Here is a 57671-nt window from a genome sequence, read left to right as displayed (position 1 = left end):
GATGCATCGGCTGGGCGGGACCGACCTTCGGGCACGGCTGCGCGCCTACGACCCCGCCAACCTTGCCTATGACACCTACCCCGAGCTCTGGGATCTGATGGAGCCGGTACTGCGGGCCGATCTTGCGGTGATAGAAACCTTTGATCCGGGACAGGTGGCCCGGCTGCCCATTCCGGTCATTGCCCTCTCGGGGCTTCAGGACCCGCTGGTGGCGAGCGACGACATGGCGGGCTGGTCGGACGCGGGCTGCGCCTTTGACCATCACCGATTTGACGGCGGGCACTTCTTTCTGCGCGATGCGCCCGCCGCAGTCTTGCACCGCATGACGCAATCGCTGTGTGAACTGACCGGTGCTCCCGCACCGCCCGGCTGACAGCCCGGGCGCTCAAAGCCCAAGATCTGCGGCCAGCGCCTCCATGTCAATTTCACCAAGGGTCGGAGACAGGGTCCGGGTCACGCCGTCAATGAGTGCGGCCCGCAGGTTGGCGCCAAAGGTCTCTGCCACCTCGGTGCGGATCAGGGCCGGATCGGCGCTCAGTGACAGGAACATCCCGGTGTCGCTGCCATGTGCCAGCACGCTGAGCCCGTGCCCGGTGCGGAACCCGGGGTCCACAGCCTGTCCCAACCCCTCCCAGTCGATGTGCAGCCCTGCTGCGTTGCCCTCGGTCGCGGCATCGGTGGACAAATCCCCAAGGTAGTTCAGTGCAAGGGGCGACTGGAATTCGCGCAGGGCGTCACCGTCACCGCGCTGCCAGGCCAGCAAGCCGAAGCCCAGCCCGCCGCGCGGCAGTTCGGCCAGCGGATCCGCCTGGTTCTGCGCGCTCACAACCACGGGTGTGACCCGCGTGAACCAACCGACACTGCCCGAAGCGTCGGGCACCTGACGCGGCAGGTCGCGACCGTGGGTTTCCAGGTCGATCACCGAGCGTGGCCAGCCCATGGTTTGCTGTGCCGCCCGCGCCATGGCGCTCAGCAGCCGTGTCTGCATTCCCGTGCCCCTGTCCCCCGGCATGGCGCATTCCGACTCCGGGATGTCGAGCCGCAACTGCAGCATTCCTTTTGTTTGGGCACAGTCCGGTTGCGGCAGGATCAGCGTTTCGGCCAACCGCGCGACGCCATCCCAATACGGCTTTTCGGTGGTTGTGGTCGGCGACACCGCCTCTTTGGCCAGAGCCGCGCAGATCTGGGTGTACCGCGCCCGCAGCGGCGGCAAAGAGCGGTGCGGCGCGTGCAACAGAACGCCCAGTTCCGAAACAAGCGTGTGCCAGGACAGCAGGTCGACCGAAAGATGATGCGCCACCAGCAACAGCTGATCCTGATCCTTGTCGCGCAACAGCCGCGCAGAGAACAGGTGTCCTGCCAGCGGGTCGATCTCGGCATGGGCCTGTTCAGCCACCGCCGCGCGCCGGTCTGCAAGAGCGTCTGGCGGGACATCGCTCAGATCCTCGAGCTGCAACAGCCTGCCGGTGGGTGCAGTGTCCGGCTCGGCAATCCTGACCGTTGCGGGGTCGAGTGTCAGGCGCAGGGCGCCGTGGCGGCGCAACAGTGTCTGCAACGCCGTCTCGAGGGCGGCGGCGTCGCCACGGGTCGGCAGGCTGACCAGCACGGATTGATTGAACCGCTGGCGCAGACCGTCAGAGCGGTCGAGAAACCACGCCTGAACCGGGTGGGCGCAAACCTGGCCCGGGTTCACCGCAGCCTCACAGGTCTGCGGCTGGCGCGCGACACTGGCCAGTGCCACCGCGCTCTGATGGTGCAGGATCTCGGCTGCCGTCACCTCGATGCCCCGGGCCGCAAGGGCTCCGACGGCCCGCACCGCCGAAATCGAATCCCCGCCCAGCTCGAAAAAGCCCAGCGTCGGGTCGATGCTCTCGCGGTCGAGCATCCGGGCCATGACGGCGGCGATGCGCCGGGCCAGATCCGGGACTTCCGCCGGGCCCTCGGGTGTCGCGCTGACCGGCGCCACCAGCTCGGGCAGCTCGGCGCGCGCCAGCTTGCCGTTCACGGTGCGCGGCACCGTCTCGATCTCGCGCAGGATTCCCGGCACCGCATACCGGGGCAGATGCTCTGCCGCATGGCTGCGAACCCCGTCCAGGAAACCGTCCGGAACCAGACGCGGTGCGCCCATCTCGTCAAACAGATGGGCATGCAGCGGGCTGTTTCCGAACCCCGGTGACACGTGTGGCACCGCAAGGTGGATCGGCGCGACCTGCGCACCGCGCCGCACCACCGCGCCGTCCAGGGCAAAATCGGGATGCCGTCCCTGCGCATTCAGGCTCCGGGTGATCCGCAGCTTGATGTGGTCCCCCCCGGCGACCTCCAAACCCTCCGGACCAAGCGGCACATAGACCGGCAGCCAACTTGAGGTGTCACCCAGCACATCTATTCGCCGGTTCGCGCCGACATCCAGTGTCAGCCACAGCACAAACCCGGACATCTTTCCGTCGCGCAGCACGGTCAAAGTGACGTCATGACTGCCCTCGAGCGCCATGTCGCGGGTAAAATCCAGAGATTCGAACACGTCCGAGCCGCTGAGCAGGCGGTCGCGGTCGAACCGGCGCAGACACAGTCTGAGATCGAAGGGACGACCGGTCTGCTCAAAGATCCGGCGCACGTACTCGGCGGCCACCGGGGAAAAGCCCGGGTCGATCTGGGCCAGCGGCAGGTCCACCGCCGCAATCCGGGTGACGCTGCTGCGGGGCAGCATGTTTTCGGGCCTGCGCAGCTTGGTTCGCACGGCGTTCAGGATCGCTGCGGCGCCTTCGGAGCCACCGATTCCGCCGACAATTTCCGAGATACACCAGTCGGCGGGCTTTGGCAGGTCCACCGTGGTGGCATCGCCGGTCAGCACAGTGATCCTGTCCTGCAATCCGGCATCTGCCACGGCGGCGCGGGCACGTTCAGCAATTTCGGGGTTGATTTCGACCGCATAGACATGACGGGCCCCGGCCTCGATGGCCATGCGGGCCAGAATGGCATAGGGTCCGGGCCCGACTTCCAGCACGACCTGCCCCGGCAGATGACGTTCGAAGCCTTCTCGGTAACGCGCGTTCCGGCCCCGGTCCCCGGCCATGGCCTGGTAAACCACATCGTCATAGACAAAGAATTCGGCAACCGACGGCCAGAGGCTGACAGGCCCCGGAGATTTCAGCACCCAGGCACCCAGCGTGGTGCGCCCGCCAGCTCCGGCAAGCGGCGCGACAATCGCCCGGGCCACGTCCGGGGCTGCGTTCAGCCGGGCCTCGACCTCGGCCAGCTCCAGCCGCTGACCCGAGATTTTCACCTGGTCATCCCGGCGGCCCTGAAACACCACGGCACCATCGTCGCGCAGTGTGGCGATGTCGCCGGTGGCATAGCGCCGCCCTCCGGGCACCTCGGCGGGTGCGAATGCGTTTTCCGTCAGCTCAGGCTGGCCGAGATAGCCGCGCGCCAGACCTGTGCCGTGCAGTATGATCTGCCCCGGAACCCCCAGCGGCACCGACCGTCCCGACCCATCCAGCAACGCCAGACCGCTTCCCCTGATCGGGGTGCCGATGGGGATTGCGGGGCTCGGGTCGCGCGGATCGACCACATGCATTGTCGAACAGACCGCATTTTCGGCAGGACCATAGGCGTTGATCAGCCGCACCCGGGCGGCAAGCCGCCGGGTCTCGTCCGGGCGCGCCGCCTCGCCCGCCGTGATCAGAACCTTCAGCGACGCGGGCAGCACGTCGCGGGCGACATCGAGAAAGCTGGGCGGCAGGGTCACATGGGTGATGCCGTGATCCGCCATCACCTGCCGGAGCGCTGCCGGATTTTCCAGCGTGTCGCGGCTCGGAACCACCAGCCGCCCGCCCGACAGAAGCGTGACAAACACTTCCGAGACATGGGCATCGAAGACCGGCGCGGCAAATTGCAGGACCCGGCTGTCGGCACCGACGTCAAAGGCGGAGATCTGCTGGCGCAGCATGTTGCTGACAGCTCGGTGTTCGATCATTACCCCCTTCGGAGCTCCGGTCGATCCCGAGGTAAAGACGACATAGGCAAGGTCGCTTGGCGCGGCGCGATCGACGGCAACCGCGCTGGGGGCGATGTCCTGCACCGGAAGCGCACCGTCATCGGCGCAGGTGGACTCCGCCGCCAGCACGGACCGGGCGCCAACACTTTGCAGCACCAGTTCCCTGCGTGCGCGTGGCCAGCGGTCGTCCAGGGCCACCCAGGCGCCGCCGGCCTTGAGTATTCCCAGGATCGCCGCCACGCCGGCAGCCGAGTTCGCGCCGGACACCGCCACGATATCCTCGTCCGCGAGACCCCGCGCGATCAACGCCTTTGCGATGCCGTTCGACCAGTGGTCCAGCGCGGCGTAGCTGAGTGTCCTGTGCGCATCCTGCACGGCCATGGCATCGGGGGTGGATTGGACCACCTTTGCGAACAGCGCGGTCAGGGTTGTGTCCTGCTCTGCCAGGTCGGAGCGGTCCAGCGCCGAGACCAGCGCCGCCTGCGCGGCGTCATAGGGGCTGAGCCCGCCAATGGCACGGTCCGGCGCCGTGGCCATCTGTTGCAGGATGGTCTGGAAATGCCGCGCGATGCGTGCCGCCTGCCCTTTGTCAAACAGTGCGGTGTCGTGATTGAGGTCCAGCACCAGCGCGCCGGTGCGCCGGTCATGGGTGACGTGGAAGACGAGATCGAACCGGCTGAAGGCCCATTCGGTGTCCCGCCCGAGCGGCGCAAGCGTCACCCCGTGCAGATCCAGCTCTGGCCGGTCGGCCTCATACAACACCAGCATGACGTTGCACACCGGATTGCGCGACAGATCCCGAGGCTCGTTCAGATCTGCGACAAGCCGGCTGAACGGCCAGTCTTGATGGTCCAGCGCCGCCTGTGCCCGCTGAGTGACCCGGTCCAGCCCCTCGGACACTGTCGCCTTGCGGTCAAGAGTCACGCGCAGGCAGAGGGTGTTGGCGAAAAAGCCTATCTGGTCGGCAAGATCCGGGTGGTTGCGCCCAAGCACCGGGGTGGCGATGACCATGTCCCCCTGGTCGGCGCGCTGATCCAGCGTGATCGCCAGCCCGGTGAGCAGGGTGTTGAACAGAGTGCTGTCACGGCGCTGCGCCAATGCCGACAGGTCCCGGGCCAGCCCCTCTGGAAGGTCGTGTCGCACCGTGGCCCCCGCAAACTGCTGGCGGGCCGGTCGCGGATGCGATTCCGGCAGGTCGATCCCGCGCGGCGCGCCGTCAAGCGTGGCTTGCCAGAAATCGCTCAGACGGGCGGATTCCGCGGCGGCAAGGCGCGCGGTCTGCCAGGCGATGGCGTCGCGATACTGCACCGTGGGCACCGGTAACGGCGCATCCGTGGCATAGGCCTGCCCGATCAGCTCGACCACCGTGTTCAGCGACTGACCGTCACAGATGGCATGATGGAACGAGATCACCAGACACACCGGTTCCGCGCCCCCGCGCCGGGCCGCAACCACCCGCAGCAGGGGCGCCACCCCAAGGTCAAAGGGCCGCTGACGTTCCCGGTTCAGCAGCGCCTGGGCCGCGCCGTCAAAATCCGTGCCGGGCAACTCCGTGGTTTCGATGCGGAACCCGGGATCTGGCATGACGACCTGACGCGGCACGCCGTCGATCTCCTGGATGCAGGTGCGCAGAATTTCGTGGCTTTGAATCAGGTGGACAAACGCACGCTCCAGCCGCGCGAGATCGATATCCGCGTCGGCGCGGAACCCGAAACACAGGTTGTAGACCACCGGTGCAAGCCCGATCTTCTGCATCGCCCACAGCGGTTCCTGCGCATCCGACAGCGGATCATGCGCGGCAACGGGCGCTTTCGGGATCGGTGCCATCGCGGCTCTGGTCGCGGTGTCGGCGGCTTGCCCGTCCAGCATCTGCGCCAGCGCCCGAATGGTACGGGCCGCAAAAAAATCGGCGATCCGCAGCTCCACCCCGGTTTCACGATAGATTGCGCCCAACACCTTGATCGCCTTCAGGGAATCACCGCCGAGATTGGCAAACGGGGTCTCGACCCCCACCGTCTCCAGCCGCAGGATCTGCTGCCAGATCGCTTCGATCTTGCGCTCGGTTTCCGTGGCCGCCGCAACAGGGCCTGCATCGCCGTGGACCAGCGCTTCGGGTCTGGGCAGCGCGCGTTTGTCGATCTTGCCGTTCATCAGCACCGGCAAGGCGGCCAGCGGCACGATGAAACGCGGCACCATGTAGTCAGGCAGGCAGCCTCGCAACGTCTCCCGCAGGGTTTCCGCGCTCCCGGCCGACGGCCCGCCTGTGACATAGGCCACCAGGAACGGGTCGACCGGATCGTCCCGGTTTATGACCACGGTGCAGCCTGTCACACCTGAAAACCCGCGCAACGTCGCCTCGACCTCGGCTCCTTCCACCCGGTTGCCCGCAATCTTGACCTGAGAGTCGCGCCGACCCAGGCAATCGATCTGCCCGTCCGGGCGCCACCTGCCCATGTCGCCGCTGCGGTACAGGATGTCATTGGCCTCGGTGCCAAAGGGATTTCGCTGAAACCCGGCACGGGTCGCCTCCGGATCGTTCAGATACCCCAGTGAGGGAAACCCGGTGCGGATGCAGATTTCCCCGATTTCACCCGGCACAGCCGGCCGGTCCGGTTTCAGGATCAGCACATCGGTGTCCGGCAGGCACCGGCCGATCGGGAGCATCCCGTCCGGCAGATCCTCATCTGCGCCGATTTGGGCGAAAACCTTGGCCAGAGTCGTCTCGGAGGGGCCATAGAGATTGACGACCGTGGCCTTGGCGGCCTGGCCCGCCGCGGCGCGCCAGGCCTTGACGTCCCTGCCCAACAGCGGCTCTCCGGCCAGGAACAGATGCCGCAGCGTGTCCGGGGGCGCGCAACCCGCGTCCCCGGACTGTTCCGGTGCCAGTTCAAGTTCCGAGGTCAGAAGCCGCAGCAGACTGGGCACGCAATGCAGCAGCGTCACTTCGTGGTCGCGCAACCAGCCCAGCAACTGACGCGGCGCCGCGATCACATCCCGTGGCGGCACCGTGACAACGCCGCCCAGCGACAGTGGCAGCAGAACGTCGCGGAGGCTGACGTCAAAGGTGACCGGCGCCAGTTGCGCAGAGCGCGTGGTGGCGTCCAGCGCAAAGGTGTCGCGCTGCCAGGTCAGGAAATGGTTCAGGCTCTTGTATCGCCCGAGGATGCCTTTTGGCGTGCCGGTGGTCCCGGATGTGAACATCACGTAAGCCGCCGCATCGGGACGCATCGCTTTCAGTTCCAGTGCCGCCGGGGCGATCTGCTCCAGCGCCGCCCGGGGCAGATCCGGTGCAAGGGTGTGGGCAAGCTCTCCCAGGCCCTGCGAATGCAGCAGCCCAGCCGGTCCGGCCCGCTCCAGCATGGCGCGGATCCGGACAGGCGGCAGGGTCGGATCAATGGGCATGAATGCCGCGCCGCTGGCCGCAACCCCAAGCATACCGGCGATCTGCGCCGCCCCCGCAGGTGCCAGAATGGCCAGGATCCGGGTTTTGGCGGCGGTGTCGGGCACTGCCGACGCCCAGGCCGCCACCCCGCCCGCCTGCCGCGCCAGCGCGCCGCGGCTCACCGCGCCACCGGCATCCATGACCGCCGTGGCATCGGGGTCTTGACGGGCAAGGGTCAGGATCGAGTCGCGGTAGTCGAGCATGTGAAAAACCTTGTCAGTATGTGAGCGGCCGCAAGCGCGGCGATTTGCAACGGCGGAATCAGGCGACGCTCATATCGAACGTCGCCATCAGAAGTTCGGTGGTCAGGACGATCATCAGATAATCGTCTTCAAAGGTCTGGCTCAGGTCAAAGCCCGGGCTTTCGTACTGCGCCCGCAGCCGCGCCACGGTTTCGGGGTTGAACACGCCGCGCCGCCGCACCGTCTCGGGGGCCAACAGGTCCATCACCCAATCCTGGCGCTTGCGCAGCAGATGAGGGCTGCCCTGCGCGACAAAACTGAACTTGCGACGCCGACACAGGTCCGGCGGCAGATAGCGCGCCCCCAGCGTCTTGAGCATGTACTTTTCCTCGCCACCGCGCAGCATCAGCCCCGGCGGAATCCGCCGCGCGACCTCGATGACATCCGGATCCAGAAAGGGATACCGCGCCTCGACGCTGGCGCAATAGGCCACCCGGTCGGAATGATCGGCCAGAAGGTGGTCCGGCAGCCGCAGCTTGAGGTCCAGGTACGAGCGTTTGTGGAACGCGCTGCGCCCCGCCAGTTGCGCGATGTCGACAGGGGGCGCCGAAAGCGCCGAGAACGTTGCCCGGCGCGCCCGCAGCGCGTCTGACAGCAAGGCGCCGGTCAGGTCGGCGTTGGCGGCATAGTCACGTTCGTAAAAGAACCCGTTGTCACCCCAAAGCGCGGCGCGGGTCTCCTCCTCGATCAGTGCCTCGACATCGTCGCAGGCGCCGGACTCGCGGGTCAGGTCCAGACGGTAACCGACATAGCCACCGAACAATTCGTCCGCGCCTTCGCCGGTCAGCACCACCCGCATGCCCTGCGCCGCCACCAGACGGGCCAGCACCAGCGTGCAGGCATTGTAGCTTTCCTTCAGCGCGGTTTCCCCCGCGGTCACGATCTCGGTCAGGCTGTGCAGGATGTCGTCGTCACGGAACGCAATCTCGTGGTGTACCGAGCCAATCTGGTCCCGGACCAGGGCCTGCCACGGCGCTTCGTCGATGGCCCTGTCCGCGAAGGTGACGGAAAAGGAATGCCGCGCGGTATCGGGGGCGATGTCATGCGCCAGCGCAGCAATCAGCGCCGAATCCAGCCCGCCGCTGATGTAGACGCCCACCGGCACATCCGCCACCAGCCGTCGCGCCACCGCCCCGCGCAGGGCGGCGTCCAGGGCGTCCAGCAGTTCGGCCTCGTTTGCGTCGGGTGCCGGGTCTGTCGGAAAATCGTAATCCCAGTATTTGAGGTCGCGCACTTCGTTGCCGTCAATCACCAGCAGATGGCCGGGGCGCAGGGCCTGCACGCCCTGAAACATCGTGCGCGGACTGACCAGCCCCGGAAAGGTCAGTATCTGGTCAAGCCCGGCAGGGTCCAGATGGCAGGCAAGGTCCGGATGTGCCAGCAACGCCTTGATTTCCGAGCCAAAGATCACGCCGTCGCGCACCCGGGCCCAGAACAGGGGCGCGATGCCGGTCTGGTCGCGCCCCAGAACCAGACGGTCGCGGACCACGTCATAGACCGCAAAGGCGAACTGGCCGTTCAGATCGCGCGCGAGGTCCAGTCCGTCGCGGGCATAAAGATGCGGGATGACCTCGACATCGCAGCGGCTGCCAAAGCGCGCACCCTGCCCGGCAAGCTGGCTGCGCAGCGCCGCGTGATTGTAAATCTCGGCATTGGCCACCGCCGCGATCTGACCACCTGACGCGAACATCGGCTGCTGCCCGCCCTCAAGGTCTATGATCGACAGGCGACGGCAGCCCAGCGCGACACGGTCCGCAATGAACTGCCCCTCCTCGTCGGGACCGCGATGGCGGATGGCCTGCAGCATCCCGGGCAGCGCGGCCCTGTCAGCCCCGCTCAGCCCAGAAGAGCGATAGATTCCGGCAATCCCGCACACCGCTCAAAGTGCTCCGAGAAGCGGGTCGTCGGCGTCGAGAAGTCCCTGCATCGACGCCGCCTGGCCGGGGCCGGTCGGTGCGAGGATCTCCAGCGGGCTGAGTTCCGGTGTCTCGACAAATCCGACCAGGAGCCGGGCATAGTCCTCAAGCAGCCAGGCCATGCTGTCGTTGTTGAACAAAGCCACGTCATATTCCAGCACCAGTTCGATCTCGGCCCGGTCCTCCACCATCAGGTTCAGGTCGTAGCGCGATGTGCCGGTCTGGTCCGGCAAGGCATGCAATGCAAGCGGGCCAAGGCTCTGGCCTGTGGCGGCATTGTTCTGCACCAGCAGCAGGATGTCGAACACCGGATTGTGCCCCGGCGCGGCCCCCAGGCCGAGCGCCTCGAGCATCCGCTCGAACGGCACGGACTTGTGTCCCAGCATCGCGCCGGTCTCGGAGGTGGCCGCGTGCAGCCAGCCTGCCAGCGGCGTGTTGCCGTCCAGATCCAGAACATGCGGCAGAAGGTTCAGGTAAAACCCAAGCTGATCCTCGGTTTCGATCAGGTCGCGCCCGGCGTCCGCCGTGCCGATCACCGTCGGCCCATCCCCCGCGCCGCGCAGACGCAGCAGGATGTGCAACGCCGCCGCGCAGACGGAAAACAGCGTCGATCCCGTCTGTTCCAGCAGACCGCGCAACGCCGCGCTGCTTGGTGCATCCAGCCGGTGCCGCGCCATTTTGCCCAGTCCGGAGCGCTGCGGCGGCCGCGGTGCATCGGTCGGCAGGTTGGCTATTCCTGCGCCACAGCCGCTCGCCAGGCGTGCGCTCCAATGGTCCAGTGCCCCGGAATCAGGTGCCCGCGCGGCGTGTTCAGCCTGCCAGCACGCAAAATCGCGGTATTGGATCGGCAGGGGGTCCGGCGTGGCCAGGCGGCTGCCGGTGCGGGCGCCGTAAAAGGCCGAGAGATCCGCCATCATGATCGGCACCGACCATCCGTCGGAAACGATATGGTGCAGGTTCACCACCAGCAGCCATTGATCCGATGCCAGCCGCCCCAACCCCGCCCGCAGCAGGGGCCCGCGCGACAGGTCGAAAACATGGGCGAATTCCGGATGCAGCGCCCGGGAAACCCGCGTTTCCATGTCGCCCGTGCCGGTGTCGATCCGGAGCAGGTCAAACGCCGCACCCGGCGGGTCGATGACCTGTACCGGCGCAGCGGCGCGGATTTCGAACCGGGTGCGCAGGATCTCGTGCCGGTCGACAATATCCCGGAACGCCAGCGCGAGCGCGTCGGGATCGACCGCGCCGTCGATGACAAAGCCACCCACCATGTTGTAGGCGGCCGACCCGGGCTCGGCGGTCTGCATCGCAAACAACCGGGTCTGGGCTGACGACAGCGGATAACACTCTGCATCCGGGGTCGGCAGCAGTCGGGCCTGCGGACCGGACTGCCCGGCGCCCCCGAGCGCCGCCAGCGCCGCGACGCTTTGTGCGGCAAAGAAATCCCTCAGGCTCAGCGACAGACCCAGCTGCGCCCGCAGCCGCAGCACCGCCTTGTTCGCCATGAGGCTGTGCCCCCCCAGGGCAAAGAAGCTGTCGGTCCGCCCTATGGCCGGGAGTTCGAGCACCGCGCACAGGATCGCGGCAATCCGGGTCTCGAGACCCGGGCGCGGCGGGTCGGCGTCCCCGCCCGTGCCAAGCGGCCGGCTGGTGTCGCGGCGCAGCGCCTCGCGGTCAATCTTGCCATTCTGCGTCAGCGGCAGGGCGTCCACCAGATAGATGCGTCGCGGAATCATGTAGGCAGGCAGCACCGTCACCAGATGGGCGTTCAGCGCCTCGGCGTCCACCACGCCGTCCGTGGTGATCCAGGCCGCCAGCACGGCGTCGCTGCCCTCCTCGCCCAGCACCCCGGCCGAGGCGGCACGCACGCCGTCACAACTGCAGACGCCGCTTTCCACCTCACCCAGTTCAATGCGGTAGCCGCGCAGTTTGACCTGATCGTCGGCCCGCCCCAGGTACGTGACATCGCCGTTCAGCCCCATGCGCCCCAGATCGCCGGACCGGTAGAGCCGCCGACCAGGAGCATACGGGTCGTCGACGAAGCGCGCCGCCGTCAGTTCGGGCTGTCCGAGATAGCCGCGCGCGACTCCGGACCCGCTGACCACGATCTCGCCCTGCACACCCGCAGGAACCGGGCGCAGCGACCGGTCACGGATTGTCAGCCCATAGCTGGGCAAGGCTGTGCCGATCAGGCTGTCATTGCGCGCCAGATCCGGCGCGGTCAGCCGACGGAACGTGGTGTGCACCGTGGTTTCGGTGATGCCGAACAGGTTGATCAGCTGGCAATCCGGATACCGCTGCGCCCAGGGACGCAGCACTGTCGGGGTTAGGGCTTCACCGCCAAACCACACCGCCTTAACCGCAAGTGTGCCGCCGGGCGCCTCGGTCTCAAGCTCTGACAGGGCGCGGAAGGCCGAAGGCGTCAGGCTGAGCTGGGTCACCGCCTGCTGCGCCAGGATCGACCTGAATGCGGCCATGTCGGTGCGCGCCGCCTCGGGGATCACCACCACCTCTCCTCCGGTCATCAGCGCCCCCCAGACTTCCCACACGGAAAAGTCGAAGGCCGCAGAGTGAAACCAGCTCCACCGGTCTCCGGGCGCGACCGGGTACAGACCGCCCTGCCCCAGCACCAGCGCCAGCAGATTGCGGTGTTCCACCACCACACCCTTGGGCCGACCGGTCGAACCGGAAGTAAAGATCACATAGGCCGCATCCCCGCCCTGCAGGTCCGGCAGCGTCACCGCCTCGGCTTGCGGGCCGTTGATGTCCAGACACCGGGCACCCGGCGGCAACAGATCCGCGCCGATCCGGTCACGGACAAGCACACAGCGCACCCCGGCATCCTGCAGGATCCGCCCGGTGCGGGTCACGGCCGCCTGCAGGTCCAGAGGCACGAAGGCCGCGCCGACCTGCATCACCGCCAGCATCGCGCGGATGTAGTCGGCCCCGCGCGGCAGCAATACCGCCACCCGGTCAGCAGGACGCACCCCCGCGGCAATCAGCCGAAACGCCAGGGCGCGGGCCTCGGCCACCAACGCGCCGTAAGACAGCGACTCGGCCCCGTCGCGCAGCGCCACCGCCGTCGGATCCGCCGCAGCCGCCGCCGCCAGCGCGTCGGGCACAGAGGCAAACGGCAGGTCAGTGGCGGCGCGGCGCGGCGTACCGGCCAGGACCAGCGGTGCCACGTCGGCATCGCCTATCAGCGGCAGCAGGTCAAAGGCCACATCGCCGCTCCGGGGCAGCACCCGCAGCAGATGGACCAACATACCGCCCCAATGGCGCAGGGTGGCATCGTCAAACATCAAAGCGTTGAAGGTCAGTCCAAGGTCCAGCCCGCCATCGGCGCGCACCAGCGGCGCCAGCACCAGATCGTATTTGCCCCAACCCACCGATCCCGGTGTCAGTCGCGTCGGCTCCGCCGCCACGTCGCGCACCATCAGGACGTCAAAGAGCGCGGTGCGGCTCATGTCGTTTTCCGGACGCAGGTCCAGCACGACTGCATCGAAATCGGTCTGACCATGACGCGCCGCCAACTCGGCCTGCCGGGCAATCCCGGCAATCGTTTCCGTCGTGCCTGCGCCCGGCGTGAGCGTGATGTTCAGCGTCACCAGATTGTCATGGCTGCCCGGAAAGTCGCCCGTGCGCGGGCAGGTCTGCCCCAGCACGATACGGTCCTGCCCGCTCAGCCGGTGCAACAGCGCCACGAAGGCCGACAGGATCAGATCCTCCGGCCGGACCTGCATGCGCGCCGCGCAGGCGTTCAGGGCCGCATGGTCCGTGGGCGTCAGGCCAAAACAGGTGGTGCCGCGTTCGAACAGGTGAACGGCGGCGCGGGCACGGTCGACCGGCAGCAGCAGGCGGGGCGGATGGGCGCCGAGGGCCGCGCGCCAGTAGGCCAGATCGGTCGCGCTCTGGTCGGGATCAACGGAGTCTGTGGCAACCGGCTGGCAATGATCCTGCGGCACTCCGCTGCTGAGCAAGGCGTCGGCGAGCTGATCCAGACGGCGCAGATCAGTGACAATATGATGCGCGACCAGCAGCAGGCGGGCAGAGCCATCTTCCCCGGCAATTCGTGCGACCCGGATCAAACCGCCGGCCTCCAGATCAAAGGGGGCATCTGTAAAACTGTCGATCGCGTCACAGTCCAGCGCGGCACAGGTCGGCATCTGCGGCGCGGCAGCGACACAGCAAGGCTGGTCCGAACGCATCGCAAACGCCAGGTTCAGCGCCGGGATCCGGGAATACAGCTGTGCCAGCCGGTCGCTGATGCAGTCGGGGCTCAGTTCCGGATCCAGGGCATACTGGGCTGCCATGTTGTAATAGGTCGGCGCCGCGTCATACAGCACCCCGTTTTCAAACTGGTCGACGAACCACAGCCGCTTTTGCAGGGCTGTGGGGTCGGGCACGGGGCCGGGCCGGGCCGCCTGAACCGGGGCGGTTCTGCCCAAGACGGCGCCGGTTTCCCGCAGCGCCTGATCCGCGCAAACCTCTGCCATCCCGTCGGGATCGTGGCACATCTGGTCAAGAAGCATCAGCACCGCGTCCAGCAAATCCCCGACACGCGCCGCAGAGTGGATGGCCGTGGCATAGGTCACGTCCAGGGTCATTTCAGCGCCGGTCTCTATGACATAGAAGGACAGGTCAAACTGCGTCGTCGGCAGGTCCATCTCGGCAAATTCAAATCCCAGCTCTGCCCCCATCTGCGCCAGCCCGCACCGGTCATCATGGGTCACGCAGATCTCGAACAGCGGATTGGCCCCGGCGTCCGGGCGCAGGCCAAGGGTGGCCGCAATCTGTTGCAGGCTGACCAGGTCGTGGGCCGCGGCCTCCAGCAGGGCCGCCCGGATCACCCCGATCCGGCCCGCCCAGCTCTGCCCCGGCGGCAGTTCCAGACACAGCGGCAGGGTATTGGCGAACAGACCGACGGGTTTGTCCATGCCGGGCCTGCCACGGCCCGCGACGACAGTACCGATCACCAGATTGCGGCGGCTCACCGCCCCCGCGGCATGGCTGGCAATCGCGGCCAGAACCATCTGGAACGGGGACGCCCGCTGGGTCCGCGCCTGTATCCTGAGCTGCCGCAACAGCTCTGGCGGCACCCGGCGCGTGGCACGGGCGCCGGAAAAGGATTTCACTTTGGGTCGCGGATGATCCCCGGGCAGCACGGTCAGCGCCGGCATCTGCGCCGCGCGGTGGCGCCAGAATGCCAGGGCCTTGTCGCGTGCGTCTTCGGACCCGGCAATCCAGAGCGCGTGGTCGCGGCAGTCCGGTGACGCCACCGACAGGGGCTCGGCCCCCAGCAGCACCCTCTGGCAGGCGTCCAGCAGGTCGCGGACCATGATTTCGGCGGACCAGGCGTCGGCGATGATGTGGTGCAGGACCAGGACCAGGACCAGCGTCGAACCACCGCCGCTCCGGTCCAGCAGCCCGATCCGCCACAGCGGCGCGCCGTCCTGGCCAAACGGCCGTTGGGCAAAGCCGTCCAGCACGGTCTGCGGATCACCCGACGCAACCAGCCGCTCTGCCGACAGGTCCGCAGCGGGGGCGGCTGCGATCACCTGCTCCAGCTGATCCTCGGACCATTCGAAATGTGTGCGCAGGCTGGCATGGCGCCGGGCCAGTTGCCGCATCGCGGGGCCCAGCGTTTCCGGCGCGATGCGCTGCCGGAAATCCAGCTGAAGGCAGATGTTGTAGGCCGGTCCCGGATCGCTGACCTCGGCCAGAAGCTGCAACTGCTGCTGCTGCGGCAGCGCCGGCACCCGATCGGATGCCGACCGCTCGGGCCGGGGCTGGAGAGCGGCGCCGGCCTGTGCATCCAGGGCGGCCGCCATGTCGGCAAGGCGCGGTGTGGCAAAAACCCACTCCAGCCCGAGGTCGGTGCCAAACTGCGCGGCGATCTGCCCCAGCAGTCGCACGGCCTGCAGGCTGCCGCCTCCGAGGTCAAAGAAATCCGCCTCCGGGCCGGGCACCGTGATGGCCAGCAGTGTCTGCCAGATCGCTGCAAGCTCCGTTTCGGTTGCCGACAGCGCAGGCGCCGCTTCCGGAACCAGAACCGGCGCCACCGGTTTGACCTGCACCTCGGGGACGCCGGGACCGACCATCGGCAGCTCTGCGTGCAACAGCGCGAAGGCCTGTGGCAATGTCAGATCCCCCCCCGCCGCCCGTTGGGTCAGAGACAGATAGGCATCCAGCCATTTCCGCGCTGTCCCGGCCGAGAACCGGTCGCTGTTCCAGTCGAAATCCAGCACCACCTGATCATTGATGCGCAGCAGGTTGAGAAACAGATCCGCCCGCGCCCCGGTGATCGGCACCGGGTGCAGCACCGCCGAGGAAAGCCCGCCGCCCAGCGTGATCGGCCCGTCCAGATTGAACAGCGCGTGCCGCCCGGGCAATTGGTCCAGCGGCGGGCGGTTGCCGGGTCGGAGCAATTCCGAATGCAACCGGCGACCGAGCTCGGTCATGCTCAGCTCCGGTGTCAGATCGACGGTGACCGGCCGCACAAAGCTGAGGTTGCCGACCAGCGTGTGACAGCCCGACAGCGCCTGACCCGACACCGGAATGCCAACACTCACCCGGCTTTGCCCGCTGAGGCCGGCAAGCAGCACCACATAGGGTGCCAGGAACCCCGCCAGCGGCGTGATGCCGCTCAGGCGTGCCGCTTGGGCAATGTCGCCGTAGAGCGGCGCAATATCCAGTCGGGTGATGCGCTGGCCGCCGGGTGTGACCGCCTGTGGCGCAGGTCCGTCCACCGGCAGCGCCAGCGCCGCAGGCGGCTGCTCAAGGCGATGGAACGGTGTCTGCTGTTCCCATTGGTGATAGGCGTCAGCGGTCTCGACCGGCTCGGGTCTATGCCCGTCAAGGATCTGACCCAGTTCGTTCAGGACCAACGCCAGCGACCAGCCGTCAAAGCCGAGATGGCTGCCGGTCAGGGCCAGCGCCTGCCCGCCGCCGGGGACTTCCAGCAGGCTCAGGCGCAAGGGCGCGCGGTCAAAACCGAACACCCGTCGCATTTCCGCGCTGCTCCAGCTTTCCAGAGCGGTTTCAGGATCCGTCGGGCTGTCCAACCGGCAGTGTTCGAACGGTGCCGCGGCGGCATCGCCGATGCGGCGGGCACCATCGGGCGCAAGGCAGGCCCGCAGGGCCGGATGACGGCCGCACACCTCTGCCCAGGCGGCCGCCACTTCATCTGCCCCAAGGCCAGGTCCGCTCAGGCGCATCAGGATCAGATCCGTCCACGTCCCCGGCCGGACCTGCCCTGCCCGGTGCCGCAGCGCTCTTTCGCCGGCACTGCTGGCCAGCGCGCTGCCCGGCGCAGGCGCGCGCCGCGGGACCGCACCGAACCAGCCCGCCGCCTTCAGCGCCGCAACCCCCTGCCGCGCGGCATCGACAATCTGTGCGACCTCGGCGTCGCCGTGCGCCGTGGACAGGAAACAGTTTCTCTGTTCCCAGACAAAAACGCCGTTGTGCAGCAGATGGGTGTTGAGGATCTCGGTTCCCGGGCCAAAATTGAACCGGAACAGCGATCCGAACCGCTCCATCCGAACCGGAACCGCTTCTGCCTCGAACAGCGCATCCAGACTCTGGCACATAGCTTCGGTGCGGGCGGCAAGCTGGTCAAACAGCGCCCCGCCTTCGGATGTGATCCGGTCGAGGACACTGCGGGCGGCGGCCAGCGCCAGGGGATGGCCATTGAAGGTGCCCGCGACAAAGGCCGTCCGCGTGCCCGGAGCGCTGTTGTCGCCATACCGCCAGGCACCGCCGTCCACCGCATCCATGTAGCGCGCGGCGCCCGACAGCACGCCGATCGGCTGGCCATGCCCCAGCACCTTGCCATAAGTCACCAGGTCCGCGGTGACGCCAAAGATTTCCTGCATCCCGCCCGCGGCAAAACGGAACCCCGAGATCACTTCATCAAACAGCAGCGGCACGTCCCTGTCCCGGGTCAGATCGCGCAGCGCGTGGAGGAATTCCAGCGGGCGGTTTCCCGGGTTGCGGCTTTGCACCGGTTCGACCAGCACCAGCGCGATGTCCTCGGCGTGGCGTCTGATCACCTCGAGCCCTGCCATATCGCCGTAATCCAGTGTGATCACCGGATCGACCATGCCCTGCAAGGTGCCGTCGGTCATCGGCGCGGCCTGGGGCGTGCCGTCCTCGTCAACCCAGCCGGTGGCAAGGATACCGTCAAAACTGCCGTGATAAGATCCCTTGAAGATCACGATCCTTGCGCGGGCGGTCACGGCGCGGGCAATGCGCACGGCGCACATGATCGCCTCGGTTCCGGTCGAGAAAAAGGCGCTGCGCTCGGCGCCGGTCAGGCGGTTGATCCGTTCGGCCACCTGCTCGGCCAGCGGAGTCGCCGGGCCGATGGCGGCCCCCCGGTCCAGCTCGTCCCGCAGAGCCTGCGTGACAAAGTCCGGATTGTGACCAAAGAGATAGACGCCAAAACCCATGGTGACATCGACATATCGGTTGCCGTCCACATCCCAGACGTGGGCACCCTGCGCGCGGTCGGCCATCAGCGGATAGGTCAGTTCCTTGAAATCGGGGGCAAATCCGAACACCGCCCGGCTGTTGGCCACATGGCGGCGGGCAGACTGTGCCCCGGCCTTGGAACCGGCACTGCGCGCGTTCCACCGTCGGCTCAGATCCGCCACATGCGCACGTTGCGCCGGACCGAGGTCGGAACTGCCCTGTTTCGGCTGGCGAAACAGCCCTTTTATTTCCGACGGCGCGCGGGGTGCGACAGCGGCCTGTGCGGGCGGTTGGATGGCGGCCGGCGCCGTTGTGCCACCATTCATCGCCTGCAATTGCCGGGCAATCACGCTTTCGACCATTTTCAGCTGCGCCTGCATGACTTCGGCCATGCCTTCGGGGGCGGGCCCTGTGGCCCGGGGCAACGGGCCGTGCGGCTGCGGCATCGCCGCCACCGGCGCGGGCCGTGCCTGTTGCAGCATGTCGGCGAGCTTGCGCGGGGTTTCGGTGGTTTCGAACAGGGCGCGCAACGTCACCTCGAGCCCGAGCCGCGACGCGAGCGCGCGCTGAAGCTGCACCATGCCCAGCGAATCCAGTCCCAGCGCCGTTAGCGGCGAATCCGGTGCGATCTGTTCTGCGGCGACACCCGACACACGCGCGACCAGCGGCAAGATGTCGGACGTCAGAATATCCGCGGAATTTGGCTCCAGAGGCACCGGCGCGACACTTTCCGGATCGGGTGGTGCGCTGCGGCAGACGCTGCGGGAAACAAGGGCACCCACGGCACGGCGCGGCATCTGCTGATCGGACATCGGATGCCCGGGCAGGCTGTCACCCGGGGCACCGCGGCTGCCGTAGTAGCGCGCCCAGTCCAGGGCGGCACCGTGGCTCCAGGCCATCCCCGCCGCCCGGGCAAGGCCCTCTTGTGACTCTGCGCCACTGACCCAGATCGCGGCGGGCGCGGCGGCAGCGCCCAGCCGCGACAGAACCGCGCCGGGGCCGATTTCCAGGCAGATCGATTCACCCGGCGCCGTCGCTGCCTGAATGGCCGACAGGAACTGCACAGGCTGCAACATCTGGTTGTGCCAGTACTCCGAGGCACCAAATGCCTCCGGATCTGCCAGCGCGCCGGTCAGGGTCGAAAACACCGGCAAATGTCCGGGTTGCGACGCCAACACCAGATCGTTGCGCAGATCCCGCGCCGCCTGAGCCATCGCCGGGCTGTGGAAGGCGCGGCTGACACCGATTTGGGCCGCAGTACAGCCCGCTGCCTCGGCCCGCGCCTGCAACGCGGCAATCTGGGCGACAGGACCGGCCATGCTCAGCGCGGCGGGGCCATTGTACCCGGCGATCACCGTATCTTCCAACCCGTCCATCAGACCACGCGCTGTCTCGGCATCGGTGCGCAGCGCCAGCATCGCCCCCTCTGTGGCGCAGTCCTGCATCAGTCGGCCCCGCCGGACAGCCAGTTGCATCGCGGTTTCGATCCCGAACTGCCCCGAAGCCAGCGCCGCCCCGATCTCGCCGACAGAATGTCCCAGCACAGCATCCGGATGCACGCCCAGATCGGCCCAATGCGCGGTCAGCGCGTGCCCGTAGGCCACCAGCGCGGGCTGCGACAGGTCGGTCTGGCTGATGCGCGCCGGGTCTGCCGGGTCCGGACCATAGAGCCAGTCCGACAGCAGTCTGCCCTGCACCGGACCGGCCGCTTCGGATGCCGCATCGAAGGCGGCACGAAAAACCGGCTCGGACATGTAGAGGTCTGCGCCCATGGCCGTCGATTGCGCGCCCTGCCCCGGATAGGCAAAGATGATGCGCGCCGATGCCTGCGCCCTGATCCAGGGCGCGTCGTCTGCTGCCCGTGTGTCGGCCTGTGGGACCAGGGCGGCCCGGCGCCACGGACCCGACACCCGACGACTGGCCTGCCCGGCGGCCAAGGCCGCCCGCTCTGCAACGGTCGCACTGGCCAGTCGCGCGGTCCAGGCGGCCTGCAACGGCTGTTGTGCCGCTTCGACGAGGACCGACAGCGGCACAACCAGCGGCCGGTCCGGCACGCTGTCCGCGACCGGATCCGGGTCCGGCGGTGCCGCCAGAATGGCATAGGCGTTGGTGCCGCTCATCCCGAACGAGGCGACCCCGGCGATGCGCCGCCCGCCAGCGGGCCAGTCGAGCCCTTCCGCGATCGGCTGCATCCGGCCTGTTGCCCAGTCAAACCGGTCGTTGAGCTGCGTGCAGAGGCGATCCGGCGGCACCCTGCCATGTTCCAGCGCCAGCAGCACCTTGATCACCCCGGCAATGCCCGCCGCCGCTTCGAGATGGCCGATCCGGCTCTTGACAGCCCCGAGCGGCAGCACCCCGCCGCCAGAGCCGCGCAGCACGGCGCGCAGCGCCTCGAGCTCCACCGGATCGCCCAGCGCGGTGCCGGTGCCGTGGGTTTCAACCCAGTCGAGGTCTTCGCCCGCCAGCCCGGCCTCCTGCAGGGCGCGGCGCAGCAGATCGCGCTGGGCACGGCCATTCGGCGCGGTGACACTGGTGCTCTGACCGTCGTGGTTCAGCGTGGTGGCGAGCAGTTCTGCGCGCAGAACGTCCTGGTCGCGCTGCGCCTCCTCCAGACGCTTGAGCACGACCAGTCCGGCGCCTTCGCCACGGCCATATCCATCTGCGGCGGCGTCAAACGTCTTGCACAGCCCGTCCGGCGACAGCGCGCCCATGCGGTGCAATCCGGTGTGCAGATCCGGTGACAGGATCAGGTTCGCCCCCCCCGCCAGCGCCAGATCACAGCGCCCCTGCCGCAGCTCCTGCGCCGCCAGATCCAGCGCCACGATCGACGACGAACAGGCGGTGTCCACCGCCAGCGCGGGACCGCGGAAATCGAACAGATGCGCCATCCGGCCGACAGCGATACTGCCCGCGCTGCCGGTGATCGCATAGGCGGCCATGGCATCCCCGTCGGCGAGGATCTCGCCGCGCCCGGTCGCAAGACCCGACTCGCTCAGGCCGACGAACACTCCGACACGCTGCCCCCGCAGCCGGGTCACATCCAGCCCGGCATGTTCCAGCGCCTGCCACAGCACCTGCAGCAACAGGCGCTGCACCGGGTTCATCGCCTCGGCCTCACCCCGGGTCAGACCAAAAACCCCGGCGTCGAACGTGTCGATCTGCGACAGAAGCGCTGCGGGCGGCAGGGCCGGGTCCGCCGGCTGCACCGTCCAGCGGTCCGGCGGGATCGGGGAAATCACCGAGTGCGTGGTGTTCAGGTGATCCCAGAATGCCGCCGGTGTGTCGCCGCCCGGAAAGCGGCAGCCATATCCGATCACCGCAATCCGCCCGCTCTGCGATCTTTGCCCGGACGGCTCGGAAGCCTGCGGATCGCTGTCGACCTTCGCGTCGATCAGCGCCCGGGCCAGCGCACGCGGGCTTGGGTGATCAAACAGGTCGGCAATCGAGATTTCCCGTTGCAGCCAGCTTCCCAGCAGGGCAACCAGCGCCACCGCCTGGCGCGAGGACAGTCCCTGATCCATCAGCCCGGAGCCTGCGTCTACCGCACCGCCGCACAGCAGCGCGGCCTGGTCGCAGATCACGGACGAGACGACGGCAACCTGTCCGTCGGCCACAGCCCGGCGCAGCGGCGCGCCCAGCGCCAGTGCGGCTTTGGCTTCGCTGTCCAGCTGTTCGACATATGCGCCCCGTTCAAAGGCGCGGGTCAGCACGTGCCGCTGCAGTTTGCCGCTTGTGGTGCGCGGCAGGTCCCGCACCATCAGCACGTGGTCCAGCACCACGCCGGTCTGCGCCGCCACATGCGCGGCGATCGCCCCGCGCAGCGCATCCGCCTGTGCCGTCCGGCCGCGAAAGCGCAGAAACGCCAGTGTCCGGACCCCGGCACCCGCCGGATCACGCCCCTGGGTGATCGCCAGCTGGTGCATCGGCGACAGGCCCGCAGCGCCCAGCGCCACCTGTTCAAGATCGGCGGGATGATAATTCCGTCCACCGGAAATGATCACGTCCCGAGCCCGTCCGGCCATGACAAAATCCCCGTCCTGCAGAAAGCCGATATCACCCGTGGCCAGCCAGCCGCCCGGGAGCAGGGCCTCGGAACTCTGCGCCGCCCGGTTGCGATAGCCCTGCATCAGAGATGGACACCGCACCTGCAGATGACCGACGGTGCCCGGAGGCAGGGGCGCCTCGCGGTCAGTCACGATCCGCATTTCGGCACCGCTCACCGCCGGACCCAACAGCGGCAGCTCTACCGCCTCGGGATCGTCAGCCTTCAGCGGCACGGCGCGCTGCCCCGGGTCCAGCGACTGGCGCGCGACATGCACGGTCTTTAGCCCGGCCCGCATGGCGATGACCAGGGTCGCCTCGGCCAGACCATAGGCGGGCCACAGCGCCCCGGGTGACAATCTGGCCGGGACCAGCCGGTCGGCAAAGCTGCGCAGAACCGCCGGATCCAGTGGCTCGGCGCCAAGGGTGATGCAGCGCACCCGGCTCAGATCCAGTTGCGCCGCGCGCTGCGGCTTGAGCAGATTGCTCACCATCTGCAGTGCCAGGTTCGGCCCGCCGGTGATGGTGCCGCCGTGATCATGCAGGGTCCGCAGCCAGGACAGCGGCCGGCGGGAAAAGTCATCCGTGGCCATCAACACCTGCGGCAGCCCACACAACAGCGGCAGAAGGTGAAAGTGGAACAGGCCGAAATCGTGCGACATCGGCATCCAGTTGACAAAACAGTCACGCGCCGTCAGCGCCAGCGCCTGCCGCAGCATCTTTACCTGCGCCAGAATGGCGCGATGGCTCAGCTCGACCCCTTTCGGATCGCCGGTCGAGCCCGAGGAAAACATGATCACCGAAATCGCTTCGGGATCGCATGCACAAAGGGTGGCTGCGGCAGGATCGCAATCCGTCGACGCCTCGAGACTGTCAAACCGGGGCCCGGTGATCACACATGTTCCGGCCACCCCGGGCACATCCCCAAGCGCGTCGCACCAGGCAGGTTCCTCGCTCAGGATCCAGGCCCGTCCCAGAACCGCCAGGGCAGCGCGGGTGCGTTCGACCTGAACGGCCGTGCCCATCGGCGGCATCGGCACGGCCGTCAGCCCGGCCGCCTGGCATGCCCAGAAGCCGCAGGCAAATGCCATCGGATCGCTGATCACAAGAACCACGCAGTCGCCGGGCCGGGCCCCTGCCCCGATCATCTGCCGTCCCAGTGTCGCGGCGATCTCTTCCAGTTCGGCGGCGTTCACAGACAGGTCGTCGCCCCCGCGGTTGCGCCGTGTCACGGTGGCCATGCCCTGACGGGCAACAGTCTGGAAAGCAGTCCACAAATCCCGCGCCCCGGCCGGATCCGGGAGACTTGCATGATCGAAGGTGCTGCTGTTGTTCAAACTTCTACCTCGTTAATCGCAAATGTCTGTCTGGCGGCGGGTGGTGGATGCGCCGGTTCGTCCGGTTCCGCCTGCGCACCCGTCAGCCGTTCGGTAATCAGCCTGCGCAGCGCAACGCTCCACCGCGCCACGTGGGGTGGGTGGAACAGGTTGAAATGATCCGCGCCCTTTGCGGAAATGCAGGCTCTTTGTCCGCTCAGCGTCGCCAGGTGGTCGATCCTGCCCGGCGCGACCGTGCCATCGGCGGCGGACAGGACGCAGGCAATCCGCGCCGCTGAGGGTGTGGGCGGTTCGTAAGCACGCTGCCGCGCCGCGCGCTGCGCAAACTGGGCTTTGTAACGGGCCACGTCGGATTCCGGCAGCGCGCTGCTGAGAACGCCCAGTACCTGCGACCAGTAGCGCCGCGTCTCAAGCGGACTGTCCCCAAGCGCCGGACCGAACTGCGGCTCGCCTGGCAGCCGGTCGAGCATAACAAGCAACGGCGCGATGCCCAGCGCGCCCAGTTGCGCCGCCGCCTCGTAGGCCAGGTCGGCCCCGAATGACCAGCCCAGCAACACCCGGTATCCGCGCCCGCCGTCAGGGGCCTGTTCCAGGATCCAGCGCACCATGGCGGGAACATCCGCGGCCGCATCCAGTTCCGGCAGGTCATCGACGCCATCGACGGCACAGCCGGGCGCGAGCGTCTCCAGCCATTCGCGGTAGATGCCGGAATTGCCCATCGGTCCGGGAAAACACAGCATCCCTGCTGCATCGTCGGTGCCGTAAAGCCGCATGATCGCCGAGACCGGCACCACCGGCCGGGCTGCACCGCCTGCCTGCGCCGCGTCGATCCGCGCGGCAAGGTCACAAAGCACCGGCGCGTCGGTGAACCAGCGCAGCGGCAGGCGCAGACCGCCCTCACGCTCCAGTGCGCCCGACACTTCGATGGCGCGCAGGGAATGCCCACCCAGGAGAAAGAAATCATCGTCCCGCGCGACGCTGTCGAGCCCCAGGACCTCGGTCCAGATCCGGGCAAGATGCCGCTCGGTCGCGGTTCGGGGCGGCGATCCCGGTCCGGTCCGCCTGGGCTCTGCGCCCAATGCCGCCAGCATCGCGGCGGTGTCGGTCTTGCCGTTCTCGGTCATCAGCAGCCGCGACAGAAAGACAAACCGCTGCGGGACCTGCGCAGAGGGCAGTCGCCGCGCAACCGCCGCCCGCAGCCGGGCAGGATCGCGCAGGCCATCAGAGGTCCTGACAAAGGCCACCAGTTGTGCTTTCGGTCCCGCGCCTTGCACCGCCACTGCCGCCTCTGCAACCGATCCGTCGCGCAGCAACGCCAGTCGGGTTTCCTCGGGGTCGACCCGGTGGCCGCGGATCTTGCCGATCCCGTCCCGCCGCCCGGCAAAGCGCAGCATTCCGTCGGTGCCAAGGCTGCCCAGATCCCCGGTGCGGTAAAACCGCTGCCCGCCGATCCGGGTGAACCCGTCCGGCTGCGCGGGCGGCAGGTAACCGCGCGCAAGGGCGGTGCCGCCCACCGCGATTTCCCCCCGCACCCCGCGCGGCAAGGTGTCGCCATGGCGGTCGACGATACGGATTTCGGTGCCCCGCACCGGTGTCCCGATGATGGTGGTCCGGTCCGCTGTCCAGTCGCGTATCGGGCGCGGTGCGGTCATCGCGCAGCCGACAGTTGTCTCGGTCGGTCCATAGTGGCAGGCCAGATGCAGCCAGGGGCACAGCCTCGACAGGTGGTCGATCTGGTCCGCATCCGGGCTCTCTCCGCCAAGGATCAGCAGGCGCCACCGCGTCAGCGCCGCAAACCGCGCCGGGTCGGGCGTGCTCAGCAGCAGGTGCAGATAGGTCGGCGTGGCCTTGACAACGGTGATGCGGCGCGTTGCCATCACCCGCAGCGCCTGGTCCGGATCGACGGCGGCTTCGGCGCCCAGCCAGTACACGGCCCCGCCGACCGCCAGCACACCGAAGGCGGTGGTATAGCCCAGATCAAAGGCCGGCGATGTCACCTGCAGCGCCCTGTCCCGGGCACTGAACCCGAAAGTCTCTGCAACGCTCTGGCAGTAACTGGCAAGCGCCCTGTGCGGCACCGCGACACCTTTGGGTACGCCGGTCGAGCCTGAGGTGTAGATGCAATAGGCCAGCCCCGCGCTGTCCGGCGCAACGGCCTCCGCCGCCCTGAGGTGTGGCAGTTCCATGCCCGGCAGGCCCAGCGCCAGCTTTGGCCGGGCGGTGTCGAGGATCTGCTGCTGGCGTTCCTCTGGCCAGGCTGGGTTGACCGGAACGAATGCCGCGCCCATACGCCAGCAGGCCAGCGCCCGAACGGTAAATTCCGCGTCCTGTACCGCCGCGACCGCGACCCGATCACCCGGGGCAACACCCCCTTCGGCAAGTGCCGCCGCCGTTTGCGCCACCCGTGCCGTCAGGGTCGCCCTGTCCAGGGTGCGGACCATGTCGCCGACGGCATCCAAGGCAGGATCGCCGGCGAGCGCGGCCTCGCACAGGGTCGCGCCCTGTGCCGTGTCGCCGCCACCGCAGAGTCTGGCCGAGGGCATGCCCGGGCCGCAGAGCGGAACCGACGTCACCGCATCCGCCGCCCGCGCCAGCAAGCGGTCCAGCAGGTCAAGCGTCAGGGTCAGCAGCATGTCGACCTGTCCGGCCGGCACGCGGTTCAGGTCATGGCGCGCTTCGAGATAGGGCGCCTCGCCAAGCGAGAACCCGATCTGGAAATCATAGTGATCCCAGCTGTGTGCGCTGTAGCTGTTCAGGCTCAGCCCGGCCGCAGGAAAGTCGAGGCTGTCGGACTCCCCCCAGGCCAGCCCGGCGGGTCTGCCGATCATCGTGTGGTCCATCCGGTCCGCCCGCAGACCCGCCGCGGCGAGGATGTCGGCCAGCGGCAGGGCCGACCACAGCGGGGCGTCACGCAACTGTGCCTGCATGTCCCGGCACAGGGTGGCAAAGCTCTGACCCTGCGACAGTGTCACCCGCACCGGCAGGGTGGCCGCGAACAGTCCGACCGCACGGTCAATGTCCGGCAGGTCGTGGCTTCGGTTCGCCATCACCGAGGCAAAGACAACGTCAGTCTGGTCGGACAGCCGCGCCAGAACCACGCCCCACGCCGCATGCAGAACGGCGCTGGGCGACACGGACTGGCGGGCGGCGAACGCCCGTATCCCGGCATCCAGATGCCCTGGCAGACGCCGGACAACGGCGGCCTTCTGTCCGGGTGGCAAGGCAGTGTCCAGCACCGGCAGTGCGGCGACCCGTGACCCGTGCAGACGCGCAGCCCAGTACGCCCTGGCCGCCGCGCCGCGCCGCGCCGTCTGGCTGTCGGCCAGTGTGCCGGTTGTGGTGCCAGCCGCCGGGGCCAGCACAGGCCCACGGCCCAGGCGCCGTGCATAGAGCGCCATCAGATCGCTGATCAGCGTCGGCGCCGACCAGGCATCCAGAATGAGGTGGTGAAAGGTGACGATCATGGCGCAAGACCCGTTGGCCTCCGGCACCAGCACCACTCTCAGCAGCGGATCGCGGGCGAGGTCGAAACGGACGCCGCGTTCTGACAGGGCCAGCTCCGGAACCGACGCTTCACCGCCCGTTCCGACACTGCGGACAGACGGCGGGCGCGCCGTCAGGACAGCCTGGACCGCCCTGCCTTCCCGACTGCGCACAAAGGCGGTTCGCAGTGCGGCATGGCGGTCCGAAAGATCTTTCCAGGCGGCCGACAACGCCTCACGATCGACGAGGCCATTCAGCTTGCAGCTGAATTGTTCGACGTAGGCAGAGGCGCCATCGCCATGTGCGGTTTCCGTCTCGAACGCGAAGAGAGATTCCTGCAGGCCGGTCATGGGATGCAGCGACTGCAACTTGTCCGACACGGTGCCCACTCCAATATTTTTGGCCCGAAAAAAAGCTGGGCCGATTCCACAATCTGGCAGATCGAAGCTAGGGCAATTTGAAAAACCGGTAAACACCGAACTTGGTGGGCCCCCAAAATTATGTTACAAAACAACAAGATCTTTTGGAGAAATTGGTTTTATGCCTGCCACCAGCCGACAACGATCTGCCCTGACACTTTGTTTGTTTTTATTGCCTTACCATGCGTCAGCACAAAACTTTCCGACACTGACCGAGCTGCTGGACATAACCCACGAATCGACTGTCGCCACCTATGGATTTTATGGGTCGACGGCAGCGATTCAATTCGGTGACGGCACCCGGTGGAGCGGCGCGACAGGGGTTACCGGGCCTGCATCCGGCTCACAGGCCGGTCGCCCGCTGATTGTAGAAGACCGCTTTCATATCGGCAGTCAGACCAAGACCTATACCGGCACCGTGGTGCTGCAGTTTGTCGACAACGGCACGGTCAGTCTGAGCGACACGCTGCAGCACTGGTACGACATCCAGCCCGCCGCAACCGCGGCCCTGAGCGTCATGCCCCAGAGTCTGCGCGAGACCGTGACCGTGCGCGACCTGCTGTCGATGCGCACCGGAATCGCCGAGTATCTGGGGGGACCGGACCCGAACCATCCCGGCCAGACAGTCCTGGATGTCTGGAACGCCAGAAACGGCAACTATGACCTCAGCCGACAAGAGTTGCTGAGCGCGAGCCTTGCCCTGCCCGCGACCATGACACCGGGCGATCAGAGCACCTTTTCCTATTCCAACGCCAATTTCATGCTGGCGGGCATCATCGCCGAGGCGGCCAGTTGTCAGGCCGGGAACTGCCGCAACATCGGCGAACTGATCACCGATCAGGTGATCACGCCACTGAACCTCGGCAACACGCTGTATCCGGTCGGCACCGAATGGGGCAGCGACCAGCACACCGACGGCACCTGGGACTACTACGGCACGCTCACCGATTTCACCGAAACCACGCCGTCCGTGCCCAACTCTGCCGGTGCGATGATCTCGGACATCACCGACCAGCTGAGCTGGCTGGTCGAACTGACCACCAACGCGCAGGGCACGCTGGATCCGGCGACCTTTGCCGAGCGGCTGCGGAACACGACGGACATGAACGGTATGGTCGGCACGGTCGAGGGCGGCTATGGCCTTGGGATCTATGGCGAACACAGCCTGGAGACCGGGGCCTTCATGCTGGGCCACGGTGGCGAACTCAGTGGCTATCAGACCCTGATGTTCCATTACCCCGGCGAGGCGGCCACCACGCTGGACGATCTGTTCATTGTCGGCGACATCAACACCTTCCTGAACATCCCGGCAGAGCGCCGCCTGCTGCCGTCGGATATCAACAGCATATATTTCGACCTGCAAAAGACCGTGGCGCTGTACAACGCCCATCAGGCCAATCCCGATGGCTGTAGTTCCGGCGCTGCGGGCACCACCTGCACCGGCACCACGGTTGCAGACGCGACCATGGTTGTGGGCAACAGCTTTACCATCCAGCCCTCCGGTCAGCGCTGGACCGCCCCGGCCGTGGATTTCGACGCCGCGGTGCCGACCTATGTCTTTTACGGCAATGCCGGTACCGGGATCGTGGCGACGGACACGGCGGTCACCGTGGAACGGGACGGCATCCTCGAAGGCTACGGCAACGGCCTGACGCTCTTGCAGCTGGGCGGCAGCGCCAATACCGTCGACGTCGCGGGCACGATCGAGGCCACCGGCGCAGATGCCGTGGCGATCGACGCCGGCGCAGGGTCAAACGACAGGATAAACATCAGCGCGGCCGGCACGGTCGTCGGCGACATCCTGGCCACCGGCGGCAGTGACGCCCTGCGGATCGACGGCGCGGTGATGGGGGACGTGACGCTCGGCAGCGCCGCCGTGCTGGCGGGAACCGGCATGGTCAAGGGGCGGGTGGCCGGCGCGGGCACGGTGATCCCCGGCGACCCGGACGCCACCGCAGCCTCGTCGATGACCGTCTCGCGGTATGAACCGACCGGCGGCACCCTCGACATCACGGTGTTCGGATCAGCCAACGCGGCAGATATCCTGCTGGTCGACGAACAGACCTCCGAAGGCTTTGCCGTCGCCGACACCGGTGTCGCGGTGCTCGGCAACAGCACTCTGCGCCTGAGCGGCACCCCCCTCAGCGGCAACATCCAGACGCCGATCCTGACGGCTGTGCACGGTCTGACCGGCACCTTCGCCCAGGTCGAGGACGATGCCGGTCTGCTCACGCCCGGTGCGGGCCGCCTGCGGCACGATCTGATCTACACCGCCAACAGCGTCCTGCTGACCAGCACCAGTCCGGCGGCCTTCGATGCCGTGGCGGCGGGCAGCTATGGTGACGGGCTGATCGTGCTGGACCAGGCTCTGGCACAGTCGCAGGCCATGGCACGCACCGCCCCGTCCCGTCCCGCGGGATTTGCCCGCGGGCTTGGCGGTTTTGCCTCGCATGACAAGCAGGACGGTGTTGCCGGATTTGACATCGGGTCCGGCGGCTTGATCGCCGGCATTGCCGCTCCGCTGGGCGCGGGCGGCTATTACAGCCTCAGCCTCGCTCAGACCCGGAGCAGTGCAAGCCTGGATCACGGCGGCGGGACGCAGGAGACCGACACGCTGTCTGTCGGCCTCAGCTTCGGCTTCGGGGTCGGTGCGCTCGATATCTCGGCCTCGGTGTTCTACGGCACGGGGGATGTGGATTACAGCCGCCGGACAGGGGCGGACAGCGCCAGGGGCAGCACCGGTCAGCGGCGCCTCGGCGCGATCCTCGGTGTTGGTCAGAGTTTCGATCGCGGCGACTGGCGGCCCGGCTGGCGTTCCAGCCTGGCCTATTTTCATGTCAGCGAAGACGCGTTCCGCGAAACCGCCGCCACCGGCGTGGCGATGAGTTTTGACGAGCGCAGCTATGGACGCGCGCGGCTGGGCGCTGGTGTCTCGGCAGAACGGCAGCCGCGTGACATGACGCTGTCGCCCTGGGTCAGCGCCGATCTGTTCTACCACGTCGACACCGACAGCTCTGACATCCGCTACTCGGCCCCGGGCGTCCGGGGTTCGCTGAAATCCCGCTCTGCCGACGGGCTGGAACTGCGTGTCGGCGCCGGGGCGTCGTATACCGCAGGCTCGGGTGCGGTCTGGAGCGCGGGAATCACCGGCAGCGGCGGCGATCTGGCAACAACCCTGCGGTTTGATGTCAGTCTGGGCCTGGACTTCTGAGTGGAGACACCTCGCGCCGGGGCCGCGATCACCCCCGCCACCCCGAGCAGCAGAGGGCGGGCAGCCTGGCGCTGTTCACTTTGGGTTAACCGCGATTGTTCATCCTGCACCGCGTGGTGTAAGGTCCAGCGGACGCGCCTGGCGCAGATTCGAGATATCGCGAACAACAAAAGAGGTTTTCATGGCCGGCTCCGTGAACAAGGTCATCCTGATCGGCAATCTGGGTGCTGACCCCGAGGTGCGTACCTTTCAGAATGGTGGCAAGGTGTGCAACCTGCGTATCGCCACGTCTGAAAACTGGAAGGACCGCAACACCGGCGAGCGGCGGGAAAGGACCGAGTGGCACACCGTTGCCATCTTTTCGGAACCGCTTGCCAAGATCGCCGAGCAGTATCTGAAAAAGGGCTCGAAGGTGTATATCGAGGGACAGCTTGAGACCCGCAAATGGCAGGATCAGTCCGGTCAGGATCGCTATTCGACCGAAGTCGTGCTGCGCCCGTTCCGCAGTGAACTGACGCTGCTCGATTCCCGGGGTGGCGGCTCTGGTGGTGGCGGCGACTTTGGCGGCGGCTATTCCGGTGGTTCCGGCGGCGGCTACGAAGACAGCCGCGGCGGTGGCGGCGGCGGCGGTGGATACTCCGGTGGCGGCAGCGGACCCGCGCGCGCGCCCTCGCGCGACATCGACGACGAGATCCCGTTCTGACGCATCCTCCTGTCAGGAAGATTGATTAAGTGAGGAAGCGGCCGCGTTGCTCGCGTCGGCTTCCTCATTCTGATGCCTTGAACATGGACGCGCCTGTGGCTGCCTGCGGTTCAATACCCACCTGACCCACCTGCCCGGCGTGATGGTGCGACTGCAGGGAACGCGACCGACGGCTGGCCCGCTTTGCGTCACACGTCATCGCGCGCCCCCTGTCCGGAAACAGCGCCAGCCTTTTCAGCCAATGAAGACAAAGTCGTCGATGGTCAGTTCCGCGGCGCTGACCCCGGTGACCTCGATCACGTGGCCATTGAAGCCCATCGTGACCCCGGCTTCGCCAGAGATCACCGTATCGGTGATGTTCAGCGCGTCCAGACGCCCCTGCAACCCCTGCCCGGTCACACCGGAGATCCGGATCTGATCCAGCCCGTCCTCGAAGTTCAGGATAAGATCAAGTTCACCATCGGTCAGATCGTTGAAGATGAACAGGTCCGCGCCGACGCCGCCGTCCATGGTATCATCCCCCGCTCCGCCGTTGATGCGGTCATCGCCCGCGCCACCGGTGATGAGGTCATTGCGCCCGCCGCCAGCCAGGAAGTCATCGCCACTGCCGCCGTCGATGGTATCGTCACCCTCGCCGCCGCCGATCGCATCGGCTCCCTCTCCTCCGACCAGGGAATCGCGGCCTGTGCCGCCGCCAAGGGAATCATCTCCCCCCTGCCCGAGAATGGTGTCATCGCCGAAAGAGGCACCGATGGTGTCGTCTCCGGCACCCCCGTCAAGGAAATCGCCACCGGCGCCACCCGCGGCAACATCGTTGCCGTCACCGCCAAAGATGCGGTCGTCGCCGGCACCTCCGCCGAGCGTGTCATTGCCGGGACCACCTTCGAGCGTGTCATTGCCCAGCCCCCCGCCGATGAAGTCGTTGCCGGGGCCGCCGTCCACAAAATCGTTGCCATCACCGGCGGCGATGTTGTCGTCGCCCTCACCACCAAAGAGCGAATCGTTGCCGCTGGCACCCAGCACGCCGTCATCGCCTTCGGCGCCGTTCAGCGTGTCGTTGCCATCGCCACCTTCGACCCGGTCATCTCGCGGGCCGCCGGTGATGGAATCATCGCCGCTTGTGGCCGGGGCCACACGGATCGTGCCCACCACTGCATCGACCGCCTCGAGCGTGCCGAACCCGTCGGTATAACGGGCAACGACGCTGAGTTCGGCGCCGATGTCGGACGCACGGCTCGTGTAGCTGGCCGCCGTCGCCCCCGGAATGTCGGTGCCCGCCAGACGCCACTGGAATGAGATGGTCCCCAGCCCGTCCTCATCCGTCACCCCCGAGGCATCCGCCACCAGCGTGTTGCCGTTGGTGAGCGATCCGGTTACGCTCAAAGCTCCCTGTGGCGCGTCGTTCTGGTTTGCGACCTCTCCGGTGGCGGCGCTGGTCAGCACCTCTGTCCGACCGCCGCCATCGACATAGCTCACCCGCACCGAAATCTGCGCTCCGACCTGACCCTGTGTCAGCGTCAGCGCCGCGCCGGTCGCACCGGCGATCGCCACATCATCGGCGAGCCACTGATAGGTGAAACCGTTCGGAATGCCGTCTGCATCGGTGATATTGCTGGTCACTGCGGTCAAGACTTGTTCTTCGACCGCAGTGCCCGCGATGACGACATTCCCCTGTGGCAGCGCGTTCGGCGGCGGCAGAATTGTCGCCGTGCCCAATGTGCCCTGCGCATTGCCGGAAATCGACGTGGGCAACGGGGTGGTCAGCGACAGCAGGAAACTCTCGCTGGTCTCGGCCGCACCATCCGCGTTGACCTGCACGTTGACCGCCGCCTGGGTCTGGCCCGGATGAAAGGTGATCGCACCGGTCGCGGCCACATAATCGGCCCCGGCCCGCGCCGTCACGTCGATCGTTTCGTACCCGACGGTCGTGATCACGTCAAAAGGCCGCGACAGGGACACGATGAAGGTGGCGGTGACCGGCCCCTCCTCCCCCTCGATCACCTGGACGTCAGAGACATGGATGGCCCGGTTCAGTCCGACGCCGTCATCGTCCAGAATGAAGGCCGCCGATTGCAGAAGCGGCGCCCCGCCCGCGATCACCGCGCCGACCGGATCGAACAGTTCCAGCGTCAGAGATTCGTCCGCCTCGTCAAGGGAGTCGCTGGTGACCCGCAGCGATACGGTGGCCGAGGTTTCGCCCGGAGCAAAGGTGACCGTGTCTTCGAAATCCGGGAAATCGGTCCCGCCGACAGCCGTTGCATCCGCGACGCGGACCTCAACAGTGACCTCGTCCTGCGCGGGTCCGGACAGGGTCAGCACCCATTCAACGACACCGCCATTGCCGAATTGAACGGATTCGTCGGCATTTCTGGCACTGACGGAAATGGTCGGCAGGCCGTCCCGACCGTCGTCATCCAGGATCGTCGCATCTCCGACCGCGCCGGCGCCACCATCGCCGATGCTGGTCGTCGGCGTCACCACCAGCTGAAAAAACTCGGACACTTCGAGAGCCGTATCGCCATTGACGGCCACATCGACAAAGGCCCGTGTCTGCCCCGGCACAAATGTCACCGTGCCGGTCGTGGCAGTGTAATCAGACCCGGCCAGGGCGCTGCCCCCCTGCGTGGCATAGTCGAAACTGATTGCGGTCCCGCTTGGCGGACGGGAAATGGTCACTTCGAACCGGGCGAGCGTGGTGCCGTCATCCCCTTCGATCAGGACCGGATCGGACACCAGCAGACCGCGGTCCAGACCGATCCCGTCATCGTCGATGACAAAGCCACTGCTCGACAGGGTCAGCGCACCACCGTTGAACACCGCCCCGGTGATGTTGAAGAATTCGACGGAAAACGCCTCGTCATCTTCGTCGGTGGAATCGCTCACGGTGCCCAGCAGCAAAGCCTGAGAGGTCTGTCCGGGGGCAAAGGTCAGCACTCCGCTGGCACTGTTGAAATCGGTGATCGCCGTGGCAGTTTCCGGGCGGGTGCGGTAGCCGACAGTGACCGTGTCGGTCGCTGCCTCTGACAGGGTGACGATCAGTTGCAGGTTGCCGCCGTTGCCGAACCGGATGCTTTCCGGCGCATTGCCCATGGCCACCGACAGGGTCGGCAGTGTCGCGCTGGAATCGTCGTCAAGGATCGTCAGTTCCCCGACGGCCCCGGTGCCTCCGTCGCCCAGGCTCGCCGTCGGGGTGACGGCCAGCTGTACCAGTTCCGTCGGTTCGACATCAGTGTCGCCGTTCACGGTGACGGCAACGCTGGCATGGGTCTGGCCGGGCACGAAGGTCAGTGTGCCGGATTGCGCCACATAATCGCTGCCCGCAGCGCCGCCGGCGTCCAGGGTGGTATATTCAAAGCTCAATGGCACATCGGATGGCCGCGACAGGGTGACATCGAAAAGCGCGGTCTGGGTGCCGGAATCCCCTTCGACGACAAGCGGCGACGACACGTGCAGCCCCCGTGTCTGCCCGACACTGTCATCGTCATAGATGAACGCCGTTTCCCGCAGAACCGGGGCATCGCCGGCAAAACCCGCGCCCACCGCACCGAACAGTTCGATCACGAAGGATTCGTCCGGTTCTGCCGCGCTGTCGCTGAACATCGCGATGTCGACGGCGGCAAGCGTCTGGCCCGGGGCAAAGGTCACGGTGCCGCTGACGACCGGATAATCCATATGCTTGGTCGCGGTGCCCGGAAGGCTGCGATAGTCAACCGTGACCGTGTCGCTCGAGGGCGCGGACAGGCGGACCACAAAGGTCGCGACGCCACCATTGCCAAAGGCGACGGATTCCCGGGCATTGTGGCCCTCGAACGAAATGGTCGGCAGCGCCCCCCCGGAGTCGTCGTCCAGAATGCGGGCTTCCCCCACCGACCCGGCTCCGCCGTCCGCAATCGTGCTGTCCGTGTCCACGACCAGCTGGAAGAACTCGCTCGCCTCGCTGACCGTGTCGCCGGTGATCTCGACGGACACCGGAACACTCAGAAGACCCGGCGCAAAGGAGATCACACCGGATTGCGCCGTGTAATCCTGGCCTGCAACCGCAGAGCCGTCCTGCGTTCTGTAGGCAAAGGTTGTCGTGCTGGAATATGCCTGGGAAATGCTGACATCAAACACCGCCTGACGGGTGCCGTTGTCGCCTTCGACGATGACCGGGGACGATACAAAAAGCGAGCGCGTGTTGCCGACGCTGTCATCGTCGAGGATAAAGCTGGTGGCGCGCAGGGTCTGGGAATCGCCCGCAAAGGCGGCATCGCCTGTGGGCTGAAAGAATTCCATCACCACGGATTCGTCCGGTTCCGCCGTGATGTCGCTCGTGACGCGGAAGTCGACGCTCTGGTTCAGTTCGCCCGGTGCAAAGGTCACGGTGCCGACGCGGGTGGGCGTGTCGATGCCGAGGACAGCTGTTCCGCCAAAGAGCCTGTACTCGACGGTTATGACATCTGTCGACGCTTCCGACAGGGTCACATCGAATTCAAGAAATCCGCCATTCCCGAATTGAACGGATTCGTCCGCATAAGACGGGGACACAGAAATAATGCTGACCATTGAATTTCTCCAGAAATGCAAACTTACCTATCCCAAAACGCTACACACTGGACCAAACGGGTCAAGGTAAAGTCAGAGGCATATCTTTTTGCTCCCGCGCCAGGGGACGTTGCAATCTTTCTCTGCAGGATTCGCCGATTCCGGTGGTGGGCGCGGGTAGGAAGCCCCCGCCATGTCCCATCAATTGCCCGACGCCTTTATCCCGATCAAATTGCCGGAAACGAAGCGCGGGCAATTGAATTCATTTGGTAATCTGGTCGCAATAGCGCCGTGGAATCGCAGTATTCCCTATGTCGGCAGTCAAGGCATCTCAGTTTCCGGCACCGAATTGAAGCCGCGATGTCGCGTGGTCGGCTGCCCTGCCCGCTGAAAACAGCACCGAATGACGCCGAGGCTTTCCGCTAACCATTCCGGGCCGGTCCGGGCCGGGAGACAAGCGGAAGCGCTTGACGGCACCGACGTTATCAGAAGTATAAAAAGCGTTCATCCCAAAGCAGATTGCGCAAGGAACAAAGGTGTCAGGGTCGTTGCCACCACACCCAATGGCCCTTGGCATACTCTAACCCATGATTAGCTTTTTCATGGTTTGCGCTGGGCTGTCCCTTGGGTATTTCGGGTGACATACATGTTTTCCATTGTTGGAGGGGTCTCATGCCGACGGAATATATCAATACCCTCGTCGTGGGCGGTGGGCAGGCCGGGCTGGCGATGAGCGAGCACCTCTCCAGCAACGGAATCGACCATCTGGTTCTTGAGCGCAACCGCATCGCCGAGCGTTGGCGCGTTGAACGTTGGTCTTCATTGGTCGCAAACGGTCCGGCGTGGCATGATCGTTTTCCCAGCAAGGAATTCGCCGATTGCGGTCCGGATGATTTCCCGACGAAAGACAGCGTCGTCGCCTATCTCGAGGAATTCGCCGAGGAAAAGAAGGTGCCGATCCGTTGCGGAGTAAAGGTGTCGAAGGTGACCAAGGCCGCCGACGGGGGCGGCTTTATTGTCGCGACATCCGACGGACAGATCCACGCCCGCAACATCGTCGCTGCCACTGGCCCGTTTCAAATCCCTGCAATCCCGCCTGTCGTACCCGCACACGAGGGTCTGACCCAAATTCATTCCACTGCATATCACAGACCCGAAGACCTGCCCGACGGCGGCGTGCTGGTGGTGGGCGCCGGGTCTTCGGGCAGCCAGATCGCCGAAGAGTTGCGGGCCAGCGGTCGCGACGTCTATCTGTCCGTGGGGGCCCATGACCGCCCGCCGCGCCGGTATCGTGGCAAGGATTTTGTTTGGTGGTTGGGCGTTCTGGGAAAGTGGCAGATGACATCACCGCCAGAGGGCGCCGAGCATGTCACGATCGCTGTCAGCGGGGCAAACGGTGGTCAAACCGTTGATTTCAGACGGTTTGCGGGCAACGGCATCACATTGCTCGGGATGACCGAGGCCTATAGGGACGGCACACTCACCTTCGCCGCGGACCTTGCCCGCAACATCGCGCAGGGAGATGCGAACTATCTGTCGGTGCTGGATGAGGCCGACGCCTATGTCGCCCGCGAAGGGATTGACCTGCCGCTTGACCCGACCGCGCGCGATATCGGGCCCGACCCCGCATGTGTGCGCGATCCGATCCTGGAACTCGACCTTGCAGCAAAAGGGATCAAGACCATCATCTGGGCCACGGGTTTCACCCAGGATTTCAGCTGGCTGGATGTCGATGCCTTCGACGCGGTCGGCAAACCACAGCATGAAAACGGCGTGTCGTCGGAACCGGGCGTCTATTTCCTCGGGCTGCCCTGGCTCTCGATGCGCGGATCGGCTTTCATCTGGGGCGTCTGGGTCGACGCGAAAAACCTTGCCACACATATCGCGCAATCAGGCCGACACGGTGCCTGACACCTGGACCACAGAAGCGATGCTCGCCAGGCTGATCGCCTTTCCGACGGTCAGCGCCGATTCCAATCTGGACCTGATCCGGTTCTGTGCCGAGCTGCTTGAAACGGCTGGCGCAGAGGTTTCAATCATCCATGACGACACAGGCAAGAAAGCGAACCTGTTCGCAACCATGGGGCCGAGGGATCGCGCGGGCGTATTGCTGTCGGGACACACGGACGTCGTCCCCGTTACCGGGCAGAACTGGACCGTGCCGCCGTTCGAAATGTCCAGAAGCAACGGACGGCTGTTCGGCCGAGGCGCATGCGACATGAAGGGGTTTGTCGCCTCCGCCTTGGTGACAGCCCTAAAAGCGGCCCGGATCGACCTCCAGACGCCGCTGCATCTGGCATTGTCTTACGATGAGGAAATCGGCTGCGTCGGCGTCAGATCCCTGATCGACATGCTGGCGACTGCCCCCTTCAGACCGCAGTTCTGCATCGTGGGCGAGCCGACCTCGATGCAGGTCGCGACCGGGCACAAAGGCAAGACGGCAGCCCGCGTCACCACCACCGGCCAGGCCGCGCATTCCGCGCTCGCTCCGACCGCGTTGAATGCCATTCACATGGCCTGCGACATGATTGGATACCTGCGGGAGATACAGGACGATCTGGCCCGCAATGGTGCGCAGGACCCCGGGTATGATATCCCGTACAGCACCGTTCATGTCGGCACGATCCGTGGCGGAACCGTCCTCAATATCGTGCCGGACACGGCAGAGTTCATGTTCGAGATTCGCAATCTGGCGAATGACGATCCCATTGCGATCATGGCCAGGTTGGAGAGGCATCGCGACGTCTATCTTGCTGACATCAGGACCCGGTTTCCCGCCGCCGATATCACCATCGACATCGCCAATTCATATCCGTCTCTTTCCACGGACACATCCGGCACTGCCGTCGGTATCATCCAGTCCCTGACCGGAACCGATCACACCATCAAAGTCGCCTTTGGCACCGAGGGCGGGTTGTTTGCTTCGCAGCTTGGCGTGCCCACTGTCGTTTGCGGTCCGGGGTCGATGAATCAGGGGCACAGGCCGGACGAGTATGTCGAGGTTTCACAACTCGACGCCTGCGACGCGATGCTTGACGGTTTGCTTGCGCGTCTTGTCAGCGGGTTTTAGTCGCCGGCAACCCATGGGCCGAGATCTCTGCGCGGACATGGTCGAAAAATGCCGCAACAATGGCTGATTTTACCCCGACCTGTTTGGTCGCAAGTCCCAGTGTCACGGATCCGACCTCTTCGCTGATCGGCAGGATCGCCAATCGTTGGCCGTCAGGCGCAAGGTCGAGATCCGTGCCGATGTTGAGCAGGCTGTAGCCAAATCCATTTGCCACAAGGCTGCGGGCCACCGACAGGTCATTGGTGCGATCGGTGATGTTGGGCACCAGGCCGATCCTGCGGAACGTGGACAGGAAATAGTCTCGGCTCAGCGGCAGGTCGAGCAGCACCAGCGGCTCGCCCGCAATATCGCGCAGGGACACTTCACTCTGCCGGGCCCTTGGATGATCCCGGTGCAGCATCACGAACGGGCGCAAGGCGATCATCCCCTCAAAGTGGACATCCTGCGGAATCTCCATGTCATAGGTGATCGCCACGTCAATTTCCGCCCGGGCGAGCCTGGAGAACAGCGCGACTTGATCGCCGGTGAACAGGGACACACGCGCGCTGGGATAGTGCGCTTCGAATGACTTGCGATACTTTGCGCTCAGCAAAGGCGCGATTGTGGTCAGGGCCCCGACCGAAATCGCGCCGCCGGGCCGTTTGGCGACATCGTCGGCGATATCGCTCAACGCCGCGGCATCTGCCAGAATGCGCTGCGCTTCCTTGAAAACGCGGCGTCCACCCGGGGTCAGTGACAGGCCCTGCGCATGGTGGCGCACGAACAGCTGGATGCCGAACTGCCCTTCAAGCTGATTGATCGCCGTTGAAATGGACGGAGACGAGACGTTCAGTTTCAGAGATGCCTGCGCAATCGTACCGACCTCGCCCACCGCGACGAGGTATTCCAATTGCCGAAATGTAAACCGTACAGCCATGAGACTGCATTACCTGTCTTCGCGGTCAGTTCAAGCCGGCGTCTTGCGCTGCCAACCAAAGCAGGAAATCACGGACGGTTCCTTCATAGTCCTCTTCGGCCAGCGGACCGCCGGTTGCATGGATTGATCCCAACGCGGATTGCATCGCTTCCAGCTTTTCACGGTCCTCACGGTTCACGTCCTGCCAAAGGGCGATGCGCTGATCAATGGTGTCGCCGTCCAGGCTGTTGCCAAAGACGGACATCGTCCAGCGTACCTCGATGGAGGTCGGCGTCAGCGGCCGGATGCTGAGCGACACCAGCAGCGACGCCGCCACGCTGACCACCTGGCAGGGGAAAGCCGCAAACAGGGTGGAGCGTTGGCGCTCTTCCTTGGACAGGCCGGCGGCGCCTTCGCCGCGCGGCGGAATGTTGTCGGGGTAGTTCGCAAAATAGCTGGTGAAGCCTGCGCCACTTGGGCCTTTGCGGCTGAGCCCGGTCGGGGTGTAGCCATGCAGGGTCTGAGGATGCACCACCGACAGGTGATACCCCTCCATGAAATTTTCGACCAAGGCCTTCCAGTTGCAGTTCCAGACCTCGCTGGCGCGGTGCACGATTGTATATTGCTCCGGCTCATAGCGCCCGATCACGGCGTTCAACCCGGCCAGTTCCACGTCGATATCCGGCGGCGTCGGCGACAGGCTGACATAGACGAACCCAAAGCGCTGGACACAGCCGAATTCGCCCAGTTTGCACGTCTTGGGGTCGAATCCCGCGTTCTTCATCCGCGGTGCGCGCAGCAATACGCCGTCAGTGCCATAGGCCCAGGCATGGTATCGGCAGACAAAGCGTTTCGCGTTGCCGTGTCCTTCGGCCAATGGCATGCCGCGATGACGGCATACGTTTGACAGGGCTTTGATTGCATCGCCGTCGCGCACGATGATAATCGGTTCCCCAAACAGGTTCAGCGCCAGGTAGTCACCCTGTTCGGCAAACTCGTCCACCCGCCCGACGCAGTGCCAGTTATGGCGCAAGACCGTATCGCATTCGTGGTCGAAGAACGCCGGGTCAGTGTAGAACCGCCCCGGCAGTCCCTGCGGCGCATCGGCGTCGGCAGCGGCGCATTCTGCCAGAGTCTGGCGCATTTCCCGAATGCGCGCTGCGTCAAAGCGGCCCTGTGTGACCTGCTCATTCATCGCCGGGTACTCCGTAAGATGGTGCCTGGCGCGGATCGAGCGCGCGTTGCACATAGGCCTCAAGCTGGGGTTTGTAGACGTCCCAAGCCGTTGCAATGGTTTCGATCGGGCAATCTGTCGTCCAGTCACAGCGCAGGTCGGCGACGGGCCATGCCACCGTGTCGCAGATCTGCAACCCGGCGGAATGCACAGGCCCCGCCTCGCCGCCTGCGGCCAGACCCGCGCGCAGAGCCGCAATCAGGCGATCGCCCAGATGGCCCCGGCTTTGCTCGAACCCGTCGACAATGGCGCGTGGCACCGCATCGTTCGCCAGCAGATTGCCCGCGGCGATCACATCACGGCCCGCGGCATCCGACCAGATCCCGAGAGCGTTCGGCCCGGAATGGATGGCGGTGTTTCCAGTGGCGTCGATCGCCAGAACCTGCCGGTAGTCGATGAATTGCGCTTGATCGCGGATCCCCGCAATCGCCGCGTCGGCGGACATCCCGCCCTGCATCATGTCCAGCGCAAGCGGCCCCAGGCGCGGATCGGTGATATTCTGGCTTGCCACCGCCCCGACCCCGGCGCGCGTATAGGCGCAGCGTGCGGCCACGGCCGGAGAGGAAGACGAGATCGCGATACCGAACATGCCGGTTTCCGCGCAGCGGGCGACCAGTGAGAACGTCATGACGGGATCACCGCTGTCCCATCGATCTCGACCAGCCACTCGGGCCGCGCCAGAGCCTGCACCACCAACCCTGTGGACACCGGATGGACGCCCTTCAGGTATTCGCCCATCGTACGGTAAATCGCTTCGCGGTGACGCACATCGGTGATGTAGACGACGATCTTGACCAGATGCGCCATCTCGCCGCCGGCTTCTTCGATCAACTGCTTGATGTTCTGCATCACCTTGTGGGTCTGCTCCACCGGATCATGGCTGTCGATGTTCCGGGCATCGTCAAGGTTTTGCGGGCATTGGCCGCGCAGCCAGACGATCTTTCCGCCTTCCGTAACCACCGCCTGACACAGATCAGTGTCGAGGTTCTGTTCCGGATAGGTATCTTTGGTGTTGAACTTGCGAATGCGGTTATGCGCCATGCGAGGATCCTAAGCGTCGGGTGTCTGGATACGTGCGTTGATGTATTGCGCAAAATCATAGTTTGGCCGTTCCAAATGCGACAGATGTCCCGGTGCGGCGCCATTTGATGACAGTCCCTTGTACACCTTTTCGGTGCAGCCCTTGTCCTCGACGTTGACATCATCGAGCAACCTCTTGAGCTGTTCGAAGTTCGCCTGAGCGTCATCGTCGTGCGAATAGTCATTCGACATCCCGCCGCCAAAGCCGATCCGCACGTGGTCGACCCCATCCGGATGCAGCGTGAGATACCAGAAATACCCGGGTGTCAGGGTGATCATGAGACTGGGATAGATCGCCAGCAAATACGTGGTGCGGCGACGATCACCTTTCATGCGCGTGTTCGAAGGGTGGGCCATGGCGATCCGCAAGGATTCATCCTTCAGGATCGTGTGGTAGTTGAAAGCGTCCTCCCCCGGCGGACAGATCATCTCGTCCAGCTTTGACAACCCACCGATGGTGCCGGAATGGCACACCGGCAGATGATAGCTTTCCATGAAATTTTCGGCCAGCACCTTCCAGTTGGTGTTCCAGTTATGAGTCTCAAAGAAGGTCTGGCTGTAGTTGGCCATGTCATAGTCTGCGATCAGTTCCGCGACTTTCGCCAACTGATCCGCAACATCGGGTGCGTCGGCACTCAAGGTGACAAACACCCAGCCCAGCCACTCCTGGCAACGCACTTCGGGCAATCGGTAGTCAGATTTGCAGAACCCCGCGTTCCGGGTCATCGCAGGCGCACCGCGCAACGTCCCATCCAGGTTGTAGGTCCAGGCGTGATAGGGACAGACGATACTGCGCGCGTTGCCGCGCCCCTCCAACAGGGTCGACATCCGGTGTCGGCACACATTGGACATGGCCTTCAGCGTGCCCGCGTTGTCCCGCAAGACAATGATCGGCTGACCGGCAAGCTCCAAGGTGGTGAAGTCGCCGGGATTTGCCAGCGCATCTGCACGCCCGACGCAGAACCAGTCCTTCGCGAATATGCTGTTCAGCTCGCGGGCGAGAAAGTCCTCGGAGGTATAGACTGATGGAGGCATCGCGCGCGCTCGCTCGAACGCTACCGCGACATTTTCGGCAAGCTCTCTCGCAGCGTCCTGCATGATGTGGTTCCTTTCGGCTCAGCGCGCATCCCCCGGATTTTGTGGATTTTTTGCGGCAGGTAAAGTTCAGACTGTGCAATGCTTGATTTGAGCGAGACTAATCAGAGCCGCCGCAAGACATCCGGCCGCACACCGCGCGTTCTGCCGCGCAATCGTGCCGCTCGCCGGTCTCAATGCGATGGGGGGCCTCAGCCTGCGCAAGATGCTGACAGTGGCGGCCCGCCCCTTCCGGTGACCCAATTTGGATCTCTGTGGACGGTCGGTCTCTGGTGGATCCGAGCGGCGCCCGCGGGCGCCGGTGGCGGCGGGCGCAGAGCGCTGAGAGGTCCGACAATGATGGCGTGGCGACGCCATTTCAGTTGCAGCTACTCCTTGAGCAGCGCGGGTCATCAGCCAACGGCCAGGGCGTCCGCCCAACTGTCACCGCGAGACGCACCAGGACCTTCCGGATATTGTTCGTGCGACCACGTACAATGTTTCTCGCCTGTGTTGCCGCGAATGCCATCAAGGATCACGGATCTGGTCAAGCCCCGGATTTGATTTGCAAACCGCCGAGACGTCCGGTGCATGTCACCTCGCGGGTTCAGTGAATTTTTGCCATGCTTTCTACGCTATTTCTACGCTAGCCCCTTGCACCTGCCATGTGCCTCACGCTAAAGCGGTCGGCGGAGAGGTGGCCGAGTGGTCGAAGGCGCACGCCTGGAAAGTGTGTAGGCGGGGAACCGTCTCGAGGGTTCGAATCCCTTCCTCTCCGCCACTTGCCTTTGATTTCATTGGCTAAAAGGCAATCAACCCACACTTACCCCACATCTTACCCCACATAGAATAAACGCTTGGGATTGCTGCGGATTGCGTTCAGCTTTTTTGCCTCCGAACTGCCCGCGCGCAAATTTTGCTACCCCGCGCGGTCCCGGTGCAAAGGCAATAGGGAATCGGTGCCCCCCTGGTCGCCATCAGTTGCCGGAGGTGCTCAGTGCACATTCTGAGCCGCCTGATAGCCACAAGGTCGTGCAGTTCCGCCTTGTCTCAGTTTGAAAGCTTCAGCGGCTTCAAAACCGGAAAATATAATAGAACCGAAGCACGGAACTTACGCACACACGTTCCGTGCTTCATTGACCTGCAGTAAATTGTGCGCGTCCGCCCAACGCGTAGCTGCTCTGGTCATCCATACAATTGTTTGGCACGCCCTTAGCGACTTTTTCCTGCCAGTTCGCACCCAGTGTTTGGCGCGCAGACAGACCGTTATTGTACTGTGAGTCACCCTTCGCCAGCATCTGAACCACTAGGTTTTGGTCTGCGGAATATTGCGGTTGAAAGCCTGAGTACTGGTTGTAACTGACCCCACTCATGGTGCGTCCATTTTGGTCGCTACAAAAATGAATCTGTGAGGTGCCCCCCGAAAACTGGACACTGACGTAAGCTCTGATTTGCTGTCTGTTGATCTTCACCACGAAGGAGATCGAAGATGTCGAAACGAAAGCAACACGCCCCTGAATTCAAGGCGAAGGTGGCGCTTGAGGCGCTGAAAGGCGAGGCGACCGTGTCGGAGCTGGCGAGCCGGTTCGGCGTGCATCCGACGATGATCAACCAATGGAAACGTGCGCTGCTGGACGGCGCGTCTGGTGTCTTTGAACGCGGTGGCCGCAAGACGCCGGTCATCGATGAAGACCAGGTCAGGGACCTGCATGCCAAGATTGGAGAGCTGGCGGTGGCCAACTCTTTTTTGGAAAGAAAGCTCAAACCCTGGGGCGGGAAGTGAGGCGCGCCATGATCGAACGCGACCGTCCTGACCTGTCGATCGGCCAACGGTGCGCGCTTCTGTCGATACCGCGGTCATCGTTCTACTACACGCCGCAAGGCGAGACCGAGCAGAACCTCGCGCTGATGCGGCTGATCGATGTGCAGTTCTTGGAGACGCCCTTCTTCGGTGTTCGGCAGATGATCTGGCACCTGCGCAACGAGGGCCATGCGGTGAACGAGAAGCGCGTCCGTCGGCTCATGCGCCTGATGGGATTGATGCCGATCTCTCAGAAACCCAATACCAGCAAGCCGGCGAAGGGGCACAGGACCTACCCCTATCTGCTGCGCGGTCTGCGGGTGGACAGGCCAAATCAGGTCTGGTGCGTGGACATCACCTACCTGCCGATGCGCCGCGGATTCCTCTATCTGGTGGCGATCATGGACCGGCATACCCGGATGGTTCTGTCGTGGCGGATCTCGAACACGCTGGACGCGGACTTCTGCCCCTCTCGGCAGATTTGCGATGCAAATCGCCTGCCGGGCAACGGTGCGAGGCGCTGAACGAGGCCATCTATCGGTTTGGGCCGCCGGACATCATGAACAGCGACCAAGGATCGCAGTTCACATCCTTTGCATGGACAGACCGGCTACGCCGATCCGATATCCGCATCTCGATGGATGGCAAGGGTCGCTACCTGAACAACATCTTCATCGAGCGCCTGTGGCGCACCCTGAAATACGAGTGCGTCTACCTGCATGCCTGAGAGGCCGGGTCACAGGCCCGCGCGGGTGTCCGGAAATGGATGGAATTCTACAATCACCGCCGCCCGCACAAAGCCCTTGGCGGCCAACCACCGGCGGTGGTCTACTCGCTGGAAATCGAAGCAACGCAACCCGATCAGCAGGAGCAGATCAGAGCTTAAAAAGCGCCAGATCCTGTCCAAGGAATGGGGAGCACCTCAGACACTACAACGAGGACCGACCACACAGCACGGTTGGATACAATGTGCCGATCGACATTCATTATCCCGATTGCGCAGCCAGCCCGTCATCGTAAGGCAGCCGGAAAATTCCAGCTTTCGGCGGTCCAAGCTTGGGGAGCAGCGCACTCCCCAGCCCCGGTCATGCCTTTTGAGCAGACGGTTTTCCAGGGTGAGATCGGCTACGCATTCCTTTAGTGCCAAGGTTTCCGAGCGCAACTCCTTCACTTCAGGCGAAGTGGCCTGACGCGCGGCATCGCCCGACAGCCTGCGCTTGCCAGCCTCCAGGAATTCCTTCGACCAGCTGTAATACAGGCTCTCGGCGATACCCTCCCGCCGACACAGCACCGGAATGCTTTCCCCACCGCGCAGGCCAGCTAACACGATGCGGATTTTCTCCTCCGCAGAATAGGTCTGCCGGGTCTTGCGGCGGATATTCTTGACCAGCTTGTCAGCGGCGTCCTTCGATGTTCCGGATGCCTTGTTCATCTTCGCTCCTTGAAAGCCACGATGAACCAGAAACCCTCCGTTGTTCAAATCCTCAAATCTGTCCCACAGGTGCTGACGTCGGACATCCTGCCGTGACTGCACGACACTCTCTTCGGGCTTCGGACTTTTAATGGCCATCTCGGGCCCTGCGCTTTCCCAACTATAAGGGCGGACCACTTCAAAGGGGGAGGTTCAAAATCGAATGTGGTTTTCAACTTGATGCCCGACCTTTCGTCCTGTTTGGCGCCTGACCTTTCATCCTGACTTGTGTCTGCCATGAAGCCACCTTGACCAGTCGCTCAAACCACATCATATCCCGGAACATGACCCAGCTCTCGCACATCCGCAACTTCTCCATCGTCGCCCATATCGACCACGGGAAATCCACCCTGGCCGATCGGCTGATCCAGTCCACGAACACCGTCACCGAACGGGAGATGAAGGAGCAGCTGCTCGACTCGATGGACATCGAGCGCGAGCGCGGTATCACCATCAAGGCCAACACCGTCCGTATCGAATACAAGGCCGAGGATGGCGAAACCTATATTCTCAACTTGATCGACACCCCCGGTCACGTCGACTTCGCCTACGAGGTCTCGCGTTCGATGCGTGCCGTCGAAGGCTCGCTTCTGGTGGTCGATGCCACGCAGGGTGTCGAGGCGCAGACACTGGCCAATGTCTATACCGCCATCGACGCAAATCACGAGATTGTCCCGGTCCTGAACAAGATCGACCTGCCCGCCGCCGAGGTCGAACGCGTCAAGGAACAGATCGAGGATGTGATCGGCATCGACGCCTCGGACTCCTGCCTGATCTCGGCCAAGACCGGCGTCGGCATCCCCAGCGTGCTCGAGGCGATCGTCAAACGCCTGCCACCCCCGAAAGAGGGCGACGCGAACAAACCGCTCAAGGCGATGCTGGTGGATTCGAAATACGACCCCTACCTCGGGGTGGTGGTCATCGTGCGGGTCATCGACGGCGTGCTGAAAAAAGGTCAGCGCATCAAGATGATGAAGACCGGCGGCACCTATGACATCGACCGCATCGGCGTCTACCGTCCCGCCATGATCGAGGTCAAGGAACTGGGCCCCGGCGAGATCGGCTATATCACCGCGCAGATCAAGCAGGTGCGCGACACCCGCGTCGGCGACACCATCACCACCGAGAAAAAGGGCACGGACACACCCCTGCCCGGCTTCAAGCCGTCGATTCCCGTGGTGTTCTGCGGCCTCTTTCCGGTCGATGCCAACGACTTTGAGGACATGCGCGACGCGATCGAGAAACTGTCGCTCAACGATGCCTCCTTCACCTCCGAGATGGAAACCTCGGCCGCGCTTGGCTTTGGATTCCGCTGCGGCTTTCTGGGCCTGCTGCACCTCGAAGTGGTGCGTGACCGGCTCGAACGCGAATACGACATCGACCTGATCACCACCGCCCCATCGGTGATTTACAAGATATTCCTGCGGGACGGCTCGGAACTCGAGCTGCACAACCCGGCCGACATGCCCGACCCGTCCACCATCGACCACATAGAAGAGCCGCGCATCAAGGCGTCGATCCTGGTGCCCGACGACTACCTCGGTGACGTGCTCAAGCTGTGCCAGGACCGGCGCGGCGAGCAGATGGACCTGACCTATGTCGGCGCCCGCGCCATGGTGGTCTATGACCTGCCGCTGAACGAAGTGGTGTTCGACTTTTATGACCGGCTGAAGTCGGTGACCAAGGGCTATGCCTCGTTCGACTACCAGATGAAGGGCTATCGCGAGGACAGCCTGGTCAAGATGCAAATCCTGGTGAACGACGAACCGGTCGACGCGCTGTCGACCATGGTCCATCGCGACCGGGCCGAACTGCGCGGGCGCGCCATGTGTGAAAAGCTGAAAGAGCTGATCCCGCGGCACATGTTCAAGATCCCGATCCAGGCGGCCATCGGCGGCAAGGTCATCGCCCGTGAAACTCTCGCCGCGATGCGCAAGGACGTGACCGCCAAGTGCTACGGCGGCGACGCCTCGCGCAAGAAGAAGCTGCTTGAGAAGCAGAAGGCCGGCAAGAAACGCATGCGTCAGTTCGGCAAGGTGGACATCCCGCAGGAAGCGTTCATATCGGCGCTGAAAATGGACAGCTGACCCCAGCCTTGGCCTTCCGCCGATATTGCAGCCTCTTTTCAGGTTCTGCGAGGACACAGTGCGGTGCGGCGCTGTGTCCTCACAATTAAATCAAATGCACACCTGCGAATATGTGATAACGTCCCCTCATAAACCGGGAGGAGACCCACCATGAAGCACCTGATCACCGCAGCCGCACTCGCCACAGCCATGGCCACCGGCGCCCTGGCCGAAGGCCAGACTCACCACGTTGCCATCCATGTCGACGAGAATGATCCGCAGGTCATGAACATGGCGCTGAACAACGCCCAGAACGTGGCCGCCTACTACGCCGAGAACGGTGACAGCGTGGTGATCGAAATGGTGGCCTATGGTCCCGGCCTGACCATGCTGATCCCCGGCAAGAGCCCGGTCGAGCAGCGCATTTCAGCAATGAGCCTGGAGATGGAGAATATCAGTTTCTCTGCCTGCGGCAACACGCTGGACGCCATGCAGAAGAAGGCCGGTCACGACATTTCGCTGATGGAAGAGGCCAAGATCACCCCCTCGGGCGTGGTTCGGCTGATCGAGCTGCAGGAACAGGGTTATGCCTATATCCGCCCCTGAGCGGACCAACCGGCACAAACGTCAACGTGAAGGCCGCCCCCTGCCGGGGCGGCCTTGCTTCGGCTATGGGTGCTTGGGTCACTGACCGGAGATTCCCCCATGTCGCCCCTCGCCCTCACCCGTGCCGCCCTGCTGTGCCTGCTGGCGCAGCCCGCCACAGCCGCCGTCTGTGATTACCGGCCCAGCATCGTGGCGGGCAAGGTTGGATCCGCTGCGCGCGCGGCCACGGGCGCCGTGGTCGGCGCCACCGGGGCGGGGGTCCGCGCGGCCGGTGCATACACGCTGGAAAACCCGAAGACCGGCCTCAGCATGATCGGTTCGGCCGCAGGCTCGGCCTCGGCAGCCGGAGCCGGTCTGGCCAGCGGCGCGGGTAGCGCCTTTGGCACCGCAGCCGCCATCGTGACGGCACCGGTGACAATTGCCATTGCGGGCGCCACCGCCCTTGCCGTGGGCGGATACGAGGGCGCCTGTTATCTGGGCGATGAACGGATCAGGGACCATGACCAGATCCTGGCGATCATGCAGAACCTTGCGGCCAATTCGGACCCTGCGCTTTTTGCGCTGATCCCCTGGGGGTCCGAGTATGTCGACGCGACAGGCGCAACCGTGACGGCCGACCAGGCCCGGATCAGGGTGGCCACGCCGGACCGGGACGCCGCATTCTACGATGTCGCGAACCTCTATATCGTCAACTCGGTGCTGATGAACAGCGACCGGGGGCGGGATACAACCATCGGCAATCTCGGCCTGCAGGTTGTTGCAGAGCCGGAGGGTGTCGAACCACAGAACTGACATTCGCCTGCGGCAGATTGCTTTGCCCGCCTTCCGGAACATGTGGCCGACCTCTGGCGCAGTCCTGTTGCCGTGGTATTGCGGGGCAGCCGCCGCATCACGCCGGTTCAACGGAAGAAAAACCATGCGACTGTGTCAGGACGTTCCGCGGTGCTGAAAAAACTCGGAACCATATCGGGACTGACGCTTGCCAGCCGGGTCGCGGGGTTCGTGCGGGACGTGATGCTGGCAGCCATCCTCGGGGCCGGGCCGGTGGCGGATGCCTTCATGCTGGCGTTTCGCCTGCCCAACCATTTTCGCGCAATCTTTGCCGAAGGCGCGTTCAACGCCGCGTTCCTGCCGACCTATGCCGCAACACACGCCCGGGACGGCGTCGACGCGGCGTCTCGTCTCGCGGTGACGGTTCTGGTGTGGCTGGTCGGCGCCAACCTTCTTTTGCTGGGCCTGGTCCTGGCAGCGCCGGGAATGACGCTGGACCTGCTTGCGCCTGGCATCGACGCCGGGTCGGGCGCGCTGGCGCTTGAGCTGATCCGCATCACATTTCCCTATCTGCTGTGCATGTCTCTGGTGGCTTTCCTCTCGGCGCTGCTGAACGCCCATGACCGATTTGCCGCCGCCGCCGCCGCGCCGATCCTGCTCAATCTCGTGATGATCGCCGGCCTGGCCCTGGCGCAGATGTTTGCGACTGTGGCGCATGCCGCCGCATGGAGCGTGCTGGCGGCAGGCCTCGCACAGGTTGCCCTGCTGTTGATCGCACTGAGCCGGGCGAAGATCCCCCTGCGTCTGCACAGTCCTGCGCTCACTCCCGACTCAAGGCTGTTCCTGCGTCGGCTGGGCCCCGCACTCCTGACATCAGGGGCGGTGCAGGTTGCCGTTTTCGCCGATACCATACTGGCGACCTTTCTGCCTGCCGGAGCCCTGTCGCAACTGTATTACGCTGACCGGATTTATCAGCTGCCTGTCGGCGTCATCGGCATCGCCCTGGGCACCGTGCTGCTGCCCGACATCGCCCGGCGGGCCGGAGTGCAGGATCGCCCGGGAATGCACAGCGCCGCCAGCCGGGCGTTGCGCCTGTGCCTTGATCTGTCGGTGCCGCTGACCATGGTGATGATCCTGTTCGGCGAATGGATCATGGCCGTTCTGTTCGCCCGCGGCGCCTTTGACATGGCCACGGCGCTGGAGTCGTCGCGCATCCTCGCCGCCTATGCCCTGGGACTGGTGCCTGCGCTTGCCGTGCGCGCGCTTGTCGCCTGCTTCCAGGGGCGCGGCGACCTGCGCACGCCGCTTCTGGCGCTGCTCGCCGGAACGGTCGTGAACATCGCTCTGAAGCTGGTGCTGATCGGACCGTTTGCGGCACCCGGGTTGGCCCTGGCAACCTCGGCCGGGCTCTGGGTCTTTGTCGGCATCCTGTTCGCGGCGGGTCTCAGAAACGGCTACTTCCACCTGAAGTGGCAAGAGGTGCTGATCGCGACCTGCCCGTCGGGGATTGTCACACTGATGGTGTTGGCATGGCGCGACTGGCTTCTGGAGGCCTGCACCCTTGTGGCCGGGGAATGGGGCATGACGCTGGCGCTCTTCGGCGGGGCCCTGGCCGCTCTTGCCGCGATCCTGGCCCTGCGGGCGATTTTGACCCGGATCCATCGTTGAGCGGAAAGCGGACCTGCCACGCTTTCGCGCCGCGCCAGGTGGGCGTTTGAGCCACTTTCGGCTGTGATGCACAAATCCCGGGACATTATCACCGCGTGACTCCAGCGTCGTGGCATGGCTGCCCCTCTGCCACGGAGACACGCCGGAATGTCAGCCGTCGGGCAGTCGCATGTGATGATCGCAGCAACAGTCCCCCCGAGGGGGACACTTCGGATGGTCCCGGCAACGCCGCCACGGTCCGGGGCGGTCACATCACCGCTGCCAACTGCGCATCATCGGCCGTCACCATCCGGAACATCACTTGCGGACAAACCCACAGCGCCGCCCTGCCCGACGGGCTGCCCCGCGTCGGGGCCCTGCCCGGGGTGCCCGGCCACAGGTGCCGTCTGCGCCGTGTGATGGGTGTTCCGCGCGTCCGCGTCATGCAGGGTTTCGGGGTTGCGCAGCCAGATGTCGCGCTGCGCAAAGGGGATCTGGATTCCGGCCGCCTTGAACCTCTCGGCGATCTGGTGGTTCATTTCGGTCCGGATATCGAGAATGTTGTTGATGTCGATGAGAATGGCCCGGATTTCAAACTCCATCGCATTTTCTCCGAAACCCTTGAAATAGATGTAGGGCGGCGGATTCATCATCACCTCGGGGTGCTCGCGCGCGATCCCCAGCAGTACCGATTCCACCTGCCGGGTGTCAGAGCCGTATGCCGCGCCCACGGGAACGATAATCCGGCCCAGCGAATTGCCGCGGGTAAAGTTGGTCACCGTATCGGTAATCAGATTGGCGTTGGGCACAATCACGTCGGTACGGTCGAAGGTTTCGATCCGGGTCGAGCGCACCGAGATATCGCGGACATAACCCATCTGATCGCCGACCTGGATCCAGTCTCCCTCCGAGATCGGCCGCTCTATCAGCAGGATGATGCCACTGACAAAGTTCTGCACGATGGTCTGCAGGCCAAAGCCGACGCCCAGCGACAGGCCCCCGGCGACAAATGCCAGAGACGTCAGGTCCAGACCGGCGGACGAGATTGCCAGCAGGGCCGAGCCGAGGATGCCGGTGTAGCCCAGCCCGGCGACAATGGCATTGCGCCCACCGATATCGATGCGGGTCTTGGGCAGCACCGAACTGCGCAGCGCCCCCTGCACCAGCCGGGTCACGACAAAACCGACCACAAACACCAGGACAACGCCGAGAAAATCCGACGGCGCAATCCGGGTTTCACCGACGGTGAAGCCCGCCCCGAAACGGGCGTAGAGTTCGGTCAGGTCCGCCACACGCGCGCCCCAGATCAGCGCCAGAAGCGGTAGCGTCGACAGGATCAGCACAAAGCTCAGAAGCACCGGGATCAGCGACTGAGCGGCCTCGACGGTTTTCCCGGTGGCCAGATGGTAGCCGTCCCCGATCAGGCGCTGCAGAACTGACATGGTGCCCAGCAACAGCAGGGTGGCGATCGTCTGGAACACCATTGCCTCGGCGAGATTGGCGTACCCGATCAGCGCGGCGACCGGGGCGGCCAGCGCCAAGAGCAGCATCAGCTGACCAGCCGCGCGCACGATGCGCAGGCGGAAATGCGTCGCATCCGGCGCTTCCGGGCGGTCGGTGTCGCCATGCAGATGCGCCGCCCGCAGAATGTGCCCCAGCCGGAACAACATCAGAGCGCAGAGAACGGTGATCGGGAAATTCAGGACCGCCTGCGTTTCCGCGGAATAATCGCTGACCGAGTTCAGGGTGCTCAGCAGGCCGCGCAGCATCAGCAGCAGGCCGATCAGCGTCACGTAGGAGCGGGCCTCAGTGCGCCGCTGGCGCAGGATCGGCAGGGTCGCCACATCGTCGTTGCGCGAAAAGGTCTGCTCTGCCAACCAGCGCACGAACAGCGCGACCCCGACCCAGAGCGGCAGCCATTCCAGCAGCGTTGTGGCGCGCGGACCGACCAGCCCGCTGACGCGAATGGCCGTCGCAAAGGCATAGACCCCCAGAAGCGGCAGGATGATCTGCCCCAGAGACAGGATGAACTGCCATACGCCGGTGCCGCGGCGGGTGCGGCGGCGCAGGGTGTTGACCCCGACCTGCACCCACAGCGGGCCGCGCAGGGTCAACAGCCCCGCCAGTATCAACAGCGTCAGCAATGAGGGCAGCCGTGGCACAAGCCCGGAGACGGCATCGTCCTTGCCCCAGGCCTCCGCAGTCTCCGACGCCATGTCGGCGGCGGTATGCGCCAGTGCCTGCACGGCTCCGGTCCAATGGCCCGGGATGGCCGGACTCGGGCCCAGCGCCAGAAGCTCTTCTGCCTGCCGGGCGCGGATGGTCTTGTCGATCTCGCGGATCAGCCCGTCTGCGCGGGTATAGGCCTCTTCCGCGGCCACCACCGGCGCCCTCTGCTGGGCCAGCTGGTCAGTCAGTTCCTTGCGGCGCGCGGCGATGTCCGGTGCCTCGCGGGAACTGTCATCCGGCACGGCCCCCAACGTGTCCAGCTGCGCGCGCAATGTGGCGACACGGGTGCTCTGTTCCGTCTGGGCATCCTGAAAACGCTGGCGATAGCCGGCAATTTCGCTGCGCAGCTTTTCAAGCACCGTGTCTTCCGCCGCCGCGCCCAGGGCATTTTCGGCCCTGGCCGCAGTGCTTTCCCAGCGCTCATAGTCGATGGGCTGCGGCTCGCTGCCCTGAGCAAGCACCAGCCCGGTCGCCAGCAGCAGCGCAGCCAGCGTCAGGCTGATGTGCCGCAGCAGGCGCATCAGTTGTCCTCGAACACCCCGGGAATGCTGGCCGGTGCGCGGTCCAGCCAATGCGGCACCGGAAGCCCCTTGCCGGCAAGGAATTCCGGGTTGAACAGCTTGGACTGATAGCGGTTGCCATAGTCGCACAGGATGGTGACGATGGTGTGGCCCGGTCCCATCTCCCTGGCCATGCGGATCGCGCCGGCGACGTTGATGCCGGTCGAGCCTCCCATGACCAGACCTTCTTCGCTCAGAAGGTCGAAGACGATGGGCAGCGCCTCCTCGTCCGGGATCTGACAGACAAAATCGGGCGTGAACCCCTCGAGGTTGGCGGTGATGCGCCCCTGCCCGATGCCCTCGGTGATGCTGTCGCCCTCGGACTTGAATTCACCCGTGGTGTAATAGCTGTAGAGCGCGGCCCCCATCGGATCGGCCAGACCGACCTTGACCCCCTTGGGCTGCAGCGCCATGCCGACACCGGCCACCGTGCCACCCGATCCGGCAGCGCAGATAAAGCCGTCGACCTTGCCGCCGGTCTGTTCCCAGATCTCGGGGCCGGTGGTTTCGACATGTGCCTGACGGTTGGCCACATTGTCGAACTGGTTGGCCCAGATCACCCCCTTGTCCGAGGTACGCGCCATTTCTTCGGCCAGACGGCCGGAATAGCGCACATAGTTGTTGGGGTTCTTGTAGGGGGCCGCAGGCACCTGCACCAGTTCGGCGCCGGCCAGGCGGATCATGTCCTTTTTCTCCTGGCTCTGGGTTTCGGGAATGACGATCACCGTCTTGAACCCCATCGAGGCCCCGACCAGTGCCAGACCGATGCCGGTGTTGCCGGCCGTGCCCTCAACGATGGTGCCGCCGGGCTTCAGCAGCCCCTTCGCCACGGCGTCCCTGATGATGTACAGCGCCGCGCGGTCCTTGACCGACTGTCCGGGGTTCATGAATTCGGCCTTGCCAAGGATCTCGCAGCCGGTCTCTTCGCTGGCCTTGTTCAACCGGATCAGCGGTGTGTTGCCGACCGCGTCGGCCAGATCGCTTGCAATGCGCATGAAGGTCCCCTTCCAGACATGTTTGTTCCGATGTAGGCCGCTGGCGTTGTGAACTCAAGGCGCAGCGCACCGGGCGTGGCGTCGCTCCGGATCCGGGACAAGGGCGCAACCCGGGCTGCGAGCACCCTGACCGCCCGCGCCGGCCTCAGGCAGCGGCCCGAAGATCGCTCCGGCGTCGCGCCAGCCACAGCAGCATCGTCACCAGCGGCCCGACATTTATCTCGCCACTGTCCACCAGCGCCATCGCCGCGTCGAAGGGTATCACATGGCTGCGGATATCCTCGTTTTCCGCGGCCACTCCGTTCAGGCCCTCGTCGCGCTTGGCCAGAGCACAGAGCCCCAGGAAGCAGTGGAAAAATTCGGTGGTATAACCCGGCGACGGGTAGACCCGGAGCATCGGGCGCACTTCCGCCAGAGTCAGCCCGGCTTCTTCGACCGCCTCGCGACGGGCACAATCGGCCGGATCCTCGCCGGCATCCACCAGCCCGGCGATCGGTTCCAGCACCCAGGGCGCGGGATCGCCGCGATGCACCGGACCATAGCGCAGTTGTTCGATCAGCATGACCTGATCGGTGACCGGATCATAGGGCAGCACCAGCGCGGCATCAAAGGCGACATAGGCTTCGCGTGACACCACATCGCTCAGACCGCCGTCAAAGCGCCGGTGCTGGAGGTCAAAGGCCTTGATCCTGAAAAACCCATTGTATCCAGCACGATACCGCAGGACATTCACGTCCTTCATGCCCATCTGGCTGCGCAGCGTCTGCGGCGCCGGAACCGCGGCCAACTGCTGCGCCCAGCCCCGCGCGCAAAAGAACGGCCACAGCGCCCGCACCTCTTCCACCGGCATCAACCCGAACTGCGCCATCACTTCCTGCGCCGCGCTGAGTGTCATCGCCCCCCAACGCGCGACCCAGTCGCTCAGCGACCAGGGCGCCCCGGCCTGCCAGCGGCCCGGTGCCGGAAAATAGACCTGAGCGGCGTGCGACCCACCGCAGCTGGCCACCGCGACATCCTGCAGGGCATAGTCAAAGCCCCCCTCGTAGAAATCCAGTCGCGCCACGTCGGTAGCACTCAGTGAGCGCAGGATCAGCCCCTGCGCCTGCCCTGACGCCGCCTCTGCAATCATCGGAAAGGCATGGTCCGAGACCCACCAGACACCATGGCCATCCAGCGTCGCCGGAGCCATGTCGATCTGTGCCGCGGGACGGCCCAGCACAACTTCGAGCAGCGGCACGTGGCACAGAGTGCCATACAGAAACAGATCTGCCATCTGATCAGCGATAGTTGCGCGCAGCGAATTCGCTGACAAAGCCGGTGACCAGCGCCCCGACCAGCAACAGGATCAGAACGGAACTGTGCATCATGATGCCGCCATATTCGATTGCGATCTCGAAAACGGCAGCAAACGCCTCGACCGGCCCGGAAAAGCGGTGCCGCATGGCCATATCCACCATCTGCACCACCGCCTGCACGAACAGCCCGATACAGACCATGGCGAACATTCCGGTCAGGCCGTTGGAGATCGCCGCCGACACCCCGCGCCCGGCCCGGTTGCCGACGATGACCCATCCGCAGAAAAACCCGATCGTCGCATTCAGATAGGAAAAGATCCCGAACCCGGTGCCTTCGGGCATCAGCGGCTTGATTGCTTCGGAAACGAGATAGCCCAGAATCGCCAGGCAAACGGCAGAGAATAGCTTGGCGGCTGTGGGCATGTGGTCATCCTGGTCTGGTGATCGTGATCTGCGTCACGTCGCAGTTTCCGCTGTGAAACGTCGCAGCACAAGAGGTCAGGTAGAAATTCCACATGCGGCGGAACCGGTCATCAAAGCCCAGACGGGCGACGTCGTCCCACTTTTCATTGAAACTGTCGTGCCAGCGCCGCAGCGTGCGGCTGTAGCTGGGCCCGAATTCGATCGACTTTGCCACGGCCAACCCGGCTTTGCGCACTTCCTCGCGCAACACCACCGGGCTGGGCAGCATGCCACCGGGAAAGATATACTTCTGGATGAAATCCGGACCGCGCCTGTACACCTCCCAGCGTTTGTGCTGCACGGTGATGATCTGCAACGTCGCCTGACGCCCGGGCTTCAACCGCTCGCGCAGACTGTTGAAGTAGACCGGCCAGTATTTCTCGCCCACCGCTTCGAACATCTCGATGCTGGCGACACCGTCATAGACGCCGCGCTCGTCGCGGTAATCCTGCAATTTGACGGTCACACGGTCACTGAGCCCCGCCCTGGCAATGCGGTCCACCGCATAATTATACTGTTCGCGTGAAATCGTCAGGGCGGTCACCTTCAGCCCGCGCTCTTTGGCGGCGTATTCGGCAAATCCGCCCCAGCCACAGCCGATCTCGAGCACGTGATCGCCGGGCTGAAC

25 protein-coding genes, 1 tRNA gene and 2 pseudogenes (2 of these 28 running past the window's edge) are annotated in these 57671 nt (G+C 65.1%); 12 read left to right on the top strand and 16 right to left on the bottom strand.

Annotation, left to right across the window (positions count from 1 at the left end):
• A protein-coding gene (locus FOY53_RS08830; protein WP_146587868.1) for a thioesterase II family protein crosses the window boundary here: on the top strand, positions 1 to 373 show its 3' portion. Its footprint begins 341 nt before the window's first position; only the last 373 of its 714 coding nucleotides appear in the window; its start codon lies beyond the left edge, outside the window; its stop codon occupies positions 371 to 373.
• A gap of 12 nt (positions 374 to 385) precedes the next feature.
• Here the strand turns inward: FOY53_RS08830 and FOY53_RS08825 are convergent, their stop codons facing one another.
• From FOY53_RS08825 to FOY53_RS08810, 4 genes are all read right to left on the bottom strand, one after another.
• Positions 386 to 7642 carry a non-ribosomal peptide synthetase gene (locus tag FOY53_RS08825; protein ID WP_146587866.1) on the bottom strand — a complete coding sequence of 2419 codons (7257 nt, stop codon included), beginning with the start codon at positions 7640 to 7642 and terminating at the stop codon, positions 386 to 388.
• A 58-nt stretch (positions 7643 to 7700) separates the two neighbouring features.
• Entirely contained in the window at positions 7701 to 9557 is a 1857-nt protein-coding gene (gene asnB, locus FOY53_RS08820) for an asparagine synthase (glutamine-hydrolyzing) (protein ID WP_146587864.1), read from the bottom strand.
• A gap of 3 nt (positions 9558 to 9560) precedes the next feature.
• Positions 9561 to 23351, bottom strand: coding sequence for a non-ribosomal peptide synthetase/type I polyketide synthase (locus FOY53_RS08815; RefSeq protein ID WP_146587862.1), 13791 nt, complete (start codon positions 23349 to 23351; stop codon positions 9561 to 9563).
• A 92-nt stretch (positions 23352 to 23443) separates the two neighbouring features.
• On the bottom strand, positions 23444 to 27310 hold the full coding sequence (locus tag FOY53_RS08810; protein ID WP_146587860.1) for an AMP-binding protein: 3867 nt from the start codon (positions 27308 to 27310) through the stop codon (positions 23444 to 23446).
• Between the two features lie 211 nt (positions 27311 to 27521).
• On the opposite strand from FOY53_RS08810, the gene FOY53_RS08805 reads away from it, so the two are divergent.
• Both FOY53_RS08805 and ssb read left to right on the top strand, forming a co-directional pair.
• Positions 27522 to 30560, top strand: coding sequence for a serine hydrolase (locus tag FOY53_RS08805; protein WP_222435234.1), 3039 nt, complete (start codon positions 27522 to 27524; stop codon positions 30558 to 30560).
• Between the two features lie 181 nt (positions 30561 to 30741).
• Positions 30742 to 31263, top strand: a complete 522-nt coding sequence (gene ssb / locus FOY53_RS08800) for a single-stranded DNA-binding protein (protein ID WP_146587856.1) — start codon at positions 30742 to 30744, stop codon at positions 31261 to 31263.
• 234 nt (positions 31264 to 31497) lie between these two features.
• Here the strand turns inward: ssb and FOY53_RS08795 are convergent, their stop codons facing one another.
• A complete protein-coding gene (locus FOY53_RS08795; protein ID WP_146587854.1) occupies positions 31498 to 35808 on the bottom strand; it encodes a Calx-beta domain-containing protein in 4311 nt (1436 codons plus the stop codon).
• 172 nt (positions 35809 to 35980) lie between these two features.
• Here FOY53_RS08795 and FOY53_RS08790 point away from each other — a divergent pair, with 172 nt between their 5' ends.
• From FOY53_RS08790 to argE, 3 genes are all read left to right on the top strand, one after another.
• Positions 35981 to 36178, top strand: a complete 198-nt coding sequence (locus tag FOY53_RS08790; protein WP_146587852.1) for a hypothetical protein — start codon at positions 35981 to 35983, stop codon at positions 36176 to 36178.
• Positions 36179 to 36459: 281 nt separating this feature from the next.
• Positions 36460 to 37698 (top strand): flavin-containing monooxygenase, encoded by a 1239-nt coding sequence (locus tag FOY53_RS08785; RefSeq protein ID WP_146587850.1) that lies wholly within the window; start codon positions 36460 to 36462, stop codon positions 37696 to 37698.
• The gene (gene argE / locus FOY53_RS08780) at positions 37691 to 38857 is read left to right on the top strand and encodes an acetylornithine deacetylase (protein WP_246107334.1); all 1167 of its coding nucleotides are present in this window, start codon (positions 37691 to 37693) and stop codon (positions 38855 to 38857) included. Before FOY53_RS08785 ends, argE begins: the two co-directional genes overlap by 8 nt.
• On the opposite strand, the gene FOY53_RS08775 is transcribed toward argE, so the two are convergent.
• Genes FOY53_RS08775 through FOY53_RS08755 form a run of 5 tightly spaced genes read right to left on the bottom strand, consistent with a single transcriptional unit; the run spans position 38844 to position 43164 of the window.
• Complete coding sequence (locus tag FOY53_RS08775; protein WP_146587848.1) at positions 38844 to 39773, bottom strand: LysR family transcriptional regulator; 930 nt, start codon at positions 39771 to 39773, stop codon at positions 38844 to 38846. The two genes, argE and FOY53_RS08775, sit on opposite strands and share 14 nt — an antisense overlap.
• A gap of 25 nt (positions 39774 to 39798) precedes the next feature.
• The gene (locus tag FOY53_RS08770; RefSeq protein ID WP_246107333.1) at positions 39799 to 40947 is read right to left on the bottom strand and encodes an aromatic ring-hydroxylating oxygenase subunit alpha; all 1149 of its coding nucleotides are present in this window, start codon (positions 40945 to 40947) and stop codon (positions 39799 to 39801) included.
• The gene (locus FOY53_RS08765) at positions 40940 to 41614 is read right to left on the bottom strand and encodes a DUF1028 domain-containing protein (RefSeq protein WP_146587846.1); all 675 of its coding nucleotides are present in this window, start codon (positions 41612 to 41614) and stop codon (positions 40940 to 40942) included. Before FOY53_RS08765 ends, FOY53_RS08770 begins: the two co-directional genes overlap by 8 nt.
• Positions 41611 to 42027, bottom strand: a complete 417-nt coding sequence (locus FOY53_RS08760; RefSeq protein ID WP_146587844.1) for a RidA family protein — start codon at positions 42025 to 42027, stop codon at positions 41611 to 41613. Before FOY53_RS08760 ends, FOY53_RS08765 begins: the two co-directional genes overlap by 4 nt.
• Before the next feature lie 9 nt (positions 42028 to 42036).
• A complete protein-coding gene (locus tag FOY53_RS08755; protein WP_146587842.1) occupies positions 42037 to 43164 on the bottom strand; it encodes an aromatic ring-hydroxylating oxygenase subunit alpha in 1128 nt (375 codons plus the stop codon).
• Positions 43165 to 43831: 667 nt separating this feature from the next.
• Here FOY53_RS08755 and FOY53_RS08750 point away from each other — a divergent pair.
• Together FOY53_RS08750 and FOY53_RS08745 are read left to right on the top strand one after the other, a co-directional pair.
• A tRNA-Ser gene (locus FOY53_RS08750) sits at positions 43832 to 43921 on the top strand.
• Between the two features lie 708 nt (positions 43922 to 44629).
• Positions 44630 to 45827, top strand: a pseudogene (locus FOY53_RS08745) (IS3 family transposase).
• A 180-nt stretch (positions 45828 to 46007) separates the two neighbouring features.
• On the opposite strand, the pseudogene FOY53_RS08740 reads toward FOY53_RS08745, so the two are convergent.
• Positions 46008 to 46373, bottom strand: a pseudogene (locus tag FOY53_RS08740) (transposase); the annotation flags it as partial.
• Positions 46374 to 46696: 323 nt separating this feature from the next.
• Here FOY53_RS08740 and lepA point away from each other — a divergent pair.
• From lepA to murJ, 4 genes are all read left to right on the top strand, one after another.
• Positions 46697 to 48499 carry a translation elongation factor 4 gene (lepA, locus tag FOY53_RS08735; RefSeq protein WP_146587840.1) on the top strand — a complete coding sequence of 601 codons (1803 nt, stop codon included), beginning with the start codon at positions 46697 to 46699 and terminating at the stop codon, positions 48497 to 48499.
• A 150-nt stretch (positions 48500 to 48649) separates the two neighbouring features.
• Positions 48650 to 49084, top strand: a complete 435-nt coding sequence (locus FOY53_RS08730; RefSeq protein ID WP_146587838.1) for a DsrE family protein — start codon at positions 48650 to 48652, stop codon at positions 49082 to 49084.
• 99 nt (positions 49085 to 49183) lie between these two features.
• On the top strand, positions 49184 to 49876 hold the full coding sequence (locus FOY53_RS08725) for a hypothetical protein (protein WP_146587836.1): 693 nt from the start codon (positions 49184 to 49186) through the stop codon (positions 49874 to 49876).
• Positions 49877 to 50026: 150 nt separating this feature from the next.
• Complete coding sequence (gene murJ / locus FOY53_RS08720; protein WP_146587834.1) at positions 50027 to 51523, top strand: murein biosynthesis integral membrane protein MurJ; 1497 nt, start codon at positions 50027 to 50029, stop codon at positions 51521 to 51523.
• Between the two features lie 272 nt (positions 51524 to 51795).
• Here the strand turns inward: murJ and FOY53_RS08715 are convergent, their stop codons facing one another.
• The 5 genes from FOY53_RS08715 to FOY53_RS08695 all read right to left on the bottom strand — a co-directional run.
• Positions 51796 to 54252 carry a DUF3772 domain-containing protein gene (locus tag FOY53_RS08715; RefSeq protein ID WP_146587832.1) on the bottom strand — a complete coding sequence of 819 codons (2457 nt, stop codon included), beginning with the start codon at positions 54250 to 54252 and terminating at the stop codon, positions 51796 to 51798.
• Positions 54252 to 55286 carry a cysteine synthase A gene (locus FOY53_RS08710; RefSeq protein WP_146587830.1) on the bottom strand — a complete coding sequence of 345 codons (1035 nt, stop codon included), beginning with the start codon at positions 55284 to 55286 and terminating at the stop codon, positions 54252 to 54254. The genes FOY53_RS08715 and FOY53_RS08710 overlap by 1 nt, the downstream gene beginning before the upstream one ends.
• 145 nt (positions 55287 to 55431) lie before the next feature.
• The gene (locus FOY53_RS08705) at positions 55432 to 56559 is read right to left on the bottom strand and encodes an NUDIX domain-containing protein (protein ID WP_146587828.1); all 1128 of its coding nucleotides are present in this window, start codon (positions 56557 to 56559) and stop codon (positions 55432 to 55434) included.
• Positions 56560 to 56563: 4 nt separating this feature from the next.
• Positions 56564 to 57004, bottom strand: a complete 441-nt coding sequence (locus tag FOY53_RS08700) for a TrgA family protein (protein WP_146587826.1) — start codon at positions 57002 to 57004, stop codon at positions 56564 to 56566.
• Between the two features lie 4 nt (positions 57005 to 57008).
• Positions 57009 to 57671, bottom strand: the 3' portion of a protein-coding gene (locus tag FOY53_RS08695) for an SAM-dependent methyltransferase (protein WP_146587824.1). 546 nt of this gene lie beyond the right edge of the window; the window shows 663 of its 1209 coding nt (coding positions 547-1209); its start codon lies off the right edge, out of view — the gene reads right to left on this strand; its stop codon occupies positions 57009 to 57011.

Origin of the sequence: Puniceibacterium confluentis, assembly GCF_007923445.1 — a bacterium.
In the GTDB taxonomy this organism is placed as follows: domain Bacteria; phylum Pseudomonadota; class Alphaproteobacteria; order Rhodobacterales; family Rhodobacteraceae; genus Puniceibacterium; species Puniceibacterium confluentis.
Note: the sequence above shows the minus strand (reverse complement) of the source record. Positions and strands in the feature narration are given on the sequence as shown.

What these genes read in the sequence shown, in the direction of transcription:
- FOY53_RS08730 (WP_146587838.1), top strand. Translation starts at nt 48,650, where the DNA reads ATGAAGCACCTGATCACCGCAGCCGCACTCGCCACAGCCATGGCCACC.
- FOY53_RS08825 (WP_146587866.1), bottom strand. Translation starts at nt 7,642, where the DNA reads ATGCTCGACTACCGCGACTCGATCCTGACCCTTGCCCGTCAAGACCCC.
- ssb (WP_146587856.1), top strand. Translation starts at nt 30,742, where the DNA reads ATGGCCGGCTCCGTGAACAAGGTCATCCTGATCGGCAATCTGGGTGCT.
- FOY53_RS08815 (WP_146587862.1), bottom strand. Translation starts at nt 23,351, where the DNA reads ATGGCCACCGTGACACGGCGCAACCGCGGGGGCGACGACCTGTCTGTG.
- FOY53_RS08755 (WP_146587842.1), bottom strand. Translation starts at nt 43,164, where the DNA reads ATGCAGGACGCTGCGAGAGAGCTTGCCGAAAATGTCGCGGTAGCGTTC.
- FOY53_RS08715 (WP_146587832.1), bottom strand. Translation starts at nt 54,252, where the DNA reads ATGCGCCTGCTGCGGCACATCAGCCTGACGCTGGCTGCGCTGCTGCTG.
- lepA (WP_146587840.1), top strand. Translation starts at nt 46,697, where the DNA reads ATGACCCAGCTCTCGCACATCCGCAACTTCTCCATCGTCGCCCATATC.
- FOY53_RS08710 (WP_146587830.1), bottom strand. Translation starts at nt 55,286, where the DNA reads ATGCGCATTGCAAGCGATCTGGCCGACGCGGTCGGCAACACACCGCTG.
- FOY53_RS08765 (WP_146587846.1), bottom strand. Translation starts at nt 41,614, where the DNA reads ATGACGTTCTCACTGGTCGCCCGCTGCGCGGAAACCGGCATGTTCGGT.
- FOY53_RS08775 (WP_146587848.1), bottom strand. Translation starts at nt 39,773, where the DNA reads ATGGCTGTACGGTTTACATTTCGGCAATTGGAATACCTCGTCGCGGTG.
- FOY53_RS08725 (WP_146587836.1), top strand. Translation starts at nt 49,184, where the DNA reads ATGTCGCCCCTCGCCCTCACCCGTGCCGCCCTGCTGTGCCTGCTGGCG.
- FOY53_RS08790 (WP_146587852.1), top strand. Translation starts at nt 35,981, where the DNA reads ATGTCCCATCAATTGCCCGACGCCTTTATCCCGATCAAATTGCCGGAA.
- FOY53_RS08705 (WP_146587828.1), bottom strand. Translation starts at nt 56,559, where the DNA reads ATGGCAGATCTGTTTCTGTATGGCACTCTGTGCCACGTGCCGCTGCTC.
- FOY53_RS08760 (WP_146587844.1), bottom strand. Translation starts at nt 42,027, where the DNA reads ATGGCGCATAACCGCATTCGCAAGTTCAACACCAAAGATACCTATCCG.
- FOY53_RS08770 (WP_246107333.1), bottom strand. Translation starts at nt 40,947, where the DNA reads ATGAATGAGCAGGTCACACAGGGCCGCTTTGACGCAGCGCGCATTCGG.
- FOY53_RS08785 (WP_146587850.1), top strand. Translation starts at nt 36,460, where the DNA reads ATGCCGACGGAATATATCAATACCCTCGTCGTGGGCGGTGGGCAGGCC.
- FOY53_RS08700 (WP_146587826.1), bottom strand. Translation starts at nt 57,004, where the DNA reads ATGCCCACAGCCGCCAAGCTATTCTCTGCCGTTTGCCTGGCGATTCTG.
- FOY53_RS08795 (WP_146587854.1), bottom strand. Translation starts at nt 35,808, where the DNA reads ATGGTCAGCATTATTTCTGTGTCCCCGTCTTATGCGGACGAATCCGTT.